This is a genomic window from Achromobacter sp. 1011791174 (assembly GCF_059760925.1).
In genome coordinates this window covers 1-40986 of sequence record NZ_JCBANH010000054.1, presented here as the reverse complement: position 1 = coordinate 40986, position 40986 = coordinate 1, and the positions used below count along the sequence as shown (strand labels likewise).

Below are 40986 nucleotides of genomic sequence, written 5' to 3'. Positions count from 1 at the left end.
GTCGCCGCGGCCGCCGGCGACGCGTATCCCAACAAGCCCATCCGCTTCATCGTGCCCGCGGCCGCGGGCGGCCCCACGGAAATCGTCACCCGCCTGCTGGCCGAGCGCATGACCCAGAGCATGGGCGTGCCTGTCATTGTCGAGGCCAAGCCCGGCGCCGGCGGCAACATCGGCGCGGACGCCGTGGCCAAGGCCGCGCCCGATGGCTACACCATCCTGATGGGCACGATCGGCACCAACGCCATCAACCAGACGCTGTACAAGTCGATGCCGTACCAGCCGCTGAAGGATCTGGTGGCGGTGACCCAGGTCGTGTCCTACCCGCTGGTGGTGGTGGTCAACCCCAAGCTGCCGATCAACTCGGTGGCCGACCTGATCGCCTATGCCAAGTCCCATCCGGGTGAACTCAACCGGGCCTCGGGCGGCAGCGGAACGTCGATGCACATGTCGGGCGAACTCTTCAACGAGATGGCGGGCATCAAGATGCAACACATCCCCTACAAGGGCAGCCTGCCGGCGTTGACGGATGTGATGGGCGGACAGGCCGATCTGGCGTTCGACAGCCTGGTCATCGCCCAGCCCTTGATCAAGGCGGGCAAGCTGCGCGCCATCGCCGTCACTGGGCCCAAGCGCTCGCCGGCCGAGCCGGACGTGCCTTCGGTATCGGAAACGCTGCCCGGCTATGCGATGACGTCCTGGATCGGCGTGTTCGCGCCGGCGGGCACGCCGCGCCCGGTGGTGGATCGTCTTCAGCAGGAGATCGCCAAGGCCCTGGCCGACCCCAAGGTCAAGGCGCAGCTCACCTCGCAGGCCGCCGATCCGGTCGCCAGCACACCCGATGAATTCGCCCGGTTCACGACAGAGGAAACCGAGAAATGGGCGCCCGTGGTCAAGGCGTCCGGCGCCTCCGTTTCCTGAACTTCCGCCAAGGAATCCCTATGTTGCCCATCGATTTCCAGGCCCGCCGCAAACGGGTCGCCCAGCACGCGCGCGAACTCGGTTTCGACGCCTATCTCGGCACCCGCCAGGGCGCCTTGCACTATCTGAGCGGGGCGTTCATGCCCTGGCGCGGCGCCGTGCTGGTCACGGCTTCGGGCCACTGCGAGTTCATCTATTGGGCCATGGACGCCGCGCGCGTGCGCGCCGAAGGCCACGACATGGACGTGCATGAATTCGAGTTCGCCGATTTTCCGCAGCTGATCCGCCAGCGGCTGGAGCACCACGGCCTGGCGCAGGGCAAGGTCGCCCTGGACCTGGCGCATCCGGGCGCCGCGCAGATCGCGCCGGGCATGCTGACCGCTGCCGAGTTCTTCTCCCTGTCCGGGCAATTGCCCAAGGCCCGGTTCGAGAACGGGGTGGATGTGATCGACGATCTCATGTTGATCAAGGATGCCGCCGAGATCGAGCGCCTGCGCCATGCCGCCGAAGTGTCCGACTATGGTTTCGAGCAGGGCATGAATGCCGTGCGGGCCGGCGCCACCGAAAATGAAATCGCCGGCGAGATCGAACGCGCCATCCGGCGGCGCGGCAGCACCTGGTCCTGGGCGGTGACGGGCGGCACCGAGGTGGGGGCGGGCGAACGCACCGGCTTCCTGCGCGGCGTCACGCAGCAGGCAACCGACCGACCCATCGGGCGCGACGAATTCGTCATCCTGGACCTGCATCCGCTGCTGGATCTGTACATGGCCGATACGGCGCTGCCGATCTTCCTGGGGCGGCCGACCGGGGCGCAGGCTGCCTTGATTGATTGCTGGGAGGAAACCGTGCAGACCATGCTCGCCGCGCTGACGCCGGGGCGCGCCATCGCCGACTGCGCGCGGCGCGGCATCGCCGTGTTTGAAAAGCATGGGCTCGCCGAGTTCGGCCTGCCCCTGTTCGGCCACGGCCTGGGCACCTGCGCCCGTACCCGTCCCTTCATCAACCTGCGCAGCCACGACGAGGTCACGCCGGGCATGGTGGTGGCATTGGGCACGCACCTGTACCGGCCCGGCCTGGGCGGCATGCGGCTCGAATACCCCGTCCTGATCGGTGAGCACGGCGCCGAGCCGCTGCTGCGCACCGAGGCCCGCGTCCATCGCCTGCCTTGAACCCATTCTTCGGAGCCCGAACATGAAAGCCCAAGCTCTCAGTCCGCTCATCGGCGCGGAAGTGCGCGGCGTGGATCTCGAAACGCTGGACGACGCGGCCTTTGTCGCCGTGAACGAACTGTTCCTGAAGCATCAGCTGCTGGTCTTCAAGGATCAGCAGCTGTCGCCGGAAGGGCAGCTGCGCTTCAGCCGCCGCTTCGGCGAACTGGATATCCACGTGCTGGCCCAGTACAACCATCCCGAGTACCCCGAGATCTTCGTGCTGTCGAACGAAGTCAAGAACGGCGTGCCCGCGGGCATTGCCGACGGCGGTTCCTACTGGCATTCGGATTTCGCCTTTCGCGAATGTCCCGCCAAGGCCACCATCCTGAACGCGCAGACCATTCCGCCCGAAGGCGGCAATACGCTGTTCATCAACATGTACCGCGCCTACGACACGCTGGACGATGCGATCAAGGCGCAGCTGGACGGATTGAAGGCCGTGCATCGGTATCGCCCGCGCAGCAGCCGCGCCGACGAGGGCACCCGCGTGGTGATGGATGCGACGCAATTGGCGGAGACACCGGACGTGGAACATCCCATCGCGCGCACCCACCCGGAGACGGGGAGGAAAGCGCTGTACGTGCATCCCGGCATGACCGCCGAGGTGGCGGGGTGGGGCGCAGAGGACAGCCGGGAGCTGCTGGAACGCCTGTTCGCGCATTGCACCCAGCCGGAATCTCAGTACGCGCTGCAGTGGTCGCCGGGCGATGTCGTGATGTGGGACAACCGCTGCGTGATGCACAAGGCGACCACGCGGGAGCTGCCGGCCAGCCTGCGGCGGACGATCTATCGGACCACGGTCATGGGCGAGCGTCCGGTATAGGCCATGACGCGTCCCGCCCGCGCCGATCCCTGCCAGGCCATCGGCGAGACCAGGATCGAGAGCATGGCGCTGGACGGCGGCGGTCGCATCGCGCCGGCGCGCGTGGCCTGGCGCCGCTACGGGCCCGAGCCGGCGCAGGCCCGCGCCGTCGTGCTGCTGCTGCACGGCATCTCCGGCAGCCAGCAGGCGCTCGCGCCTGTCAGCGGGGAAGTCCATCCTGATGCGGGATGGGCATCCGGGTGGCTGGGGCCCGGCGCCGCGCTGGATACGCGCCATACCTGCGTGCTGGCGCCCAATGCGTTGGGCTCGTGTTTTGGCAGCAGCGCGCCGGATGCGGAATTGCCCGCCTCGTTTCCCGACTTCACCATCACCGACAGCGTGCGCCTGCAGGGGCTGTGGTTGCGCGCGCTGGGCGTTGCGCGGCTGGATGCGGTGGTGGGCTATTCCTACGGCGGCTATCAGGCGTTCCAGTGGGCGCTCGATCCGCCCGTGCCGCTCGGGCGGGCGCTGGCGCTGGCGTCCGGGCCGCGCGGCGGCGGCAGTTGGAGCGACGTGATCGCGTTGCGGCGCCTGGCCGCCGCGCGGCGGGCCGGCGATGCCTTGGCGCAAGAGCAGTGGGTCGCGGCGCGGCGGGACGCCTTGATGCGCTATGGCCGGGGCCTGTGGTTGGCCGATGCCGGCGCGCCCGAGCCCGGGCAGGCGCTGGACGCCGAGGCGCGCGCCTGGGCGGCGCGCTTTTCGCCCTGGTCGATGGCCGCCTTGCGGGCGGCAGCCTGCCGCCATGACGTCCGCCACGCGCTCGCGTCCTTGCGCGCGCCGTTGTACTGGCTGCGCTGCGCGTCGGACCTGCTGTTTCCGCCCGGCGATGAAACCGCCTTGCCGCCCTGCGTGCATCCCATGACGGTGGCCGGACGCTATGGCCATGCCTCGCCCGCGCTGGAAGGGCCGCTGTGGGATGCCTGCCTGCGCCGGGCGCTGGCCTGAATGCGGCGGAGCTGGCCGCTGTCGGCGCCAGGCCGCGGACGAAAAAAAACTGCCCGCATGCGCGGGCAGTTCTTCCTGGGCGATCAGCCGATCCTTACTGGATCTTGGCCTTTTCGCGCAGGTCCTTCTGGTAGTCGGCCAGGGTTTGCTGGCGCAGCATTTCCTCGATCTGCGGGCGCACCTGATCCAGCGGCGGGAACTGCACCGGGCGGGTGTCGTCGACCTGGATGATGTGCCAGCCGAACTGCGTCTGGACGGGCTTGTCGACCAGTTGGCCCTTCTTCAGCTGCGTGACGGCCTGAGCGAAAGGCTGCACGTAGTTGGTCGGGGGAGCCCAACCCAGGTCGCCACCCTTTTCGGCGCTGCCGGGATCCTTGGAGTTCTTCTTGGCCAGATCGTCGAACTTGCCCTTGTTGCCCTTCAGTTGGGTCAGCAGGTCGTTGGCGGTCTTTTCGTCTTCAACCAGGATGTGGCGGACCTTGTACTCCATCTTGCCCGCTTGTTCCTTCTTGATCTTTTCGTACTCGGCCGTGACCTTGGCGTCCGACACCGGGTGCTTGGCCAGATAGTCGGCCATCAGCGCGCGCACCAGGATGCCCTGGCGAGCCAGTTCGATCTCGGTCTGCACGTCGGCCTGCTTGGCGATGCCGTTGGATTCGGCGGCCTGCACGAAGATCTGGCGGTTGATCATTTCCTGCTTGACCTGCTCGCGCAGCTGCGGGGAATCCGTGGCGCCCTGGGTGACCAGAAGCTTGACGAATTGATCCAGGCTCTTCTGCGGAATGGCCTTGCCGTTGACGGTTGCCACGTTCTGGGCAAAAGCCGGCAGGGCGATGGCGCAAGCGGCGGCCAGCATGACGATGCGTTTCATGAAAGTCCTTTTACCTTCTATTTGGGAGCCTGTGCGTCTAGCGCAAGCGCATGGATCGGATAGGGGATCAAATCTTGCAAATGATGATACACCAGCCTATGGCGGGCGACGGCGGACTGCCCGGCGAAGCAGGGCGCCACAATCAGCACGCGGTAGTGGCCGGCGCCGTTTTTACTTCCTTCATGGCCTGCGTGCAAATAGGACTCGTCTTGAATTTCAAGACTGACCGGTTCCAGCGCGGCCAGGCGCTCCCGGATCAGGGCGATGCGGTCGGTGGTTTCTGACATGTTGGTAGGGTAGAGGTTCCGCCGTCGACCACCCGCGCGGGACGTCGATGGCGGAAAAAATGAGGGGTCAGGGTTGCGGCTTGCCGCCGGACGCGCCGGAATCGGACGACGTCTCTTCGCCGGGCTGGATATGTTTGCCCAGCCAGAGCGATTGGCCGATCACGAACACGATCATCAGGCCCATCAGGCCGAAGGCCTTGAAGCTGACCCATTGCGACTCGGTGAACTGGCCGGAGAAGGCCACGTACAGGTTGAGCGCGCCGGCCACCAGGAAGAAACCCGCCCAGACCAGGTTGAGCTTTTCCCAGGCCGGGTCGGGCAGCTGGATCTGCTTTTCCATCAGGCCGCGGATCAGGTTGCGGCGGAAGAACAGCCGCGCCAGCACCAGCGCGCCGCCGAACAGCCAGTACAGCACGGTCGGCTTCCACTTGATGAAGACATCGCTGTGCAGCCAGATGGTGGCGCCGCCGAACACCAGGATCACGGTCAGGTTGATCCAGTGCATGGCCTCGATGGCCTTGCCGGTGAGCTTGAGCCAGACGATCTGCAGCACGGCGGCCGCCATGGCGACGCCGGTGGCGATGAAGATGTCCGCATACCGGTAGGCGACAAAGAACAGGATCAGCGGGAACAGGTCGAACAGGAACTTCTTCATGCGGGGCTTCAGTCTTCCAGCGGTTCAAACGTCATCGACAGCGAATTGATGCAATAGCGCAGCCCGGTGGGCTCGGGGCCGTCGGGGAAGACGTGGCCCAGGTGAGCGTCGCAGATATTGCACAGCACCTCGGTGCGCACCATGCCGTGGCTGATGTCGCGCTCTTCACGCACCCGCGCCGGGTCGATCGGCTCGAAGTAGCTGGGCCAGCCACAGCCGGCGTCGAATTTGGTGTCGGAAGCGAACAGCGGCGTGCCACAGCCCACGCAGCGGTAGATGCCGTGGGTGAACGTGTTCCAGTAGCGGCCGGTGAAGGCGCGTTCCGTACCTTTTTGGCGGGCGACGACGTATTCTTCCGGTGACAGCTGGGCCCGCCATTCAGCGTCGGATTTGCGTACTTTGTCCATATATAGCGCTCTTGGAGTCCCGAGGCCCGGAATGGTTCGGGCATAATCCCGCCCCATGTTAATCCAGTTTGACCAGGTGGTCGTTTCCACGCCGCAAGCCGAGGTGCTGCGCGGGCTCAGCCTGACGCTGGCACAGCGCCGCGTCGGCATCGTCGGCCCGAACGGCGCCGGCAAGAGCACGCTGGCGCGCCTGCTCAACGGCCTGGCCTTGCCGACCTCGGGCCGGGTCAGCGTGGATGGGCTGGATACGCGCCAGGACCTGAAAGCCGTGCGGCGACGGGTCGGCTTCGTGTTTCAGAATCCCGAAAACCAGATCGTCTTTCCCATCGTGCGCGAAGACCTGGCTTTCGGCCTGAAACAGCTGGAACCCGACCGCGCCCGCCGCGAGGCCCGCATCGAGGATCAGTTGCAACGCCTGGGCGTGGCTCACCTGGCGGACCGGGCCAGCCACAGCCTGTCCGGGGGCGAGCGCCAGTTGGTCGCCCTGGCCGCGGTGCTGGTGATGGATCCGGCGCTGGTGGTGTTCGACGAACCGACCACCCAACTGGACCTGCGCAATCGCAACCGCGTCCGCGATGCGATCGCCGGGCTGGCCCACGACGCCGTCGTGGTCAGCCACGACCTGGCGCTGCTGGAGGATTTCGACCGGGTGCTGGTGATCGCCGATGGACGCGTCGCCGCCGACGACCAGCCGGCCGCCGCCCTGCGCTGGTACCGTGATCATTTCGCCTGAGGGCGGCCGCCCATGCTCGAACCGCTCTATATCGCAGGCAATTCCCGACTGCACCGGCTGCCTGCCGGACTGAAGCTGCTGGCGCTGTGCGCGGCGGGGGCGGGGCTGTTCGCGCTGCGCGATCCGCGCTGGCTGGGCCTGGCGTTGGCCGTGGCCGCCGGGTTGGTCTGGTCCAGCGGCGCCGGGGCCGCGCTGCTCTGGCGCCAATTGCGCGGCCTGGCGTGGGTTCTGCTGGCGCTGGGATTGTTCACCGGCTTTTTCCAAGGTTGGGTCGAGGCGCTGGCGGTGCTGCTGCGGGTCGGCGCGATGGTGGGGCTGGCGCTGGCCGTGACGCTGACCACGCGCACCGCCGATCTGATCGCGGTATGTGAATGGGCGCTGCTGCCCTTGCAGCGCCTGGGCCTGCTCGATGCCGGCAAGGTGGCGCTGGCCCTGGCGCTGGCGCTGCGCTTCGTTCCCGAGATCTGGCGCAATTTCCATGAGATCCGCGAGGCGCAGGCCGCGCGCGGGCTCGGCGCCAATCCCCTGGCGCTGATCGTGCCGCTGATCGTCCTGACGCTGAAGCGGGCGCAGGAAGTCTCCGAAGCCATCGACGCGCGCAGTCCCTGAACGCGACGCCTCTTGACCGCGCTTTCATCATCCGGGAAGAATCATCCGGGAAGAATCATCCGGGAAAATCGTCCCTAGGGAGGGGAATGCCATGAAATCCAACAATACCGTGCTGGTGGCGCTGTTCGCGGCGCTCATCGTGGTGCTGAGCCTGGTGCCGCCGATTCCGCTGCCGGCCATTCCGGTGCCGGTCACGCTGCAGACGCTGGGCGCCATGCTGGCCGGCGCCATGCTGGGGCCGGTGCGCGGGGCGCTGGCCTGCCTGCTGTATCTGGCGCTGGCGGCCATCGGCCTGCCGGTGCTGCCGGGTGGACGCGGCGGGATGGGGGCCTTCCTGGGGCCGACCGGCGGATTCCTGATCGGCATGCCGATCGGCGCCTTTGTCACGGGCTGGCTGGCGCGCCGGCTGGCGGGCCGGGCGCCTGGCACCTGGGCCGGCGTGGCGGGCTATGCGGTCGCCTGCGTGGTCGGTGGCATCGCGGTGGTGTATGCCTGCGGCGTGCCCTGGCTGGCCTCTGTCGCCAAGATGGACCTGGGCAAGGCGGCGCTGGCCGTGGCCGTGTTCGTGCCCGGCGATCTGATCAAGGCAGCCGTGGCCGCCTGGGTGGCGTCGCGCGTGGCGCGCGTCTGGCCCATGCCGGGCCGTTGAGGCTCGCGGGCGGACGCATGAGGACAGGGAATCCCCCAACTGACGCATGGGGGGCTTTCCAGTACAAGTTCGCCATTGACGAATGCGTTCGCTGAGTTTCGGTTTCCGTAGCACATCAGGGATTTACCGTAGTTGCGCCGCATCATGTGATACTGATTTAACCCTATAATATTTTTTTCTGTATAACTTTAACTAGGCTCGCTTCGCCTCAAACGAGGCACCAAAAGAAGAGCCGCCACAGGAGACAAAACATGCGCAAGCATTTCGGCTTGACCGCGGCCGCCGCCGCCGTTGCCCTGACCCTTCCGCTGCTGGCCAGCGCCCAGGTCAAGGTCGGCGTGACGGTGTCCAGCACCGGCCCCGCCGCCTCGCTGGGCATCCCCGAGCGCAACACGGTCGCCCTGCTGCCGAAGGAAGTGGCCGGCCAGAAGATCGAATGGATCGTCCTGGACGACGCCACCGACACGACGCAAGCCGTCAAGAACTCGCGCAAGCTCGCCTCCGACGACAAGGTAGACGTGCTGATCGGCACGTCGGTGACGCCGGGCTCGCTGGCCATGGTCGACGTGGCCGCCGAAGCCAAGGTGCCGATGATCAGCGTGGCCGCCAGCGCCAAGATCGTCGAGCCGGTCGACGACAAGCGCCGCTGGGTCTTCAAGACTCCGCAGAACGACGCCCTGATGGCCGGCGCGCTGGCCGACGCCATGTCCAAGTCCAAGGTCAAGACGCTGGGCTTCATCGGCTTCGCCGACGCCTACGGCGACGGCTGGCTGGACGTGATGCAGAAGGCCGCCAAGGCCAAGGGCATCGAGATCGTCTCGATCGAAAAATACAGCCGCACCGACACCAGCGTGACCGGCCAGGTCCTGAAGCTGGTCGGCGCCAAGCCCGACGCCATCCTGATCGCCGGCGCCGGCACGCCCTCGGCCCTGCCGCAAAAGGAACTGCGCGCGCGTAACTATGGCGGTGTGATCTATCAGACCCACGGCGCCGCCAACAACGATGTGCTGCGCGTCTGCGGCAAGGATTGCGACGGCATGTTCCTGCCGGCCGGCCCGCTGCTGGTCGCCGCTCAGCTGCCTGACAGCAACCCGGTCAAGAAGTCGGCCCTGGCCTACGTCGAGACCTACGAGAAGGCCCACGGCGCCGGTTCGACCAACACCTTCGGCGGCCATATGTGGGACGCCGGCCAGCTGGTCGTGGCCGCCTTGCCCGCCGCGTTGAAGACCGGCGCCAAGCCCGGCACGCCGGAGTTCCGCGTGGCCATGCGCGACGCGCTGGAAAGCATCAAGGACCTGCCCGCTTCCCAGGGCGTGTTCAACATGTCGCCCACCGACCACGCGGGCTTCGATGAACGCTCGCGCGTCATCGTCAAGGTCGAAGGCGGCAAGTGGGTGTACCAGCCGGGCCTGTAAGGCGCGGCTCGCCTGTTCACAGGGCGCCCGCAAGCGGCGCCCGCGCCATGGGACGCGCCGGCCGGAACACCCAAGCAATCACAAGGTAGTTGTTCGATGGATTCCTCAATTGCGCTGATTCTGCTGCAGGACGGTGTGGTCAACGGCGCTATCTATGCCCTCCTGGGCATGGCTCTGGTGCTGGTTTTCGCCGTCACGCGCGTCATCTTCATTCCCCAGGGCGAGTTCGTGGCGTTCGGCGCGCTGACGCTGGCCATGCTGGTCGACGGCAAGGTGCCCGGCACCGCCTATCTGCTGCCCCTGCTGGGCGTGGTCGCGCTGGCGCTGGAAGTGCTGCGCGCCGTGCGCACCCGCAACGCCGCCGGGCTGCCCAAGGCCTTTGTCGCCTGTCTCGTCCTGCCGCTCGCGCTGCTTTGGCTGACGCAGAGCTATGTCGCGCCCGGCACGTCGCTGTGGCTGAACATGCTGCTGACGCTGGCGCTGGTCATTCCGATGGGCCCGATGGTCTATCGCATCGTCTATCAGCCGCTGGCCGAAGCCACTGTGCTGGTGCTGCTGATCGTGTCGGTGGCCGTGCACTTCGCGCTGACCGGCCTGGCCCTGGTGTTCTTCGGCGCCGAAGGCTGGCGCACGCCGGCGTTCGTGAGCGGCCAGGTGGACCTGGGCTTCATGACCTGGTCGGCCCAGAGCCTGTTCGTGGTCGCGACCTGCGCCATCCTGATCGTCGGCCTGTGGCTGTTCTTCGGCAAGACGCTGTACGGCCGCGCGCTGCGCGCCACCGCCGTCAACCGTCGCGGCGCGCGCCTGGTGGGCATCAGCACCACCATGTCGGGCAGCCTGACCTTCACGCTGGCCACCGCCATCGGCGCGATGTCGGGCATGCTGATCGCTCCGATCACCACGGTCTATTACGACACCGGCTTCCTGATCGGCCTGAAGGGCTTCGTCGGCGCCATCATCGGCGGCCTGGCGAGCTATCCCGTGGCGGCCGCCGGCTCGCTGCTGGTGGGCGTGCTGGAATCGTTCTCGTCGTTCTGGGCCAGCGCCTACAAGGAAGTCATCGTCTTCACCCTGATTATCCCGGTTCTGGTCTGGCGTTCGTTCAGCAGCCATCACGTGGACGAAGAGGAATAAACGTCATGAACCGCATCTTGCTTATCGTCTTCGTCGTCGCGTTGGCGGCGCTGCCGCTGGTGCCGGCCACGCCCGAGTTCTGGGTGACCCAGCTGAACTACATCGGGCTGGCCAGCCTGGTGGTGCTGGGCCTGGTGCTGCTGACCGGCGTGGGCGGCCTGACCTCGTTCGGCCAGGCGGCCTTCGTCGGCCTGGGCGCCTACACCACGGCCTTCCTGACCACCCAGTACGACGTGTCGCCGTGGCTGGCCCTGCCGGCCGGCCTGGTGCTGACCGGCGTGGTCGCCTACCTGGTGGGCGCGATCACGCTGCGCCTGTCCGGCCACTACCTGCCGCTGGGCACCATCGCCTGGGGGCTGTCGCTGTACTTCCTGTTCGGCAACATCGACTGGCTGGGCAAGCACGACGGCATCGCCGGCATCGAGCCCATCAGCATCTTCGGCATCTCGCTGGCCAGCGGCCGTCACATCTATTTCCTGATCTGGGCCTTCGTGCTGCTGGCGCTGCTGGCCACGCGCAACCTGCTGAACTCGCGTCCCGGGCGCGCCATCCGCGCGCTCAAGAGCGGCGCGGGCATGGCCGAGTCCATGGGCGTGAACACGGCCGCGTACAAGGTCGTGATCTTCGTCTGGGCCGCGCTGCTGGCCTGCGTGTCGGGCTGGCTGTATGCGCACATGCAGCGCGCCGTCAGCCCCAGCCCGTTCGGCATCAACTACGGCATCGAGTACCTGTTCATGGCGGTGGTCGGCGGCGCCGGCTACGTCTGGGGCGCGCTGCTGGGCTCGACCGTCATCCTGGTGCTGAAGGACCAGTTGCAGAACTGGCTGCCCAAACTGCTGGACACCAACGCCAACTTCGAGATGATCGTCTTCGGCGTGCTGCTGATCCTGATGCTGCAATACGCGCGCAACGGCCTGTGGCCGATCCTGGCCAATTGGTGGGATGGCCTTACCGGCGCCGACGGCTCGCGCCGCAACCTGGCGCCGCCGGCGCCCGCGCCCGCCTTGCCGGCGCGCCAGCGTCCGCAACCCGGCCAGGTCGTGCTGGAAGTGGATGCCATCCGCAAGGAATTCGGCGGCCTGGTGGCGGTCAACGACATCAGCTTCAAGGTCAGCTCCGGCGAGATCATGGGCCTGATCGGCCCGAACGGCGCCGGCAAGAGCACCACCTTCAACCTGATCAGCGGCGTGCTGCCGGTCACGCGCGGCCAGGTCCGCTTCATGGGCGAGCGCATCGACAACCGCTCGGCGCGCGAGATCGCCAAGCTGGGCGTGGGACGCACCTTCCAGCACGTGCAGCTGTTGCCGGGCATGACGGTGCTGGAGAACGTGGCGCTGGGCGCGCACCTGCGCTCTGACGTGGGCGTGCTGGCTGGCGCGCTGCACAGCGACCGCGCCCGCGAAGCCCAGCTGCTGCACGAGGCGGCCGAGCAGGTCAAGCGCGTGGGCCTGGGCGAGTACCTGTACGAGCAGGCGGGCAACCTGGCCCTGGGCCAGCAGCGCATCCTGGAGATCGCGCGCGCGCTGGCCGCCGATCCGGTGCTGCTGTTGCTGGACGAACCCGCAGCCGGCCTGCGCTACAAGGAAAAGCAAGACCTGGCCCGCGTGCTGGAACAATTGCGCGCCGAAGGCATGAGCATTCTGCTGGTTGAACACGATATGGATTTTGTGATGCGCCTGACCAACCACCTGGTGGTGATGGATTTCGGCACCAAGCTGGCCGAAGGCGTGCCGGCCGAGGTGCAGCAGAACCCGGCGGTGCTGGAAGCCTACCTGGGCGGCATCGACGACGACCTGCCCGAGGCCGACCAGGCCAAGCCCGTTGCCGCCGGAGGTGTGCAATGAGCGCGCAACAGAAACCGGTGCTGGAAGTCAGCAACCTGTCGGCCCGCTACGGCAAGGTCGGCGCGCTGGTCGGCGCCACGCTGACCGTGCCGGCCGGTAGCATCGTCACCGTGATCGGCGCCAACGGCGCCGGCAAGTCCACCATGTTGAACGCGGTGATGGGTTCGCTGCCGCACACCGGCCATGCCGCCGGCGCGGTGTACTATTCGGGCACCGATGTGTCGGGCTGGCAGGTCGAGCGCCGCGTGGCCGCGGGCATGTCGCTGGTGCCGGAGCGCCGCGAGCTGTTCGGCACCATGTCGGTCGAGGACAATCTGCTGCTGGGCGGTTTCCGCCGCTACCGCGCGCGCGAGAGCGGCTGGCGCGACACGCTGAACGAAGTGTTCGACCTGTTCCCGCGCCTGCGCGAGCGCCGCGCCCAGCAGGCCGGCACGCTGTCGGGGGGCGAGCGCCAGATGCTGGCGGTGGGCCGCGCGCTGATGGCCAAGCCCCAGCTGCTGATGCTGGACGAGCCCAGCCTGGGCCTGGCGCCGCGCATCGTGCGCGAGATCTTCCACATCATCGCGCGCCTGCGCGAGACCGGCGTGGCTATCCTGCTGGTCGAGCAGAATGCGCGCGCCGCGTTGCAGGTGGCCGATTACGGCTACGTGCTGGAAACCGGCGAAGTCACGCTGCACGGCCCGGCCCGCGAGCTGGCCGGCGATCCCAAGGTCATCGAGAGCTATCTCGGCCTGGGCAAGGGCGGCGACAAGTCCGAAGGCTGATCGCCTCTGAAGCCGCGGCGGCCGGGCCGTCGCGGCGGGCGCTTCAGCGCTCGAATACCTCCACCACGCGGAAGCGCTCGCAGGCGAGCAGCATGTCGGGGCGGTAGCCGCCGTTGCGCTCGAAGTAGGCGATGTGCCCGTCGCGCCACGCTTCATACGGGCCTTCCCCCTCCGCCACCGCGAAGGCTTCGTCCACCTGGTCGAAGCGCTGGATCACCACACTGACCGTCTCGATCACGCAGGCTGGGCGGCCCTGGCCGTCCAGCACCACGTCGCGCCGGCCCACCGTCGGCGCCGGTTCCTTGTCGTTGAAGTCGCGCATCGCGCCGCACGTGGCGGTCTTGGCGCCGGACAGCACCAGGGCCAGCAGCTCGTCGGCCAGTTCGGGGCTGTCGCCGAACTGGAAGGTCACGGCGTTCTCGTAAGGGGCGGGCGGTTTCATGCGGGGAGATTCCAATCCAGTATCAGTTCCTGGCCCATGGCGGGGTCCGAGGTCGAGGGTTTGCCGGTTTCCAGGCGTCCGGCCAGGCGGCGCAGGAAGGTGGCGGCGGGCGTGTCCGTCAGCGTGACGGCGCAGTCGTACCAGCCGCCCAGGCGGCCGACGTCCCAATCGCATTGCGACGTGGCGCCCGCGGCCACGCGCCGCGTCTGCGCGCGTTGCCCATAGGCGGCGTCCGCGATATGGAACTCGACGGCGCGTTTGCCCGGGTTGGTCAACGTCAGGCGCAGGAGTGCGCCGGGCGCATCATAGCTGGCCTGGATGTCTGGCGCGGCCTGCGCGCCGGCGGCGAGACGTCCGGCGAAGTGGCGATGGAAACCGTTGGGGCCCAGCACCCACAGGTCATAGCGGCCGTCGTCCGTCGCCGTGTCCCAGATGCCGTCCAGGCGCTTGCCGGCCTCGACGGTATAGCGCCGTGGTCCGCGCTCCAGATGCAGCCGGTCGTAGACATGCAGCACGGCGCCGGCCGCGCCGGGATTGTCCAGGCGCAGCGTCAGCGCGTGGTCGCGCGCTGTCGCATGCGCGTGCAGCGCATAGGGCAGGGCGCGCGAGGGCCGCAGGCCGGGCTGCTGGCGGGCGGGCGGCGGCTGGTCCGGCGCGGTGGGCGTGGCGGTGCCGGGCAGCGCGGCCGCGCGCGCGGCCCGCGCGGCGGGTGCCGGCAGGGTTGTTCCGGGAACGGCGGGCTCGCTCGCGCTGAAGTCGAACAGCGAGGTCAGGTCGCCGCAGACGGCGCGGCGCCAGGGCGAGATGTTGGGTTCGGCCACGCCGAAGCGTTGCTCGATGAAGCGCAGCACCGAGGTGTGGTCGAAGACCTGCGAGTTGACCCAGCCGCCGCGCGACCAGGGCGACAGCGCGTACATGGGCACGCGTGGTCCCAGGCCATAGACGCCGTGCCGATGCGCGGGCGTATCGTCGGATTCCACGCCCGCGATGATCTCGTGGTATTCGCCGCGCGTGTCCACCGTCGAGGCGCCGGCCAGCGCGCCGCGCGCATCGCGCGAGGGCGGGGCGGGCGGCGGCATGTGGTCGAAGAAGCCGTCGTTCTCGTCGAACATCAGCAGCAGCACCGTGCGGCTCCAGACCTGTGGATTGGCGGTCAGCGCGTCCAGCACGCGCGCCACATAGTCGGCGCCCTGGGCCGGGCTGGACGGGCTGGGATGCTCGGAGCCGGCCTTGGTGGGGCAGATCCACGATACCTGCGGCAGCGTGCCGTCCAGCGCGTCCTGGCGCAGCCGGTCCAGGCCGTGCGTGCTCAGCGCCTTTTCGCGCAGCGCCGCCAGCGAGCCGGGCAGGCCCTGATAGGCGTCGCGGTAGGCCTTGAAGCCGGCGGTGGGATTGAGCGCGTAGTTGTCCGCCATGTCCTGGTAGATGCGCCAGCGGATGCCGGCGCGTTCCAGCCGTTCCGGATAGGTGGTCCAGGTGTAGGCGCCCGCAGGGTCGCCGCCGGTGAGCTTGTTGTAGGTGTTGCCCATGGCGGGGCCATGGCCGCGTCCGGCGCCGTCGTTGGTGCCTGTCCACAGGAACAGCCGGTTGACGTTGGTGCCGCCGGTGAACGAGCAATGGTAGGCGTCGCAGACGGTGAAGGCGCGCGCCAGCGCGTACTGGAAGGGCAGGTCCGCCTCGGCGTAGTACGCCATCGAGTGATTTTTCTTGGCCGCCGGCCAGAAGCCCATGCGGCCGTCGTCCCAGGCCTGCTGGGCGTTGGACCAGGTGTGCGGCGTGCTGGCGATGCGCATGGCCTCGAAGGCCGCGCGCGTGTCCAGGCGGAACGGCAGCACGGTGCGCGGGCCGCCGTCAGTGCTGTCGTTGTACTGCGACCAGACGCTGCGGCGTTCGTGTTCGGGGCTGGCGGGAACCGGAATGGGGAAGCGGTCGCCGAAGCCGCGCACGCCGGCCAGGCCGCCGAAATAATGGTCGAACGAGCGGTTCTCCTGCATGAGGACCACGATGTGTTCGACGTCGCGCAGCGTGCCGCTGCGCCGGTCGGGTTCGATCGCCAGCGCCCGTCGGATGGCCGCGGGAAACAGGCCGAGCGCGCCGGCGGCGCCCGCGAGCGCGGCGCCGGTGCGCAGGAAGTCGCGTCTGTTCGACATGAAGCCTCCCAGCGGGCGCCGCCGCCCGCGGCGGATGGGGTGTCAGCGCTTGCGCGTGCTTTCCGCGTAGTCCATGTAGAGCCTGTGGGCGCGGCGCGCCAGCGGGCCGTATTCCTGCGTGCGATCCTCGACGCGGTTGACGTGCACCACCTTGCCGTAATTGCCCGAGGAGAACACCTCGTCGGCCGATTCCACGTCGGCGCGCGTCAGGCTGCGCTCCTGCACTTCGACGCCGTCGGCCTTGAGCAGCGCCAGCACGCGGCGGCGCGTGATGCCGTTCAGGAAGGTGCCGTTGTCGACGGGCGTGCTGACGACGCCGTTCTTGGCGATCCACAGGTTGCTGGTGGCGAACTCGGCGATGTTGCCGTCGCCATCCAGCATGATGGCGTTGTCGAAGCCACGGTTGGCCGCGTCGCGGATGGCGCGCTGGCCGTTCGGATAGAGGCAGGACGCCTTGGCGTCGGTGGGCGCCATGTTGGACCAGGAGCGCGCGAAGCTGGAGAAGCAGGCCGAGAAGCCCTGTTCGCCGGGCATCGGCACCTTGAACACATGCAGCACGAATTGGGTGCGGTCGGCGTCGGGCAGCAGGAAGCCGTCGGCGCAGTAGAACATCGGCTTGATGTACAGCTCGGTGCCTTCGGGGAACTTGGCGACGGCCTGCAGGCACAGGTCCTGGATCGCTTCCCAGCCGAGCTGCGGCTTCATCAGCATCTTCTCGGCCGAGCGCACCACGCGCTGGCAGTGCAGGTCCAGGTCGGGCGTGAGGCCGCGGAACGCGCGCGCGCCGTCGAACACCATGCTGGCCATCCAGAAGGCATGGTCGGCCGGGCCGAGCAGCTTGGGGTTATCGGTGGTCCATTGACCGTCGTGCCAGTAAACGGCATCCATGTGTCTCTTCCTTGGTTGCGAATCAGGGGGCGCTTGCCGCGCCGAATCGTGAGGATACATGAGACGGCGCGGCCGGGCCGGGCGGCGCGGCCGGCTGGCGGGTTGCATGGGCGGTTGCCGCGATGCAAAAAAACCAGGGCCGCGAATCGCGGCCCCGGTTTCTCGGACGAAATGGCGGACGGCGTCAGGCGCGCGCGGCGCGGCGGCGTTCGGCAAACGCCGCCAGCTCGCCCACGATGCCGCGACGGAACGCCAGCACGCAGATCACGAAGATCAGGCCGATCACGATGGTGACCGACTCGCCCAGGCGCAGGAACCAGTCCACGCCGGTCAGCTTGGCCAGGGCCTGGCCGAAGTCGCCGACCTTGTTCTCCAGCAGCACGACGATGAAGGCGCCCAGGATCGGGCCGGTCAGCGTGCCCAGCCCGCCGATCAGCGTCATCAGGATGACCAGGCCCGACATCTGCCAGGTGGCGTCGGACAGCGTCGCCGACACGAACACCAGCGTCTTGGTGGCGCCGGCCAGGCCGGCGATGGCGGCCGACAGCACGAAGGCCAGCAGTTTGAAACGGTCTACGTCATAGCCCAGCGAGATCGCACGCGGCTCGTTCTCGCGCAGCGCCTGCAGCACCTGGCCAAAGGGCGAGTGCACCGTGCGCCAGATGATGTAGAAGCCGATGATGAAGATGCCCATCACCACGTAGTACAGGTTCAGGTCCTTGGACAGATCCAGCATGCCCAGCAGGGTGCCGCGCGGCACGCTTTGCAGCCCGTCCTCGCCGCCGGTGAACTTGGCCTGCAGGAAGAAGAAGAACACCATCTGCGCCAGCGCCAGCGTGATCATGGCGAAGTAGATGCCGCTGCGGCGGATGGCCAGCGCGCCCATCGCCAGGCCCAGCAGGGCGGCCACGCCCACGCCGAACAGCAGGCCCAGCTCGGTGGGCAGGCCCCATACCTTGAGCGCATGGCCGGCCGCGTAGGCGGCGCTGCCCAGGAAGGCCGCGTGGCCGAAGGACAAGAGGCCGGTGAAGCCCAGCAGCAGGTTGAACGCGCAGGCGAAGAGCGCATAGCACATGACCTTCATGGCGAAGATCGGATACACGCCGACGAAGGGAAGCATGGCCACCACGATGGCCAGCGCCGCATAGCCCAGGAATTGACGATTCATTTTTCTTTTCCGAACAGCCCGGCCGGGCGGATCAACAGAACGATGGCCATGATGATGAAGACGACCGTGCTGGACGCTTCGGGCCAGAACACCTTGGTCAGGCCCTCGATCACGCCCAGGCCCAGGCCGGTGACGATGGCGCCCATGATGGAGCCCATGCCGCCGATCACCACCACCGCGAACACGACGATGATCAGGTTCGAACCCATCAATGGGGAAATCTGCAGGACCGGCGCGGCCAGCACGCCGGCAAAGCCCGCCAGCGCCACGCCGAAGCCATAGGTCAGCGTGATCATGCGCGGCACGTTCACGCCGAAGGCCTCGACCAGGCGCGGGTTCTCGGTGCCGGCGCGCAGCAGCGCACCCAGGCGGGTGCGTTCGATCACGAACCAGGTCGCCAGGCACACCACCAGCGAGGCCGCCACCACCCAGCCGCGGTAGTTGGGCAGGATCATGAAGCCGAGGTTGGTGGCGCCGCGCAGGGCGTCAGGCGTGGGGTAGGGCTGGCCCGACACGCCGTAGAAGCTGCGGAACAGGCCTTCGATGAGCAGGGTCAGGCCGAAGGTCAGCAGCAGGCCGTACAGGTGGTCGAGCTTGTACAGGTGCTTGAGCAGCAGTTTTTCGATGATGATGCCGAACAGGCCGACCACCAGTGGCGCCAGCAGCAGCATGATCCAGTAGTTCAACCCCAGGTACGACAGGCCCATCCAGGCGACGAAGGCGCCCAGCATGTAGAGCGCGCCGTGCGCGAAGTTGATGACGTTCAGCAGCCCGAAGATAACGGCCAGGCCGAGCGAGAGCATGGCATAGAAGGATCCATTGACCAGGCCCAGCAATAGCTGGCCGAACAGGGCCTGTATGGGGATGCCAAAAATGTCAGTCATCTTGTGAAAGTCCTGCGCGTACAGATGGAGGCGAGCAAATCCAAGAAGCGACCCGGCCGGATGGACCAGGTCGCCTCATGAGGGCGGTGAACAGGGTTTACTTCTTGACCAGCTTGCAGGTCGATTCGGACAGTTTGGTGTAGACCTCTTCGCCGGGCAGCGTGGCCACGACCTTGTAGTAGTCCCACGGGCCCTTGGACTCGGCGGGCGTCTTCACCTGCATCAGGTACATGTCGTGAATCATGCGGCCGTCTTCGCGCACATAGCCGCCCTGGGTGAAGAAGTCGTTGATCTTGTTCGACTTCATCCACTTCATCACGGTTTCGCCGTCGTCCGTGCCGGTGGCCTTGACCGCGTTCAGGTAGAAGGTCAGGGCGGAGTAGTCGCCGGCCTGCAGCATGGACGGCTTGCGGCCGACCTTTGCTTCGAACTTCTTGGACCAGGCGCGCGAGGCGTCGGACTGGTCCCAGTACCAGCCGTCGGTCAGGTACATGCCCTGCGTGGCTTGCAAGCCCAGCGAGTGCACGTCGTTGATGAAGACCAGCAGGCCGGCCATCTTCATGGTCTTGGTCACGCCAAATTCATTGGCGGCCTTGACCGAGTTGATGGTGTCGCCGCCGGCGTTGGCCAGGCCCAGGATCTGCGCTTTGGACGCTTGTGCCTGCAGCAGGAAGGACGAGAAGTCCGACGCGCCCAGCGGCGCGCGCACCTGGCCCTTCACTTCGCCGCCGGCGGCCTTGACCACCGCGATGGTGTCACGCTCCAGCGCGTGGCCGAAAGCGTAGTCGGCGGTCAGGAAGAACCAGCTCTTGCCGCCGTCCTTCACCACCGCCGAGCCGGTGCCGCGCGCCAGCGCCACGGTGTCGTAGGCGTAGTGCACGGTAAAGGGCGAGCACTGGGCATTGGTCAGGTCCGAGGCGCCCGCGCCGATGGCGATGAAGGGCTTTTTCTTCTCGGCGGCCACGCCGGCCATGGCCAGGCTGGTCGACGAGTTGGTGCCGGCGATGATGACGTCCACCTTCTGCTCGTCGAACCACTCGCGCACGCGCGCCGAGGCCACATCTGCCTTGTTCTGGTGGTCGGCCGAGACGACTTCGATCTTCTTGCCGTTGATCGAGCCGCCGGCGTCTTCGATCGCCATGCGCACGGCCTCCAGGCCGCCCTTGCCGTCGATGTCCGAATACACGCCGGACATGTCGGTGATGAAGCCGACGCGGATGACGTCGTCCGAGATGCCTTGCGCCTGGGCGGTGGCCCCGGCAAATCCCAGGCCGGCAGCGGCCAGTGCGGCAGTGATGGTGTGCAGCTTCATGGGATGACTCCTCTTCCCTTCGGTGTGTGGCGCCGGGAATTCCGGCGAAGACAGGCGGTTTGTTCTAGACGCCCAGCAACTCGTTGAGCGTGTCCTGTTTTTCTGCGAGTTCCGCGGCTTCGAAGTGCTCGACGATCTGGCCGTGCTCCATGACGTAGAAGCGATCGGCCAGCGGCGCGGCGAAGCGGAAGTTCTGTTCCACCATCACGATGGTATAGCCGCGCTGCTTCAGCGCCGTGATCATGCGGGCCAGGGCCTGCACGATGACCGGCGCCAGGCCTTCGGAGATCTCGTCCAGCAGCAGCAGGTTGGCGCCGGTGCGCAGGATGCGCGCCACCGCCAGCATCTGTTGTTCGCCGCCCGACAGGCGGGTGCCCGGGGAATGCCGGCGTTCCAGCAGGTTGGGGAACATGTCGTAGATCTCGGTCAGCGACATGCCGCCGCCGAGCGAACCGACCACCGGGGGCAGCAGCAGGTTTTCCTCGCAGGACAGGCTGGCGAAGATGCCGCGTTCCTCGGGGCAGTAGCCCACGCCCAGGTGGGCGATCTTGTAGGTGGGCAGGTCGATGGCCTCGGTGCCGTGGATGCGGACCGAGCCCTTGCGCGAGCCGGTCAGGCCGAGGATGGCCCGCAGCGTGGTGGTGCGCCCGGCGCCGTTGCGTCCGAGCAGCGTTACGACCTCGCCCTGGCCCACGCGCATATCCACGCCGTGCAGGATATGCGATTCCCCGTACCAGGCCTGCAGGCCCGAAATCTCGAGTGCCGGGGTGCTCATGCATGTGCTCCTTGCAATTCGCCTTCGGTGGTGCCCATGTAGGCCTGCATCACGGCGGGGTGGCGAGAGACTTCGGCATACGAGCCTTCCGCCAGCACCGATCCGCGCGCCAGCACGGTGATGGTGTCGGCGATCGACGACACCACGTTCATGTTGTGTTCGACCATCAGGATGGTGCGGCCGGCGCTGACGCGCTTGATCAGCTGGGTGACGCGGTCCACGTCCTCGTGGCCCATGCCCTGGGTGGGTTCGTCCAGCAGCATCAGCTCGGGCTCCATCGCCAGCGTGGTGGCGATTTCCAGCGCGCGCTTGCGGCCGTAGGGCAGGTTCACCGTGGTTTCATCGGCGAAGGCGCCCAGATCCACCTGTTCGAGCAGCTCGCGCGCCGGTGCGTTCAGCGAGGCCAGCTGCCTGTCGCTGCGCCAGAAGTGGAACGACAGGCCGGTCTTGCGCTGCAGGCCAATGCGCACGTTCTCCAATACGGTCAGGTGCGGGAACACCGCCGAGATCTGGAACGAGCGGATCACGCCGCGCCGCGCGATCTGCGCGGGACGTTCGCCGGTGATGTCGACGCCGTTGAACTTGATGGTTCCCGACGTGGGGGAAAGGAACTTCGTCAGCAGATTGAAGCATGTGGTCTTGCCCGCGCCGTTCGGCCCGATCAAGGCATGAATCTCGCCCCGCTTGATACGCAAATCGACCCCATTGACCGCGACGAAGCCGCGGAACTCCTTGGTGAGGCCTTTTGTCTCCAGGATCGTGTCGTCCATGTCGCTGCACCAGCGTTGTATTTATAAGAGTGCCATCCGCCGCGTTGCGCCGGAGCCCCGCAGGGCCGAGAAAGCCGCGTGTAAATTCAACGTTTTCTCGAGAGTTGCGGCGAGTATGCGCACCTATTTCTCAAAATTCCATGAGGGTTTTTCATAGGTTTTGCAGTGCGGAAAGCTGAATTGTCAGGTAGCTGACAATGCGCGATTTCTAAAGGGCGAAAACGCGGCAAACGCGCGTAGCGCATCGCAACAAACGCGCCTTGATCGTCATCAAACTGACAAATATGCCGAGCCAGGGAAAACCCGGTTCGAGAACCGAACCGGCGGCGGCCGGAAACGGCCTGGATGAGCGCCGGCGTTAATGCCGGCGGGTTATCAAGCGGGTGTTTTCGGCTTGTATTCGCACAGGTCGGAAATGCCGCATTGTGGGCATTTCGGTTTGCGCGCCACGCACACATAGCGGCCAAGCAGAATCAGCCAGTGATGGGCGTTGAGCATATATTCGGCCGGTACGAACTTCTCGAGTTTGCGCTCGACTTCCAGCACGTTTTTTCCGGGCGCGATGCCGGTACGGTTGGACACGCGGAATATATGCGTGTCCACCGCCATGGTGTGTTCGCCGAACGCGGTGTTGAGCACCACATTGGCGGTCTTGCGGCCCACGCCGGGCAGCGCTTCGAGTTCCTCGCGCGTGCGCGGCACTTCGCCGCCATGCTGCTCGAGCAGGATGCGGCAGGTGGCGATGGCGTTCTTGGCCTTGGTGCGGAACAGGCCGATGGTCTTGATGTAGTCGGCCAGCCCTTCCTCGCCCAGCGCCAGCATCGCCGCGGGCGTGCCGTGCTCGGGGAAGAACTTGCGCGTGGCGATGTTGACCGACTTGTCCGTGGCCTGGGCCGACAGCAGCACGGCGATCAGCAGCTGGAACGGCGTGTCGTATTCCAGCTCGGTGGTCGGGTTCGGATTGGCCGCCTGCAGGCGGGCGAAGATCTCTCGGCGTTTGGCGGCGTTCATGGGCGCGGGGCGTTGCGGCGGGCCCGGGCGCGGGCCAGCGCGGATTCGATGGCGGAGCGTTTGCGGTCTTCGTCCTGTTCGGCCGCCGCGGTGTCGCGCGGCGCGGGAGCGTCGGGGATCTCGGCGGCCATCAGGCGCGCGTTGTCCGCCGCCAGACGCGCCAGGCGCGCCTGATGGCCGCGATGGCGCTGGCGGCTGATGTCGGCGTCCTCGGCGGTCCAGCCTCGTCCTGCCGGCACCATGTCGATGCAGTCGACCGGACAGGGCGCCACGCACAGATCACAGCCGGTGCACCAGTCGGCCAGCACCGTGTGCATGCGCTTGTTGGCGCCGACGATGGCGTCCACCGGACAGGCCTGGATGCAGAGCGTGCAGCCGATGCAATGGGTCTCGTCGATGCGCGCCACCAGCAGCGGGCCGGGCTGGCCGCGCGTCAGGTCCAGCGGCAGGATGGGTTGCTCCAGCAGCGCGGCCAGCGCGGCGATGCCTTCATCGCCGCCGGGCGGGCAGCGGTTGATGGGGGCTGCGCCGGCGGCGATGGCGTCGGCGTAGGGCCGGCAGCCGTCATGGCCGCACTTGGTGCATTGCGTCTGCGGCAATAGCGCGTCGATGCGGTCGGCGAGCGGGGGACAGGACATGGCGATTCGGTAGAAAACAAAAGGGGCCGCGCGGGCCCCGTGGACTTACGGTACGGCTGGAAGGCGGCGGGGGATGAGGACAGCGCCTCGTCCGGCCCGCGCGCGATCGCGGCGGGTGCCGCGCTTCAGGCCGATTGCCGGATGAATTCGGCGATTTTAGGACAGATCATCTCGCGCCAGCGGCGGCCCGAGAAAATCCCGTAGTGGCCGCAGTTCGGCGCGGTGTAGTGCTGCTTGCGGTCGGCCGGGATGTTCTTGCACAGCTTGATCGCCGCGCGCGTCTGGCCCTGGCCCGAGATGTCGTCCAGCTCGCCCTCGATGGTGAAGAGGGCGACCTGCTTGATATCGGCCGGGCGCACCAGCTTGCCGTCGACTTCCCAGGTGCCGTTCGGCAGCTGGACCTCCTGGAACACCATGCGGATCGTGTCCAGGTAGAACTCGGCCGGCATGTCCAGCACGGCGTTGTATTCGTCGTAGAAGCGGCGGTGCGCCTCGGCGTCGCTGTCGTCGCCGCGCAGCAGGTCCAGGTAGAAGTCGTAGTGCGACTTCATGTGGCGGTCGGGATTCATGGCCATGAACCCGGCGTGCTGCAGGAAACCCGGATAGACCTTGCGGCCCGATCCCGGATAGCGCGGCGGCACGGGGTGGATGACCTGGTTCTCGAACCACGAATAGGGCTTGGTCGTGGCCAGGCGATTGACCTGCGTGGGCGACTGGCGCGGGTCGATGGGGCCGCCCATCATCACCATGCTGCGCGGCTGGCAGGGATCGTTGGCCGAGGCCATCAGCGACACGGCGGCCAGCACCGGCACGGTGGGCTGGCACACGGAAATGACGTGCACGTCCGGGCCCAGGTGGCGGATGAAGTCCTGCACGTAGCGCACGTAATCGTTCAGGTGGAACGGGCCGGCCGACAGCGGCACCATGCGCGCGTCGATCCAGTCGGTCACGTAGACGTCGTGGGCGGGCAGCAGGGCGCGCACGGTGTCGCGCAGCAGCGTGGCATGATGGCCCGACAGCGGCGCCACCAGCAGGACCTTCGGGTCTTTCTGCGAGGCGTGCCGCACGTCGCGGTGGAAGTGCACCAGGCGACAGAAGGGCTTGTCCAGGGCCACGGCCTCGGTGATGCGGACGGACTTGCCGTCGATCTCGGTGGCGGGCAGGCCCCAGGCGGGTTTCTGGTATTCCTTGCCGATGCGGGTCATCAGCTCATAGCCGGCGGCCAGCTGACGCGAGATCGGGGTATAGGCAAGGGGACTGTAGGGGCTGGAGAACAGCTGGGAACCGGCATCCGTGAATGCAGCGAACGGAGTCAGGAAGGCGCGCTGCATTTCGTGCAATTGGTACAGCATTTCGAGATGTCCTTCTGGGGTCGTGCGTGTGTCCCGATTATTGCGCCGGGAAGTAAGTGTATTTCGAACTGATCTAAAAGAATTTGCCGGAAGGGACTGATTTTGTTGCTAAAAAGCGACTCGTCATATCTTTCACGCCAGTTTATGGCGGATTTTATGCCATGGCGTGATGTCGGATGGCGTATCCGGGGTCAGACGGAGTATGTAGGCGCGGCGGCGCCCGGCGGATACATCGGCTACGGCAATCGGCGGACCGACGCACCTCGGGGCTGGCGCCGCACGTGGCTGTTGGCACACAATGGCGCATCACTGGCTTTGAGGAGCTGGGCATGCCCGTACAGCAGCATATGGAACAGGCCGTGCTGGCCGATCTGCGGCCGACGCAGATGACGGTGGGCGCGGCGGAGGTGGCGGTCAAGCGCTCGCAGTGGGCGCAACTCAAGCCCAAGGCGCGCGACAAGCTTCTGCAAAGCCACTGGTTTCCCGCCGTGCGCGGGCCGCGCGGACGCTTCTATATCGTCGATCATCACCATCTGGGCCAGGCGCTGACCCATGAAAAAGTGCAGAACGTATGGGTGATGCAGCTGGCCGACTTCAGTGGCGTCGAGACCGACCTGTTCTGGCGGCTCATGGAGTTCCATCACTGGGCGCATCCCTACGATGAAAAAGGCCAGCGCCACGACTTCGCGGCCATTCCCAAGCGCCTGACGCAATTGAGGGATGATCCTTACCGCAGCCTGGCCGGCGAGGTGCGCAAGGCGGGCGGCTATGCCAAGGACTCCGCGCCGTTCACCGAATTCCTGTGGGCGGATTTCTTTCGCCCGTACTTCGGCAAAAGCGAGCTGGGCCATGTCGACGGCCAGGGCCTGCCGCAGGCCTGTGTCGTGTCGGCGGTGGCGCTGGCGCGCAGCGCCAAGGCGCGCTTTCTGCCGGGCTGGTCCGGCGTGGATGCGCCCGCCGCTTCCCGAGCCTGACATGCGTCTGCCAATGCCCGCCGGGGCCGACTGGGTGGCCGGGCTGTCCATCGCGGGATTGCTGTTGCCCGAGGCCGTCGCTTATGCCGGCATCGCCGGCGTGCCGCCGCAGGCCGGCGTAATGGCGCTGTTCGCGGGCCTGCTGGCGTATGGGCTGCTGGGCAGCAGCCGTTTCGCGATCGTTTCGTCCACGTCGTCGTCGGCCGCGGTGCTGGCGGCGGCCACCGCTTCGGTGCTGCATGTAAGCGACGACCTGCGCCATCTGATGGGCGTGGCCATGGTGCTGACGGCCGGCGTGATCTTCGTGGTGGCCGGCCTGGCGCGGCTTGGCTCGGTGTCGCAGTTCATCGCCAAGCCGGTGTTGCGCGGCTTTGCGCTGGGGCTGGCGCTGACCATTGTCGTCAAGCAGTTGCCGGTGGCGGTGGCCGTGCATCCGGCGCACAGCGATTTCCTGCGCTATGCCTGGGATCTGCTGAGCCAGTGGCGGCTGTGGAACCTGCATGGCCTGGCGATGATGCTGGCGGCGCTGCTGGCGCTGCGCCTGCTCGGGCGCTGGAAGGCGCTGCCGGGCGCCTTGCTGGTGATCGCGGCCGGCATCGGGCTCGACGCGCTGGGCTACTGCCAGGCCTGGGGCATCGCGCCAGTGGGGACGCTGGCCATCGGTGGCAGCCGGCCGGCGCTGCCATCGCTGGCCCTGGCGGACTGGCTGCGCGTGGGCCAGCTGGCCATGGCGCTTGCCTTGATCCTGTATGCCGAGTCGTACAGCTCCATCCGCAGCCTGGCGCTGCGCCATGGCGACGCGGTGTCGCCCAACCGCGATCTGGTGGCGCTGGGCGTGGCCAATGCGCTGTCCGCGCTGTTCCAGGGCATGCCGGTGGGGGCCGGGTATTCGGCCAGCTCCGCCAACGAGGTGGCCGGCGCGCGCAGCAAGGCGGCGGGCCTGGTCGCCTGCGCGGTGGTCGGCGTATTGGTGTGGCAGTTGCTGCCATGGATGGAGCGCATTCCCGAACCGCTGCTCGCGGCCATCGTCATCCATGCCGTGGCCCATACCCTGAGCCCAGCGGCGCTGCGGCCCTATTTCGCCTGGCGGCGCGATCGGCTGGTGGCGCTGGCGGCCTTCGTGGCGGTGATTCTGCTGGGCGTGCTCGACGGGCTGTTGCTGGCCATCGCGGTCAGCATCGCCATGCTGCTCAAGCGTTTTGCCGAACCGCGCGTGAGTTGGCTTGGCCAATTGCCGCATTCACGCGATTACGTCGATACCGCGCGTCATCCCGAAGCCGCCTCGGTGCCGGACGTGTTGATCGCACGGCCCGAGGCGCCGCTGTTCTTTGGCAACGCCGACGCCATCTTCGCCGCCATCCGCGCGCGCATCGAGGCACAGCGGGGCGCGGGCCTGCGCGCGGTGGTGCTGAGCATGGAGGAGTCGCCCGACCTGGACGGCACCAGCGTGGAAGCGCTGGCCGATTTTGCCGCGCAGATGCGGCAATGGAACCTGCCGCTGGTGCTGGCGCGGACCAAGGACGCCGTGCGTGAACTGCTGGCGCGCGTGGACATGGCCTCGTTGCCGGCCAGCGCCTATGCGGCGTGGAGCGTGGATGACGCGGTGGCGGCGCTGAACGGCGCCGGCGAGTCGGAGACAGCGTCGGCGGGCTAGCCCGTCACCAATAATTTTCCACGGCCAGATTGCCGGGAATACCCCGGCGGCCGGGCTTGAAGCCGCGTTCGCCCAGCAGTTTGCGGGCATCGGCCAGCATGGCCGGGTTGCCGCAGAGCATGATCTTGGCGGTTTCCGGGGCCAGCGCCTGGCCGGCGAGCTGCTCCAGGCGGCCGTCGGCGATCAGGGTGGTCAGCCGTTCCTGCGGCATGCCGGGCAGGGCTTCGCGGGTGGCAATGGGCAGGTAGACGAGTTTGCGCGGATCGGCGGCGAAGTGGCTGGCCAGGTCCGGGCGGCGGGCGAGGCTTTCGATTTCCTCGCGGTAGGCCAGCTCTTCGGCGGTACGGACGCCGTGCACCAGGATGATGCGGCGGTAGGCGTTCCAGACCGCGGGGTCGCGCAGGATGGACAGGTAGGCGGACAGCCCGGTGCCCGAGGCCAGCAGCCACAGGTCGCCACCGGGCGCGAAGCGTTCCAGGGTCAGGAAGCCATAGGGCGCTTTTTCCACGTACAGCGCGTCGCCGGGTGCCAGGCGGGCCATGCGGGGACTGAACAGGCCTTCAGGGACCACGATGGAGTAGAACTCCAGCCAGGGCTGGCCGGGCGCCGACACCATCGAGTAGGCGCGCCACAGGGTAGGCGCGCCGTCGGGATCATCCGCCGCCGGCAGGCCGACCCGGGCGAACTGGCCGGGTTGGAAATCGTAGGCGTCGTCGCGCGTCACGCGCACCGAGAACAGCTTGCCGGGCACCCAGGTGTGGACGCTGGTGACGGTCTGGCGCGTGTATTTGGAGTCTTCGGTCATCGGGTTACCGCGTCGCGGACGGCCAGGGCGGCGCGCCGCGGGGCGCGGACTACTTTTCCAGGTATTGCAGCTTGTCCTGCACGCCGTTCCACTGGTCGGCGTCGGGCAGGGGCTTCTTGGCGCGGCTGATGCTGGCGAACTCGGGCGAGAGTTCGGCGTTCAGCGCGATGAAATTCAGCTGGTCCTGCGGCACGTCTTCTTCGGCGTAGATGGCGTTGGCCGGACATTCGGGGATGCAGACGGCGCAGTCGATGCATTCGTCCGGGTCGATCACGAGGAAGTTCGGACCCTCACGAAAACAGTCCACCGGACACACGTCTACGCAATCGGTGTACTTGCACTTGATACAGTTTTCGGTGACTACGTGGGTCATTCTCAGGAACTCCGGGATCGGCGGCGTGTGTTTCGGCTTTATAGGTATTGCCGGGCGGATTTTAACCAATGCCGCGCCATCGCGTCCCGAATACCCGTATTGACATCGTGGCGCAAAGGGGGGAGAGCCCTGCGCTCTATGCTATGGTGTGGCGAAACGATACGCGCAATCATGATAATTACCTCGCTGCTCGACACCGACCTGTACAAATTCAGCATGATGCAGGTGGTTTTGCATCATTTCCCCGCTGCCCAGGTCGAGTACCGCTACAAATGCCGCACGCGGGGCGTGGATCTGCACCCGTATCTGGACGAAATCCGCGAGGAAGTGCATCAGCTTTGCCAGCTGCGCTTCACCGAAGACGAATTAAATTATCTGCGCGGCTTGCGTTTCATCAAGAGTGACTTCGTTGATTTCCTCGGGCTGTTCCACATGCCCGAGCGCTGCATCCATATCGCCGAGGGCGACGCGCCGGGCGAGATCAGCATCGAGGTCAAGGGCCCATGGCTGCACACCATCCTCTTCGAGATCCCGGTGCTGGCCATCGTCAACGAGGTCTATTTCCGCAATACGCGCAAGCATCCCGACTGGGAAGAAGGCCGCAAGCGGCTGCAGTCCAAGATGCACCTGGTGCTGGACGATCCGGCGCTGGCTGATTTCCGCGTGGCCGAATACGGCACGCGCCGCCGCTTCTCCAAGGTCTGGCACGAGGAAGTCGTGTCCACCATGAAGGCGCAGATGGGGCCGCACTTCGCCGGCACCAGCAACGTGCTGCTGGCCAAGCAGCACGAGGTGCTGCCGCTGGGCACCATGGGCCACGAGTACCTGCAGGCCTGCCAGGCGCTGGGGCCGCGGCTGCGCGATTCGCAGGTGTTCGCGCTGGAGGTCTGGGCCAAGGAATACCGCGGCGACCTGGGCATCGCGCTGTCCGATGTCTATGGCATGGATGCCTTCCTGCGCGACTTCGACATGTATTTCTGCAAGCTCTTCGACGGTGCGCGCCATGATTCGGGCGACCCCTTCATCTGGGGCGAGCGCCTGCTCGAGCACTACCGCAAGAACCGCGTCGATCCGCGCGCCAAGACCCTGGTGTTCTCGGATTCGCTGACCTTCCCGCGCGCGATCGAGCTGGCGCGCCAGTTCGCCGGGCGCTGCAAGGTGTCGTTCGGCATCGGCACCAACCTCACCAACGACCTGGGTCATGAGCCGCTGCAGATCGTCATGAAGATGGTCCGCTGCAACGGCCAGCCGGTGGCCAAGGTGTCCGACGCGCCCGAGAAGACCATGTGCGACGATCCCGCCTACCTGGCCTATCTGCGCCAGGTCTTCCAACTGCCTCCCGCTTGAGACCGGCGCGCGGTAAAGTGCCGGTTCGACCGCATTGTTCCACCCACCCACTTGCACATTAGGGGAAATATTCATGAGCAGCATCAAGCGCTTCCACGTCGACAAGCGCCTGTCGGACATGGCCGTGTACAACGGCGTCGCCTACCTGGCTGGCCAGGTGCCCGATGACGCCACCCTGGACATCACCGGCCAGACCGCGCAAGTGCTGGCGACCATCGACCGCCTGCTGGCCGAGGCCGGCACGGACAAGACCAAGATCCTGATGGCCCAGATCTACGTGGCCAACATGAAGGAATTCGATGGCATGAACAAGGCCTGGGACGCCTGGGTCGCCGCTGGCAACTCGCCCCCGCGCGCCACCGTCGAGGCCCGTCTGGCCAATCCCGACTACAAGGTCGAGATCGTCGTGACCGCCGCCGTTGCCTGATCGCTGATCGGTTTGGCCAGCAAGGCGAATAGCCCACGCGATGCGTGGGCTTTTTCATTCGGGCATGTTCCCGGAATTGCCTGCGGGCGAGGCGGATGCGGGCCGGTTCAGCCGCCCAGCAGCATCAGTCCGGCCAGCAGTCCGCCCAGTTCCGCGCAGCGCTCCAGATCAGCCGCCGGCACGGTCTTGGGGGCGGCGATCTGCGCCGGCGTCTGCGCACCCAGGTTCACGATCAGGGCCGGCGCCGCCGCGCGCAGGCGCCAGCCTGTGCAGATGCGTTCGGTCTGCCGCGCCGCGCCCGCGCCGTCGCTGCCGGCGCTGATGGCGCAGGCATAGGGCAGGCCCTGGATGTGGTCCAGCGCGCCGTAGTAGCAGCGGTCGAAGAATTCCTTCATTTCCCCGCTCAGGCTGGCCAGGTTCTCGGGCGCGCAGAACAGGAAACCGCCGCTGGCCAGCAGATCGTCCACGCCGGTGTCGGCGGCGCGCTTGAGCGTGACCGCGAAACCGGCCTCGGGCGCCAGCTCGGCGGCGGCCGCCGCAGCGCCGTCGACCGCCGCCTCGGCCATCTGCCGCGCGGCGCCGGTGCGCGAATGCCAGACGATGAGCAGCGGCTTCATGCCAGCCGCTCCGCCGGATCCTGCCGGTAGTAGGCGCGCAGCATGGCATACCATTCGGGCAGCGCGTCGCGCATGGGCCAGGGGTCGACGAAGAAATGCTCGGAGCTGACGGCGAAGAACTCGGCCTCGTCGGTCGCCGCGTAGGGGTCCATCGGCAACTGGCCATACCAGGCGTCGGCCTCCTCGCTTTCCGGATCCACGTCGGGCGGGATGGCTGCTTCGACCGTGTCCAGCGCCGCGATGAAGCGTTCCAGGCTGTCTTCCAGCACGCGGCGCCAGACGCGCGGCGCGATGTCGGGATGCGCCGCCAGCGAGGGCATGCCGTCGGCGTCGCCGGCCTGCAGGTCCAGCTTGTGCGCGAATTCGTGGATCACCACGTTGAAGCCGCCGTCCGACAGCTGCGCGTCTTCCCAGGACAGGATCACCGGGCCGCCATCCCAGGCCTCGCCGGCCGCGTCCTCGATGTACTCGTGCACCACGCCGTCGGCGTCCTGGCGCGAGCGGGGGATGCGGAAGCCGGCGGGGTAGACGATGATCTCGTTCCAGCCTTCGTAGAGCGAGGGCGTCAGGTTCAGGATGGGCAGGCTGGCCTGCGCGGCGATCGACAGGCGCATCGCGTCCGTGACGTCCAGGCCCTGCGCGCCGTTGATCGACTTGCTGGCCAGCAGCCAGGCCGAGCGCGCGAGCAACTGCGCGCCTTCCTGGTCGTCCAGCGCGGCCAGGAAGGGATGGGCCTGCAGCACCTGGCGCCAGAGTTCGGGTGAGATGCGGGCCTGCATTTCGGCCACGGCGGACGGGCGGGCGCCCCGGCCCTTGAGCCAGCGCAACATGGGCGTCGATTCCTTTGCGTGTGTTTTTCGGGTCTGGGTTGTTTCGATATGCCCGGGGCGCCGGTTTCCGGGCCGCGGTCCCGGGCGCCATTTCAGTGTGGGCAGACGCTAGTGTAGAGTGTCGAAATATTCTGACCGTTCCCCTGTAATCCGCCTAATTTTCCCGTCATGTCAGCCTCGCCCGTTCCAGACGCGCCTACGCCTTTCGACGCTTCCTGGCGGCAGGAGGCGGGAGAGGGCCTGGATGCTGACGGCCTGGCGCTGATCGACCAGGCCGTGGCCTGGGCCGAGCCGCGCTTCGAGGGCCAGCAGGCCCTGACCGGGGAGTCGCTGGCCTCGCACGGAGCGGGCGTGGTTCGCATCCTGGCCGGCATGCATACCGACGCGGCTACCCGCGCGGCGGCCCTGCTGGCCGCTTTGCCCACCGACCTGACCGCGCCCGCGCCGGCGCTGCGCAACGATCCGGTCGCCGCCGCGTTCGGCCAGGAAGTGGCGCGGCTGGTGCAGGGCACGCGGGCGCTGCTGCGTCTGGGCGTGGTGGCCCGGCACGCCAGCGACGTCGCCGCCGAAAGCGGTTCGCAGAAGGAAATGCAGCGCAAGATGCTGCTGGCCATGGCCGCCGACCTGCGCATCGTGCTGATGCGGCTGGCCTCGCGGCTGCGCACGCTGCGCTGGCACGCCGAGAGCAAGACGCCCTGTACCGTCGAGTTCGCGCGCGAGACCCTGGACCTGTACGCGCCGTTGGCCAACCGGCTCGGCATCTGGCAGATCAAGTGGGAAATGGAAGACCTTGCGTTCCGTTTCCTGGAGCCCGACCGCTACAAGCAGATCGCGCGCCTGCTGGAAGAAAAGCGGGTCGAGCGCGAGGCCTTCATCGCCGGCGCGATCGAGCGCCTGCAATCGGCGCTGGCCGCCAGCGGCGTGCACGCCGAGGTCAGCGGCCGGCCCAAGCATATCTACAGCATCTGGAACAAGATGCGCATCAAGCGTCTGGACTTCGCCCAGATGTACGACCTGCGCGCGCTGCGCGTCATCGTCGACGACGTGCGCGACTGCTATACGGCGCTGGGCATGGTGCACGAGATGTGGACGCCCATCGCCGAGGAATTCGACGACTATATTTCGCGGCCCAAGCCCAACGGCTACCGCTCGCTGCACACGGTGGTGGCTGACCACGACGGCCGGCCGTTCGAGGTGCAGATCCGCACGCGCGAGATGCACCAGTTCGCCGAGTACGGCATGGCCGCGCACTGGCGCTACAAGGAAGCCGGCGCCAAGGGCGGGCAGGTCTCCGCGTCCAGCGAATACGACCGGCAGCTGTCGTGGATGCGCCAGCTGCTGGCCTGGAACAGCGAGGTCGAGGCGGGCGATCAGGCCCCGGTGGCTCCGGCCGCGCCGGAACCGGCCAGGCCGGCGACGCGCGGCGCGGGCAAGACGCGCCAGGCCGCCGCCGAACCGGCCCAGAGCGACGAACGCATCTACGTGATGACGCCGCAGGCGCGTGTGATCGAGCTGCCGGCCGGCGCCACGCCGGTGGATTTCGCCTATCACCTGCACACCGACCTGGGGCATCGCTGCCGCGGCGCGCGTGTCGATGGCCAGATGGTGCCGCTGCAGACCCGGTTGTCCACGGGGCAGACGGTCGAGATCATCTCGGCCAAGTCCGGCGGTCCGTCGCGCGATTGGCTCAACCCGCAACTGGGCTTCCTGGCCAGTCCGCGCGCCCGCTCCAAGGTGCGCATGTGGTTCAACGCCATCGAGCTGCAGCAGCGCATCACGCAGGGGCAGGCGCTGGTCGAAAAGGAACTGCAGCGCCTGGGCAAGACCGCCGTCAACCTGGAGCAGCTGGCCCAGAACCTGGGCTTTGCCCGCGCCGACGACCTGTATGTGGCGGCGGCCAAGGAAGAATTCAGCCTCCGGCAGATCGACGCGCTGTTCCAGCAACCCGCGCCGGCCGCAGAACCCGTACCCGCGGCCCTGCGCGGCGCCAGCGCCGAGAGCGCCGAGAAAAGCGGCAAGAGCGGGGTGCTGGTGGTGGGCGTGGGTTCGCTGCTGACGCAGCTGGCGCGCTGCTGCCGCCCGGCGCCGCCGGACGCCATCGCCGGCTTTGTCACCCGAGGCCGCGGCGTGTCCATCCATCGCCGCGATTGTCACAGCTACCTGGCGCTGGCCGAGCGCGAGCCGGAACGCGTCATCGAGGTGGCCTGGGGCGAGACCTCGGACACGTTCTATCCGGTGGACATCAGCGTGCGCGCGCACGACCGTTCCGGCCTGCTGCGCGACTTGTCGGAAGTGTTCGCGCGGCTGCGGCTGAACGTGGTGGGCGTGAACACGCAGAGCCGGCAGTCGCTGGCGCACATGGTGTTCACGGTGGAAGTGCGCGGCGGCGAATCGCTGACCCGTGCGCTGGATGCCCTGGCGGAGGTCCAGGGCGTGTCGTCGGCCGTCAGGCGCTGAGCGACAGGTCCCGCCGCCCGGCAAGGACGGCGGGAGGACGCCGCGGGCGCGGCGTCGGACCGATCCTAGTGGTCCAGGCTGGCGTGCGCGCGGTCGCGCATGAAGAAGGACGCCACCAGGCCGAGCGCCACGCCGAACATGACGTAATAGGCCGGGGCCATGGGCGAGCCGGTGGACTTGATCAGCCAGGTCACGATGAACTGGGCGAAGCCGCCGAAGATCATCACCGCCACGTTATAGGCCAGCGACAGGCCGACCGAGCGCACGCGCGCCGGGAACAGCTCGGCCATGACCGTGCTGAACACGCCGAAGAATGCCGACACGAAGAAGCACACCACCACCTGCACGGTCAGCAGGCGCGAGATGGATGGCGCGTCCGTCAGCCATGCGTACAGCGGGTACAGCACCAGCAGGTAGCCGATCAGCGAGCCGATCACGATCGGGCGGCGGCCGACGCGGTCGGACCAGGCGCCCATGAACGGCGTCAGCAGCACCATCAGCCCGGCGCCGACCATCTGCACCAGAAAGGTCTGGTTCAGCGGCAGCTTCAGGATCTGGGTCGAATAGGTCACCAGATACGTGAAGGTGATGTAGATGGACACCGTGGCCGTGACCACCAGGCCCACGCCGATCAGCGTCTCGCGGGTGTGGGTCAGCAGCATCTGGCCCAGGCTCAGGCGCTGCACCATGCCGCGCGCGGCGGCCTGGCGGTCCTCTTCCTTCATCTGCTTGAAGGCGTCGGTTTCGTCGATGTTGCGGCGGATATAGATGGCGATGGGCACGATCACCAGGCCGAACGCGAAGGGCAGGCGCCAGGCCCAGGCGGCGATCTGTTCCTGGGTGAAGAACTCGGTGATCAGCGTGCCGCAGGCCGCGCCGATCAGCAGCGCCAGCATCTGGCCGGCCATCTGCCAGGAGCCGTAGAAGCCGCGACGGCCCTTGGGCGCCATTTCGATCAGCAGGGCGGTGGACGTGCCGAATTCGCCGCCGGCCGAGAAACCCTGCAGCAGGCGCGCGATCAGGATGAAGATGGGGGCCAGGATGCCGGCCGCGTGGTAGGTCGGGGCCACCGTGATCAGGGCGATGGACACCGCCATCAGCGAGGTGACCATCACCATGGCGGCCTTGCGGCCCTTCTTGTCGCCGTACAGGCCGAGGATGATGCCGCCGACCGGGCGCATGAAGAAGCCGACGCCGAAGATGGCGGTGGTCATCAGGATCGCGTTCAGCTCGCTGCCGGGCACGCTGGGGTCGGTGGGGAAGAACAGCTTCGAGATGATCGGCGTCATGAACGCGAACACCAGGAAGTCGTACCATTCGAGGGCATTGCCTATGACTGCGGCCACGATGTTGCGCGTGGGGACTGCTTTGTGCTGCACGGTTTCTCCTTGGGGGTGTATTGCACTGCGGGCGGTATTCTAGATCGTTCACTCTTTAAGGATCGCCGCCCGCGTCCGGCACGTGGGCGCGCGCTGGCTTTAAACTCTGTTCTTTCACACCTCAAGAGAACAGACACATGAACGCGCGCACCTGGCTGGAAACGCTGGTCGGCTTCGACACCACCAGCCGCAACTCCAATCTCGCCCTGATCGAAACTGTCCGCGACTGGCTGCGCGGCCAGGGCGTGGAGGCCTGGCTGGCGCACAATCCCGAACGCACCAAGGCGAACCTGTTCGCCACGCTGCCCGCGCAGGACGGCAACCAGCAGGGCGGCATCGTGCTCTCGGGCCACACCGACGTGGTGCCGGTGGATGGCCAGGACTGGAGCTCGGATCCGTTCAAGCTGATCGAAAAGGACGGCCTGCTCTATGGTCGCGGCAGTTGCGACATGAAAGGCTTCATCGCCGGTTCGCTGGCCCTGGTGCCGGAATTCCTGGCCATGCCGCGCAAGAAACCCATCCATCTGGCGTTCTCCTACGACGAGGAAGTCGGCTGCGCCGGCGCGCCCTACATGCTGGCCGATCTGCACGAACGCGGCATCCGCCCCGAGGGCTGCGTGGTGGGCGAGCCCACCGGCATGCAGGTGGTGGTGGCGCACAAGGGCATCAACCTGTTCCGCTGCAAGGTGCACGGCAAGGCGGCGCACTCGTCGCTGACCCCGCGCGGTTGCAACGCCATCGAGTACGCCGCCCGCCTGATCTGCCGCATCCGCGACCTGGCCGACAGCTTCAAGGCCAACGGTCCGTACGACCAGTTCTACGACGTGCCGTTCTCGACCATGACCACCAACCAGATCCGTGGCGGTATCGCCGTGAACACGATTCCGGAGCTGTGCGAGTTCACCTACGAATTCCGCAACCTGCCCGGCATGCGTCCCGACGACATCCAGGCCGAGGTCGAGCGCTATGTGCGCGAAGAGCTGCTGCCGCGCATGCAGGCCGAGTTCGACGGCGCCCGCATCGAGATCGAGACCGGCGCGGCCGCCCCGGCGCTGGAAGCCTCCGAACAGGCAGCCATCACCCAGCTGGTGCGCGCGCTGACCGAGGACCGCGTCACCCGCAAGGTCGCCTATGGCACCGAGGCCGGCCTGTTCCAGGGCATCGGCATCCCCACCGTGGTATGCGGCCCCGGCCACATCGAACAGGCCCACAAGCCCAACGAGTACGTGGCCCTGGACCAGCTCGCGTCCTGCGAAACCTTCCTGCGCCGCCTGGGCCAGTCCCTCTGACGGCCGCCGGGGCGGCGCCCACGCCGCCCCGCCTGGGCCCGGCTCAGGTAAAATGACGGGTTGCAAACCGGTTGGGGACAGGCACTGGCCTGTCGCCGCGCCGGGGGAGAAGCTTGGTGAAACCTTACGATTTTCCGGATGCCAAGGGCCATTTCGGCCCCTATGGCGGCGTTTTCGTGGCGGAAACGCTGATGCACGCGCTCGACGAGCTGCGCGCCGCTTATGACCATTGCCGCGTCGATCCGGCCTTCATCGAAGCGTTCAACTACGAGCTCAAGCATTTCGTCGGCCGGCCCAGCCCGGTCTACCATGCCCGCCGCTGGTCGGACATGCTGGGCGGCGCCCAGATCTGGTTCAAGCGCGAAGACCTGAACCACACCGGCGCGCACAAGGTCAACAACTGCATCGGCCAGGCGCTGCTGGCCAAGCGCATGGGCAAGCCCCGCGTCATCGCCGAGACCGGCGCCGGCCAGCACGGCGTGGCCACGGCCACCGTGGCGGCGCGCTACGGCATGGAATGCGTGGTCTACATGGGCAGCGAGGACGTGCGCCGCCAGGCTTCCAACGTCTACCGCATGAAGCTGCTGGGCGCCACGGTGGTGCCGGTGACTTCCGGCTCGCGCACCCTGAAGGACGCGCTGAACGAAGCCATGCGCGACTGGGTCACCAATATCGAAAACACGTTCTACATCATCGGCACGGTGGCGGGGCCGGACCCCTATCCGCGCATGGTGCGGGACTTCCAGACCGTGATCGGCAACGAATGCCTGGTCCAGATGCCCGAAGCCATCGGCCGCCAGCCCGACTACGTGGTCGCGGCGGTGGGCGGCGGTTCCAATGCCATGGGCATCTTCCATCCCTACATTCCCCACGAAGACGTGCGCCTGATCGGCGTCGAAGCGGCGGGCGAGGGCCTGGAGACGGGGCGTCACGCCGCCTCGCTGGCGGCGGGCACCGTGGGCGTGCTGCACGGCAACCGCACCTACGTCATGCAGGACGCCGACGGCCAGGTGCAGGAAACGCATTCGGTCTCGGCCGGCCTGGACTACCCCGGCGTCGGTCCCGAGCACGCCTGGCTCAAGGACAGCGGCCGCGCCGAGTACGTCGGCATCTCGGACGAGGAGGCGCTCAAGGCCTTCCACGACTGCTGCCGCATCGAAGGCATCATGCCGGCGCTGGAGTCCTCGCACGCCATTGCGCAGGCCGTGAAGATGGCGCCGTCGCTGCCGCGCGACAAGGTCATCCTGGTCAACCTGTCGGGCCGTGGCGACAAGGACATGCATACCGTCGCCGAACGCGGCGGCATCGAGCTGTGACGCCATGACGACCCGCAACGATCGTATCGCCGCCGCCTTCGCCCGCACCGCCGCCTCCGGCCGGGCGTCGGCGCTGATCCCCTACATCGCCGCCGGCGATCCCTCGCCCGCGGCCACCGTGCCGCTGATGCACGCGCTGGTCGAGGCCGGCGCCGACGTGCTCGAACTGGGCGTGCCGTTTTCCGATCCCATGGCCGACGGCCCGGTGATCCAGCGCGCCGCCGACCGCGCCATCGCGCAGGGCGTGGGCCTGGCCCGCGTGCTGGAGCTGGTGGCCGAGTTCCGTCAGCGCGACACGGCCACGCCCGTCGTGCTGATGGGCTACGCCAATCCCATCGAGCGCATGGGGCAGGCCGAATTCGCCCGCCGCGCCGAAGCGGCTGGCGTGGACGGCGTGCTGGTGGTGGACTATCCGCCCGAGGAAGTGGTGGAGTTCGCCGGCATGCTCGACCAGCACGGCATCGCGCCGATCTTCCTGCTGGCGCCCACCTCGACCGAGCCGCGCATCAAGGCCATCGCCAATGTCGCCCGAGGCTATGTCTACTATGTCTCGCTCAAGGGCGTGACCGGCGCGGGTTCCTTGAACACGCAGGACGTGGCTGAACGCCTGGCGCTGATCCGCCGCCATGTCTCCATTCCGGTGGGCGTGGGCTTCGGCATCCGCGACGCCGAAAGCGCCCAGCGCGTGGCGCGTTCCGCCGACGCGGTGGTCATCGGCAGCAAACTGATCGAAACCATGGAGCAGGCGGTGGCCAATGCGCCCGCCGCCCAGCAAACCGACGCTGCAGTCGCCGCCGCCAGCGGCTGGCTGCGCACCATCCGGCAAGCGCTGGATCAAGTAAAACGAGAAAACGCCTCGGCCTGAACGCCGGGCGCGACCTCATACGGGATGAAACATCAATGAGCTGGATCGAAAAACTCCTGCCTCCTCGCATCAATAAAACCAGCGACAGCGGCGCCCGCCGCGTGCCCGAAGGCTTGTGGGTCAAGTGCCCCTCGTGCGAGTCGGTGCTGTATAGCGAAGACCTGGCGGCCAATCTGCACGTGTGCCCCAAGTGCGACCATCACATGCGCATCGGCTCCCGTGCCCGCATCGATTCGTTGCTGGATCTGGAAGGTCGCGTCGAGATCGGCCAGACCACGCGCTCGGTCGACACGCTGAAGTTCAAGGACACCCGCAAGTATCCCGAGCGTCTGCAGGAAGCGACCAAGCAGACCGGTGAAACCGACGCACTGGTGGTCATGGGCGGTTCGATCCGCGGCGTGCCCGCCACGGTGGCCTGCTTCGAATTCGAATTCATGGGCGGCTCGATGGGGTCGGTGGTGGGTGAGCGCTTCGTGCGCGGCGCCCAGGCCGCGCTCGACAATAAGACTGCCTTTATCTGCGTTGCCGCCTCGGGCGGCGCGCGCATGCAGGAAAGCCTGCTGTCGCTGATGCAGATGGCCAAGACCAACGCCATGCTGACGCGGCTGTCGGCCGCCGGCCTGCCGTTCATCAGCGTGCTGACCGACCCCACCATGGGCGGCGTGTCGGCCAGCTTCGCCTTCATGGGCGACGTGGTGATCGCCGAGCCCAAGGCGCTGATCGGCTTCGCCGGTCCGCGCGTGATCGAGCAGACCGTGCGGGAAAAGCTGCCGGAAGGCTTTCAGCGCGCCGAGTTCCTGCTGCAGAAGGGCGCCATCGACATGGTGGTGGACCGCCGTCAACTGCGCGAGGAAATCGCGCGTCTGCTGGCGCTGCTGAACAACCAGCCCGCCGACGTGGTGGCGGCGGCCTGAGCGCGGATTCGTCCGCCTCTGCGTCAGCAAAAAGCCGGCGGCCTCAGGGCCGCCGGCTTTTTTATTGCTGTTTGCGTTCGGACAGGTTCCGGTCAATAGGTGGATTTTCGGAACAGAGTTTTCCACTGAAAATGTTGCAGCCGTGAGACACAAAAGCAGCCATGCGGCCCGAATTTTGATAATGTTTTGACAGTTGCTATAAGCATTTTTACAGATTACGGAGTCACCAAATGCATTTGAACAAGAAGAAAACGCTGGCGAGCCTGGTCGGATTGGTGCTGGCAGGCGCCGCGGCCATGGCGAGCGCGCAATCGGAAGGGACCCAGGGTGGAGTGACTCTGCAGTATGGCGTGGGTGACCACTACAAGCGCTACACGCTCAACTATGAAACGGCTTCGGTCTGGACGCACCAGTTCGGCGGCAATTGGGGGCGGCTGGATCTGACGCCGGAGTTCGGTGCTTCCTACTGGACGGCCGACGGTTCGCGCACGCCTGGCCACGCCTGGCAATTCAGCGCCATCCCCATGTTCCGCTGGTGGGCCGGCGAGCGCTTCTACCTCGAAGCGGGTATCGGCGCCACGCTGTTCTCGACCACCCGCTTCGCCAACGAGAACATCAGCACGGCCTTCCAATTCGGCGATCACGTCGGCATGGGTTTCCTGCTGACGCCGAACAACCGCATCGGTCTGCGCTATTCGCACTTCTCCAACGCCAGCATCAAGCGCCCGAATCCGGGCCTGGATGCGGTGCAGATCAGCTATACCTACCAGTTCTGATAAAAGCCGGGCGGGAGCTCTCCCGCCAGGGTCAGTCAGTGCCAACCCCGCAGGCAAAGCCTGTGGGGTTTTTTTATTGGGGCCAAGACGAGGCGGGCAGGGTGCTGCTGCCGACGAGGCATGGGCGGCGTTGTGTCTTGCCGCCGGCGCCCCCACCGACATCCTCTTCAACGAGCATGCAAAAAAAATCTATGGTCAGCCCGATTTTTGCAAGCGAGGCGGTGTAGGCGTAAATTGGGCTTGCTCAAATCTATTCGGAGTCAGTTGGG

The 40986-nt window shown here is 67.1% G+C and carries 41 protein-coding genes; 21 read left to right on the top strand and 20 right to left on the bottom strand.

Annotated elements, in window-relative coordinates; genetic code table 11:
• The 4 genes from AC6LJ5_RS18625 to AC6LJ5_RS18610 all read left to right on the top strand — a co-directional run.
• The coding region (locus tag AC6LJ5_RS18625; protein WP_498141255.1) for a Bug family tripartite tricarboxylate transporter substrate binding protein at positions 1 to 918 on the top strand (918 nt) is incomplete at its 5' end.
• A gap of 20 nt (positions 919 to 938) precedes the next feature.
• Positions 939 to 2087: a M24 family metallopeptidase gene (locus AC6LJ5_RS18620; protein ID WP_498141254.1), complete on the top strand. Its 1149-nt coding sequence runs from the start codon at positions 939 to 941 to the stop codon at positions 2085 to 2087.
• Positions 2088 to 2109: 22 nt separating this feature from the next.
• Complete coding sequence (locus AC6LJ5_RS18615; RefSeq protein WP_392409660.1) at positions 2110 to 2952, top strand: TauD/TfdA dioxygenase family protein; 843 nt, start codon at positions 2110 to 2112, stop codon at positions 2950 to 2952.
• A gap of 3 nt (positions 2953 to 2955) precedes the next feature.
• The gene (locus AC6LJ5_RS18610) at positions 2956 to 3936 is read left to right on the top strand and encodes an alpha/beta fold hydrolase (RefSeq protein WP_498141253.1); all 981 of its coding nucleotides are present in this window, start codon (positions 2956 to 2958) and stop codon (positions 3934 to 3936) included.
• 94 nt (positions 3937 to 4030) lie between these two features.
• On the opposite strand, the gene AC6LJ5_RS18605 is transcribed toward AC6LJ5_RS18610, so the two are convergent.
• The 4 genes from AC6LJ5_RS18605 to msrB all read right to left on the bottom strand — a co-directional run bounded on the left by AC6LJ5_RS18605 (position 4031) and on the right by msrB (position 6156).
• Positions 4031 to 4807, bottom strand: coding sequence for a peptidylprolyl isomerase (locus AC6LJ5_RS18605; protein ID WP_103273090.1), 777 nt, complete (start codon positions 4805 to 4807; stop codon positions 4031 to 4033).
• A gap of 17 nt (positions 4808 to 4824) precedes the next feature.
• Complete coding sequence (locus AC6LJ5_RS18600) at positions 4825 to 5094, bottom strand: BolA family protein (RefSeq protein ID WP_103273091.1); 270 nt, start codon at positions 5092 to 5094, stop codon at positions 4825 to 4827.
• A gap of 67 nt (positions 5095 to 5161) precedes the next feature.
• Positions 5162 to 5749, bottom strand: coding sequence for a septation protein A (locus tag AC6LJ5_RS18595; RefSeq protein ID WP_103273092.1), 588 nt, complete (start codon positions 5747 to 5749; stop codon positions 5162 to 5164).
• 8 nt (positions 5750 to 5757) lie between these two features.
• A complete protein-coding gene (msrB, locus tag AC6LJ5_RS18590; RefSeq protein WP_103273093.1) occupies positions 5758 to 6156 on the bottom strand; it encodes a peptide-methionine (R)-S-oxide reductase MsrB in 399 nt (132 codons plus the stop codon).
• A gap of 55 nt (positions 6157 to 6211) precedes the next feature.
• Here msrB and AC6LJ5_RS18585 point away from each other — a divergent pair, with 55 nt between their 5' ends.
• From AC6LJ5_RS18585 to AC6LJ5_RS18555, 7 genes are all read left to right on the top strand, one after another.
• Positions 6212 to 6889, top strand: a complete 678-nt coding sequence (locus tag AC6LJ5_RS18585) for an energy-coupling factor ABC transporter ATP-binding protein (RefSeq protein ID WP_103273094.1) — start codon at positions 6212 to 6214, stop codon at positions 6887 to 6889.
• A 12-nt stretch (positions 6890 to 6901) separates the two neighbouring features.
• A complete protein-coding gene (locus tag AC6LJ5_RS18580) occupies positions 6902 to 7498 on the top strand; it encodes an energy-coupling factor transporter transmembrane component T family protein (RefSeq protein WP_392409657.1) in 597 nt (198 codons plus the stop codon).
• Positions 7499 to 7589: 91 nt separating this feature from the next.
• A complete protein-coding gene (locus AC6LJ5_RS18575) occupies positions 7590 to 8147 on the top strand; it encodes a biotin transporter BioY (RefSeq protein WP_103273096.1) in 558 nt (185 codons plus the stop codon).
• Positions 8148 to 8398: 251 nt separating this feature from the next.
• Positions 8399 to 9562, top strand: a complete 1164-nt coding sequence (locus tag AC6LJ5_RS18570; protein WP_392409656.1) for an ABC transporter substrate-binding protein — start codon at positions 8399 to 8401, stop codon at positions 9560 to 9562.
• Positions 9563 to 9658: 96 nt separating this feature from the next.
• The gene (locus AC6LJ5_RS18565; protein ID WP_103273098.1) at positions 9659 to 10696 is read left to right on the top strand and encodes a branched-chain amino acid ABC transporter permease; all 1038 of its coding nucleotides are present in this window, start codon (positions 9659 to 9661) and stop codon (positions 10694 to 10696) included.
• A 5-nt stretch (positions 10697 to 10701) separates the two neighbouring features.
• Positions 10702 to 12540: a branched-chain amino acid ABC transporter ATP-binding protein/permease gene (locus AC6LJ5_RS18560; RefSeq protein WP_392410126.1), complete on the top strand. Its 1839-nt coding sequence runs from the start codon at positions 10702 to 10704 to the stop codon at positions 12538 to 12540.
• Positions 12537 to 13304: an ABC transporter ATP-binding protein gene (locus tag AC6LJ5_RS18555; protein WP_498141252.1), complete on the top strand. Its 768-nt coding sequence runs from the start codon at positions 12537 to 12539 to the stop codon at positions 13302 to 13304. Before AC6LJ5_RS18560 ends, AC6LJ5_RS18555 begins: the two co-directional genes overlap by 4 nt.
• A 43-nt stretch (positions 13305 to 13347) precedes the next feature.
• Here the strand turns inward: AC6LJ5_RS18555 and AC6LJ5_RS18550 are convergent, their stop codons facing one another.
• From AC6LJ5_RS18550 to AC6LJ5_RS18500, 11 genes are all read right to left on the bottom strand, one after another.
• Positions 13348 to 13746: an ASCH domain-containing protein gene (locus tag AC6LJ5_RS18550; RefSeq protein ID WP_103273101.1), complete on the bottom strand. Its 399-nt coding sequence runs from the start codon at positions 13744 to 13746 to the stop codon at positions 13348 to 13350.
• Positions 13743 to 15896, bottom strand: coding sequence for a phosphocholine-specific phospholipase C (locus AC6LJ5_RS18545; RefSeq protein ID WP_498141251.1), 2154 nt, complete (start codon positions 15894 to 15896; stop codon positions 13743 to 13745). The genes AC6LJ5_RS18550 and AC6LJ5_RS18545 overlap by 4 nt, the downstream gene beginning before the upstream one ends.
• Before the next feature lie 42 nt (positions 15897 to 15938).
• Positions 15939 to 16784 (bottom strand): branched-chain amino acid aminotransferase, encoded by an 846-nt coding sequence (locus AC6LJ5_RS18540; RefSeq protein WP_498141250.1) that lies wholly within the window; start codon positions 16782 to 16784, stop codon positions 15939 to 15941.
• Between the two features lie 184 nt (positions 16785 to 16968).
• Positions 16969 to 17952: a branched-chain amino acid ABC transporter permease gene (locus tag AC6LJ5_RS18535; RefSeq protein WP_103273104.1), complete on the bottom strand. Its 984-nt coding sequence runs from the start codon at positions 17950 to 17952 to the stop codon at positions 16969 to 16971.
• The gene (locus AC6LJ5_RS18530; RefSeq protein WP_103273105.1) at positions 17949 to 18836 is read right to left on the bottom strand and encodes a branched-chain amino acid ABC transporter permease; all 888 of its coding nucleotides are present in this window, start codon (positions 18834 to 18836) and stop codon (positions 17949 to 17951) included. Before AC6LJ5_RS18530 ends, AC6LJ5_RS18535 begins: the two co-directional genes overlap by 4 nt.
• Before the next feature lie 97 nt (positions 18837 to 18933).
• Complete coding sequence (locus AC6LJ5_RS18525; RefSeq protein ID WP_103273106.1) at positions 18934 to 20148, bottom strand: ABC transporter substrate-binding protein; 1215 nt, start codon at positions 20146 to 20148, stop codon at positions 18934 to 18936.
• A gap of 64 nt (positions 20149 to 20212) precedes the next feature.
• Positions 20213 to 20923, bottom strand: a complete 711-nt coding sequence (locus tag AC6LJ5_RS18520) for an ABC transporter ATP-binding protein (protein ID WP_103273107.1) — start codon at positions 20921 to 20923, stop codon at positions 20213 to 20215.
• On the bottom strand, positions 20920 to 21693 hold the full coding sequence (locus AC6LJ5_RS18515; RefSeq protein ID WP_103273108.1) for an ABC transporter ATP-binding protein: 774 nt from the start codon (positions 21691 to 21693) through the stop codon (positions 20920 to 20922). The genes AC6LJ5_RS18520 and AC6LJ5_RS18515 overlap by 4 nt, the downstream gene beginning before the upstream one ends.
• 375 nt (positions 21694 to 22068) lie before the next feature.
• Complete coding sequence (gene nth, locus AC6LJ5_RS18510) at positions 22069 to 22704, bottom strand: endonuclease III (protein WP_103273109.1); 636 nt, start codon at positions 22702 to 22704, stop codon at positions 22069 to 22071.
• Entirely contained in the window at positions 22701 to 23342 is a 642-nt protein-coding gene (gene rsxB, locus AC6LJ5_RS18505) for an electron transport complex subunit RsxB (protein WP_392410121.1), read from the bottom strand. Before rsxB ends, nth begins: the two co-directional genes overlap by 4 nt.
• Positions 23343 to 23467: 125 nt before the next feature.
• Positions 23468 to 24694: a polyhydroxyalkanoate depolymerase gene (locus AC6LJ5_RS18500; protein ID WP_103273111.1), complete on the bottom strand. Its 1227-nt coding sequence runs from the start codon at positions 24692 to 24694 to the stop codon at positions 23468 to 23470.
• Between the two features lie 329 nt (positions 24695 to 25023).
• Between AC6LJ5_RS18500 and AC6LJ5_RS18495 the strand changes: the two genes are divergently transcribed.
• Complete coding sequence (locus tag AC6LJ5_RS18495; RefSeq protein ID WP_498141249.1) at positions 25024 to 25668, top strand: ParB-like protein; 645 nt, start codon at positions 25024 to 25026, stop codon at positions 25666 to 25668.
• A gap of 1 nt (position 25669) precedes the next feature.
• Positions 25670 to 27322, top strand: a complete 1653-nt coding sequence (locus tag AC6LJ5_RS18490; protein WP_498141248.1) for a SulP family inorganic anion transporter — start codon at positions 25670 to 25672, stop codon at positions 27320 to 27322.
• 4 nt (positions 27323 to 27326) lie between these two features.
• Here AC6LJ5_RS18490 and AC6LJ5_RS18485 read toward each other — a convergent pair whose 3' ends face one another.
• Entirely contained in the window at positions 27327 to 28127 is an 801-nt protein-coding gene (locus AC6LJ5_RS18485) for a ferredoxin--NADP reductase (RefSeq protein WP_498141247.1), read from the bottom strand.
• A gap of 49 nt (positions 28128 to 28176) precedes the next feature.
• On the bottom strand, positions 28177 to 28500 hold the full coding sequence (fdxA, locus tag AC6LJ5_RS18480; protein ID WP_103273115.1) for a ferredoxin FdxA: 324 nt from the start codon (positions 28498 to 28500) through the stop codon (positions 28177 to 28179).
• A gap of 171 nt (positions 28501 to 28671) precedes the next feature.
• Here fdxA and pncB point away from each other — a divergent pair, with 171 nt between their 5' ends.
• A complete protein-coding gene (pncB, locus tag AC6LJ5_RS18475) occupies positions 28672 to 29847 on the top strand; it encodes a nicotinate phosphoribosyltransferase (protein WP_103273116.1) in 1176 nt (391 codons plus the stop codon).
• 73 nt (positions 29848 to 29920) lie between these two features.
• Entirely contained in the window at positions 29921 to 30274 is a 354-nt protein-coding gene (locus AC6LJ5_RS18470) for a RidA family protein (RefSeq protein ID WP_103273117.1), read from the top strand.
• A gap of 107 nt (positions 30275 to 30381) precedes the next feature.
• On the opposite strand, the gene AC6LJ5_RS18465 is transcribed toward AC6LJ5_RS18470, so the two are convergent.
• Together AC6LJ5_RS18465 and AC6LJ5_RS18460 are read right to left on the bottom strand one after the other, a co-directional pair.
• Positions 30382 to 30891, bottom strand: coding sequence for an NAD(P)H-dependent oxidoreductase (locus AC6LJ5_RS18465; RefSeq protein ID WP_498141246.1), 510 nt, complete (start codon positions 30889 to 30891; stop codon positions 30382 to 30384).
• Positions 30888 to 31721 (bottom strand): M90 family metallopeptidase, encoded by an 834-nt coding sequence (locus AC6LJ5_RS18460; protein WP_498141245.1) that lies wholly within the window; start codon positions 31719 to 31721, stop codon positions 30888 to 30890. Before AC6LJ5_RS18460 ends, AC6LJ5_RS18465 begins: the two co-directional genes overlap by 4 nt.
• 168 nt (positions 31722 to 31889) lie before the next feature.
• On the opposite strand from AC6LJ5_RS18460, the gene AC6LJ5_RS18455 reads away from it, so the two are divergent.
• Positions 31890 to 34178, top strand: a complete 2289-nt coding sequence (locus AC6LJ5_RS18455) for a RelA/SpoT family protein (RefSeq protein WP_498141244.1) — start codon at positions 31890 to 31892, stop codon at positions 34176 to 34178.
• Positions 34179 to 34243: 65 nt separating this feature from the next.
• On the opposite strand, the gene AC6LJ5_RS18450 is transcribed toward AC6LJ5_RS18455, so the two are convergent.
• Entirely contained in the window at positions 34244 to 35557 is a 1314-nt protein-coding gene (locus AC6LJ5_RS18450; RefSeq protein ID WP_498141243.1) for an MFS transporter, read from the bottom strand.
• A 137-nt stretch (positions 35558 to 35694) separates the two neighbouring features.
• Between AC6LJ5_RS18450 and argE the strand changes: the two genes are divergently transcribed.
• The 5 genes from argE (at position 35695) to AC6LJ5_RS18425 (ending at position 40717) form a co-directional block, all read left to right on the top strand.
• On the top strand, positions 35695 to 36846 hold the full coding sequence (gene argE, locus AC6LJ5_RS18445) for an acetylornithine deacetylase (protein WP_103273122.1): 1152 nt from the start codon (positions 35695 to 35697) through the stop codon (positions 36844 to 36846).
• 116 nt (positions 36847 to 36962) lie between these two features.
• On the top strand, positions 36963 to 38162 hold the full coding sequence (trpB, locus tag AC6LJ5_RS18440) for a tryptophan synthase subunit beta (RefSeq protein WP_103276354.1): 1200 nt from the start codon (positions 36963 to 36965) through the stop codon (positions 38160 to 38162).
• A gap of 4 nt (positions 38163 to 38166) precedes the next feature.
• Positions 38167 to 39027, top strand: a complete 861-nt coding sequence (trpA, locus tag AC6LJ5_RS18435) for a tryptophan synthase subunit alpha (RefSeq protein WP_392410113.1) — start codon at positions 38167 to 38169, stop codon at positions 39025 to 39027.
• 35 nt (positions 39028 to 39062) lie between these two features.
• Complete coding sequence (gene accD / locus AC6LJ5_RS18430) at positions 39063 to 39941, top strand: acetyl-CoA carboxylase, carboxyltransferase subunit beta (RefSeq protein WP_392410112.1); 879 nt, start codon at positions 39063 to 39065, stop codon at positions 39939 to 39941.
• A 230-nt stretch (positions 39942 to 40171) separates the two neighbouring features.
• The gene (locus AC6LJ5_RS18425) at positions 40172 to 40717 is read left to right on the top strand and encodes an acyloxyacyl hydrolase (RefSeq protein WP_392410111.1); all 546 of its coding nucleotides are present in this window, start codon (positions 40172 to 40174) and stop codon (positions 40715 to 40717) included.
• The last annotated feature ends 269 nt before the right edge of the window (positions 40718 to 40986 follow it).

Excerpts from the sequence above, each read along its gene's own strand:
- AC6LJ5_RS18535 (WP_103273104.1), bottom strand. The coding sequence starts at position 17,952 with ATGAATCGTCAATTCCTGGGCTATGCGGCGCTGGCCATCGTGGTGGCC.
- AC6LJ5_RS18575 (WP_103273096.1), top strand. The coding sequence starts at position 7,590 with ATGAAATCCAACAATACCGTGCTGGTGGCGCTGTTCGCGGCGCTCATC.
- accD (WP_392410112.1), top strand. The coding sequence starts at position 39,063 with ATGAGCTGGATCGAAAAACTCCTGCCTCCTCGCATCAATAAAACCAGC.
- AC6LJ5_RS18580 (WP_392409657.1), top strand. The coding sequence starts at position 6,902 with ATGCTCGAACCGCTCTATATCGCAGGCAATTCCCGACTGCACCGGCTG.
- AC6LJ5_RS18570 (WP_392409656.1), top strand. The coding sequence starts at position 8,399 with ATGCGCAAGCATTTCGGCTTGACCGCGGCCGCCGCCGCCGTTGCCCTG.
- AC6LJ5_RS18500 (WP_103273111.1), bottom strand. The coding sequence starts at position 24,694 with ATGCTGTACCAATTGCACGAAATGCAGCGCGCCTTCCTGACTCCGTTC.
- AC6LJ5_RS18515 (WP_103273108.1), bottom strand. The coding sequence starts at position 21,693 with ATGGACGACACGATCCTGGAGACAAAAGGCCTCACCAAGGAGTTCCGC.
- AC6LJ5_RS18525 (WP_103273106.1), bottom strand. The coding sequence starts at position 20,148 with ATGAAGCTGCACACCATCACTGCCGCACTGGCCGCTGCCGGCCTGGGA.
- AC6LJ5_RS18600 (WP_103273091.1), bottom strand. The coding sequence starts at position 5,094 with ATGTCAGAAACCACCGACCGCATCGCCCTGATCCGGGAGCGCCTGGCC.
- trpA (WP_392410113.1), top strand. The coding sequence starts at position 38,167 with ATGACGACCCGCAACGATCGTATCGCCGCCGCCTTCGCCCGCACCGCC.
- AC6LJ5_RS18595 (WP_103273092.1), bottom strand. The coding sequence starts at position 5,749 with ATGAAGAAGTTCCTGTTCGACCTGTTCCCGCTGATCCTGTTCTTTGTC.
- AC6LJ5_RS18585 (WP_103273094.1), top strand. The coding sequence starts at position 6,212 with ATGTTAATCCAGTTTGACCAGGTGGTCGTTTCCACGCCGCAAGCCGAG.
- AC6LJ5_RS18550 (WP_103273101.1), bottom strand. The coding sequence starts at position 13,746 with ATGAAACCGCCCGCCCCTTACGAGAACGCCGTGACCTTCCAGTTCGGC.
- AC6LJ5_RS18545 (WP_498141251.1), bottom strand. The coding sequence starts at position 15,896 with ATGTCGAACAGACGCGACTTCCTGCGCACCGGCGCCGCGCTCGCGGGC.
- argE (WP_103273122.1), top strand. The coding sequence starts at position 35,695 with ATGAACGCGCGCACCTGGCTGGAAACGCTGGTCGGCTTCGACACCACC.
- AC6LJ5_RS18560 (WP_392410126.1), top strand. The coding sequence starts at position 10,702 with ATGAACCGCATCTTGCTTATCGTCTTCGTCGTCGCGTTGGCGGCGCTG.
- pncB (WP_103273116.1), top strand. The coding sequence starts at position 28,672 with ATGATAATTACCTCGCTGCTCGACACCGACCTGTACAAATTCAGCATG.
- AC6LJ5_RS18620 (WP_498141254.1), top strand. The coding sequence starts at position 939 with ATGTTGCCCATCGATTTCCAGGCCCGCCGCAAACGGGTCGCCCAGCAC.
- AC6LJ5_RS18460 (WP_498141245.1), bottom strand. The coding sequence starts at position 31,721 with ATGTTGCGCTGGCTCAAGGGCCGGGGCGCCCGCCCGTCCGCCGTGGCC.
- AC6LJ5_RS18565 (WP_103273098.1), top strand. The coding sequence starts at position 9,659 with ATGGATTCCTCAATTGCGCTGATTCTGCTGCAGGACGGTGTGGTCAAC.
- rsxB (WP_392410121.1), bottom strand. The coding sequence starts at position 23,342 with ATGTCCTGTCCCCCGCTCGCCGACCGCATCGACGCGCTATTGCCGCAG.
- AC6LJ5_RS18615 (WP_392409660.1), top strand. The coding sequence starts at position 2,110 with ATGAAAGCCCAAGCTCTCAGTCCGCTCATCGGCGCGGAAGTGCGCGGC.
- AC6LJ5_RS18495 (WP_498141249.1), top strand. The coding sequence starts at position 25,024 with ATGCCCGTACAGCAGCATATGGAACAGGCCGTGCTGGCCGATCTGCGG.
- AC6LJ5_RS18485 (WP_498141247.1), bottom strand. The coding sequence starts at position 28,127 with ATGACCGAAGACTCCAAATACACGCGCCAGACCGTCACCAGCGTCCAC.
- msrB (WP_103273093.1), bottom strand. The coding sequence starts at position 6,156 with ATGGACAAAGTACGCAAATCCGACGCTGAATGGCGGGCCCAGCTGTCA.
- AC6LJ5_RS18425 (WP_392410111.1), top strand. The coding sequence starts at position 40,172 with ATGCATTTGAACAAGAAGAAAACGCTGGCGAGCCTGGTCGGATTGGTG.
- AC6LJ5_RS18540 (WP_498141250.1), bottom strand. The coding sequence starts at position 16,784 with ATGGATGCCGTTTACTGGCACGACGGTCAATGGACCACCGATAACCCC.
- AC6LJ5_RS18470 (WP_103273117.1), top strand. The coding sequence starts at position 29,921 with ATGAGCAGCATCAAGCGCTTCCACGTCGACAAGCGCCTGTCGGACATG.
- fdxA (WP_103273115.1), bottom strand. The coding sequence starts at position 28,500 with ATGACCCACGTAGTCACCGAAAACTGTATCAAGTGCAAGTACACCGAT.
- AC6LJ5_RS18605 (WP_103273090.1), bottom strand. The coding sequence starts at position 4,807 with ATGAAACGCATCGTCATGCTGGCCGCCGCTTGCGCCATCGCCCTGCCG.
- AC6LJ5_RS18555 (WP_498141252.1), top strand. The coding sequence starts at position 12,537 with ATGAGCGCGCAACAGAAACCGGTGCTGGAAGTCAGCAACCTGTCGGCC.
- AC6LJ5_RS18455 (WP_498141244.1), top strand. The coding sequence starts at position 31,890 with ATGTCAGCCTCGCCCGTTCCAGACGCGCCTACGCCTTTCGACGCTTCC.
- AC6LJ5_RS18490 (WP_498141248.1), top strand. The coding sequence starts at position 25,670 with ATGCGTCTGCCAATGCCCGCCGGGGCCGACTGGGTGGCCGGGCTGTCC.
- AC6LJ5_RS18530 (WP_103273105.1), bottom strand. The coding sequence starts at position 18,836 with ATGACTGACATTTTTGGCATCCCCATACAGGCCCTGTTCGGCCAGCTA.
- nth (WP_103273109.1), bottom strand. The coding sequence starts at position 22,704 with ATGAACGCCGCCAAACGCCGAGAGATCTTCGCCCGCCTGCAGGCGGCC.
- AC6LJ5_RS18520 (WP_103273107.1), bottom strand. The coding sequence starts at position 20,923 with ATGAGCACCCCGGCACTCGAGATTTCGGGCCTGCAGGCCTGGTACGGG.
- AC6LJ5_RS18610 (WP_498141253.1), top strand. The coding sequence starts at position 2,956 with ATGACGCGTCCCGCCCGCGCCGATCCCTGCCAGGCCATCGGCGAGACC.
- AC6LJ5_RS18465 (WP_498141246.1), bottom strand. The coding sequence starts at position 30,891 with ATGAAGCCGCTGCTCATCGTCTGGCATTCGCGCACCGGCGCCGCGCGG.